This window comes from Myxococcus sp. CA056, from assembly GCF_013336715.1.
GTDB lineage: Bacteria > Myxococcota > Myxococcia > Myxococcales > Myxococcaceae > Myxococcus > Myxococcus llanfairpwllgwyngyllgogerychwyrndrobwllllantysiliogogogochensis.
Window position 1 is genome coordinate 629,370 of sequence record NZ_JABUMT010000004.1, and the last position, 57,671, is coordinate 687,040.

Here is a 57,671-nt window from a genome sequence, read left to right on the forward strand (position 1 = left end):
CGCCTCATCAACAACCTGCTGGACCTGGCGCAGCTCGAATCGGGCAAGGCGCGCCTGCGCTACCAGCCGCTGGAGCTCAACGGCTTCCTGAGCACCGTGCTGCCGCCGTTCCACGCCATGGCGGAGCGGCAGGACGTCTACCTGCGCCTGGAGGGGCAGGAGGTGACGCCCGTGGAGGTGGACCACGAGCGCATGGACATCGTCTTCCAGAACCTGCTGTCCAACGCGCTGAAGTTCACCCAGACGGGCGGGGTGACGGTGCGCGTGCACGAGGACGACAAGGACGTGCTGGTGGACGTGGAGGACACCGGCCAGGGCATCTCCCAGCAGGACACGAAGGTCATCTTCGACCGCTTCGCCCAGGCGGACAACAGCGGCACGCGCCGCTTTGGCGGCACGGGCATTGGACTTGCGCTGGTGAAGGAGACGCTGGAGCTGCACTCCGGCGGCATCAGCGTGACGAGCGAGCTGGGCAAGGGCTCCACCTTCCGCGTGCGGCTGCCCAAGGGCCGCGCGCACATCCGCGAGGACCTGCGCGAGCGCCGCCGCGCGGAGATGCCCGTGCGCCGGGAGCGCCGCATCTCCGGCTCGTTCCCGTCGCTGGAAACGGGCGTACCCGACAACGGCCGCGCGTCCGTGGTGGCTCCAGCCAGGGACCACGCGGGGCCGGGGCCGGATGCGCCCCGCATCCTCGTGGTGGAGGACGACGTGGAGATTCGCGGCTTCATCGCGGGTCTGCTGAAGCAGCACTACCGGGTGATGGAGGCCGTCAACGGTGAGGAGGGCCGGCAGCGCGCCATGGCGGAGCGGCCGGACCTCATCGTGTCGGATGTGATGATGCCCGTGCTGTCCGGCCTCCAGATGCTGGTGGCCCTGCGCGAGCAGACCGCGACGGTGGACATCCCCGTCATCCTGCTCACCGCGCGGCAGGAGGTCTCCGCCAAGGTGGAGGCGCTGGGCACGGGCGCCAATGACTACCTGGGCAAGCCCTTCAGCCCGCGCGAGCTGCTGGCGCGAATCGAAACGCAGTTGCGCCTGCGCGAAGCGGCGGTGCGCTCCGCGGAGAATGAGCGGCTGGCGGCCATCGGCCTGCTGACGTCGGGCTTCGCGCACGAGGTGCGCAATCCGCTCAACGGGCTGATGAACGCGCTGACGCCGCTGAAGGAGGTGCTGTCGGACAGCTCTCCGGACGCGGAGATGAGCCGCGCGATGGTGGAGGTGATGGAGGAGTGCGGCCAGCGCATCCGCCACCTCGCCGAGTCGCTGCTCGCCTTCACCCGCTCCTCCGACGCGCCCATCATGCTGTCGCTGGACACGCTGCTGGACTCGACGCTCGGCGTGCTGACGTGGAAGGTGCCCTCGGGTGTCACCGTGGAGCGGGCCTACGAATGCACCATGCCCATCCAGGGAGACCCCGGCTCGCTCAACCAGGTGTGGCTCAACCTCCTGGACAACGCTTTGCGCGCCGTGGGCGAGCAGGGCCGCGTCCGAGTCGCCACGGCCTGCCAGGGCGACGAGGCCGTCGTCACCATCAGCGACAATGGCGTGGGCATCCGCGCCGAGGACATGGAGCGGCTGTTCCAGCCCTTCTTCTCCACCCGCGCCGCGGGCGAGGGGACGGGCCTGGGCCTGGCTCTCAGCCGGCGCATCATCTTGAGCCATGGCGGGCGCATTCAGGTCCGTAGCACGCCGGGGAAGGGCACTCAGGTAGAGGTGCACCTGCCCCTTCGTCCCCCGGGGGGACGCTCCTCGTCAGGCAACGGCTCCGAGGGGCAGGGTGAGTCGCGCGTGGGTCGGCTGGGTTGAGGTGCGGGCTTCACGACGCGCCCTGACGTGAACTGAGCGGGCCAGGGGGCTGGGGAATTCTCGGCCGCCCCTGTTGTCCACTTGCGCATAGCTGTTGCGCTGTCTGCTACAGTCAAGTGCTCTTTCAGTCACACCCGACCACCGAAGCGAAGGAAACCACGGCATGCAAGGAACCGTAGCCGCGGGCGCTGCCCGCCAGGGGCACCCGCGAGGGCTGTATCTCCTGTTCTTCACCGAGATGTGGGAGCGCATGTCGTATTACGGCATGCGAGGCCTGCTCGTCCTCTTCCTCACGAGCAAGGTCAACGGTGGGTTCGGGTGGACCACTGGCGAGGCGCTCAGCCTTTACGGGACGTACACCGGCCTGGTGTATCTGACGCCCATCGTCGGAGGCTTCATCGCGGACCGGTTCATCGGTCAGCGCAAGGCGGTGGTGCTCGGCGGCACGCTGATGATGATCGGCCACCTCGTCCTGGCGCTCCCCAACGTGACGATGTTCTACGCGGGCCTGGGCTTCCTGATTGTGGGCAACGGCTTCTTCAAGCCGAACATCTCCACCATGGTGGGCGGGCTGTACGCGCCGGGGGATGGTCGTCGCGACAGCGCCTTCACCATCTTCTACATGGGCATCAACCTGGGCGCGATGTTGGGCAACTTCATCTGCGGCACCCTGGGTGAGAAGTACGGCTGGCACTACGGCTTTGGCTCCGCGGGCGTGGGCATGTTCCTGGGCCTCGTGGTCTTCATGCTGATGCAGAAGAAGCTCTTGGGCCCGGTGGGACTGGCGCCGGTGAAGCCGTCGCTGGAGGCGCGGGCCAACGGGACCGCGGAGAAGAAGGGGTTCTCCAAGGACGAGATTGACCGCATCGTCGTCATCTTCATCATCGCGGTGTTCGTGGTGGCGTTCTGGACGGGCTTCGAGCAGGCCGGTGGCCTGATGAATCTCTACACGAACGAGAAGGTCGACCGGACGATGTTCGGCTGGGAGGTTCCCACCACGTGGTTCCAGAACTTCAACTCGTTCTTCATCGTCGCGCTGGCGCCGGTGTTCGCGGGGCTGTGGAGCTGGCTGTCGATTCGGGGCAAGGCTCCGAGCATCCCGGTGAAGATGGGCCTGGGGCTCGTCTTCCTGTCCACGGGCTTCGTCTTCATGCTGGGCGCGTCGAGCCAGAGCGCGACGATGGGCAAGGCGGCGGCGCACTGGGTCATCCTGGCCTACCTGTTCCACACCATGGGTGAGCTGTGTCTGTCGCCGGTGGGTCTGTCGATGGTGTCCAAGGTGGCGCCGGCGCGCATCGTCTCCGCGATGATGGGCGTGTGGTTCCTGGCGAACGCGGCGGCGAACAAGCTCTCCGGCGTCATCGGCGCGTACTCGGAGAAGCTGGGTGAGTTCGACGTGTTCCTCTACATCAGCCTGGGCACGGGCGTTTCGGGACTCATCCTGCTGGGCGTGGCGCCCATCCTGAAGCGGATGATGCACGGCACGGACGAAGAGAAGCCGCCCGCGCCCCAGGGCGCGTCGACGCAGGATGGTTCCTCGGTGGCCGCGGCCTGAGTCCAGACGACGAGAGGCGCGCTCCCTGAGGGAAGCGCGCCTCTTCGGGTGAAGCACCTGACGCCGGAGCTCCTCTCGGATTCGAGGGCTCCGGCGTTGCTCTTTTCTCAGGCCGACCGGGCGGTGATTCCCGCGGCGTTGCGCTCCTCGGTGGGGAGGGGCGCGGACGTCTGGAAGTAGTCGCGCACCACGTAGCGGCGGGCGACCAGCGTCATCCCCACGGCGGCGATGAGCGCCATGCCCGCGTAGAAGAAGAACTGCCCGGAGCCGGAGAAGATGTTGAGCGCCGCGGAGATGGCCACCGCCACGTTGGCCAGCGTGTTCGTCACCAGCCACACGCTCTGGATGGTGCCCTTCATCTCCCGGGGCGCCTGCGTGTACGCGAACTCCAGGCCCGTGGTGGACATGAGGATTTCGCCCAGCGTCAGCACGATGTACGGGAGGATCTGCCAGGAGATGTTCAGCACCGTGCCGCTCTCCATCGCCACCTGGAAGAAGCCGGCGATGATGAACGACACCGCGCCGAACACGAGCCCCAGCGGCATGCGCCTGAGCGGCGTCAGCTCCCAGCCGGAGCGCTGGAACAGCGGGTACACCACCGCCGTCAGCAGGGGGATGAGCAGCATCACCAGCAGCGGGTTGATGAACTGCATCTGACTGGGCTGGAAGGCGAACCCCAGGATGTTCAGGTCCATGGAGCGCGCCTGCACCACCCAGGTGGACGCCTTCTGGTCGAACAGCATCCAGAAGAACGGCACGAACGGCAGCATCAGCCCGCTCACCCGGAACACCGCCTTGACGCCCTCCACCGACTCCGAGGGGTGCGCCGCCTTGGCGCCGTCCAGCCAGTGGCCGCCCTGGCCCCGGTTCTTCAGCGCGCTGCCCACCACCTTGAAGAACGAGTGCGGGTTGGCCCCCGTCGGCGGGACGATGACGTAGTGGCGCCGGCCCAACCAGAAGATGATGGTCGCGATGAACATCAACACGCCGGGGATGCCGAACGCGACGGCCGGCCCGAAGTTCTTGAGCAACAGCGGGATGAACAGCGACGCGAAGAACGAGCCGAAGTTGATGGTCCAGTAGAAGATGGCGAAGAGCTTCTTCACCAGGTGGCTGTTGGACTCGTTGAACTGGTCGCCCGCCATGGCCGCGACACACGGTTTGATTCCGCCGCTGCCCACCGCAATCAGCGTCAGGCCCGCGAAGAAGCCCGTGGCGTTGTTCTCGAAGATGGCGAGAAACGCGTGTCCCACGCAGTACACGATGCTCAGCCAGAGGATGGTGCGGTACTTCCCGAAGAAGCGGTCCGCGAGATAGCCACCGATGAGCGGGAAGAAGTACACCCCCGCCATGAAGGTGTGCATCAGGCTCTTGCCCTGTGCCTCGCGCAGCCCTGAGTCGGGCACCGCGTTCTTCAGCAGGTAGTCGATGAGGAACACCGTGAGGATGTTCCGCATCCCGTAGAAGCTGAAGCGCTCACACGCCTCGTTGCCGATGATGAACGGTATCTGCGGCGGGAACTTGTTGTTCTGCGCGGCGGGACTCTCAGCCATGAGGCGGGGTGCTCCCTGGTGGAGAAAGGTGGGGGCTCCAAGAAGACAAGAGGCCCAACCCTACCCAACGCGGGGCCCGGACTCCACCGAAGCCCCTCGCGGCACGTCCTCTCGTCCAGGCGGGCGGCCCTCTCCTCCACGGAGGGGCGACCTCCAACCCGGCCTCGCGGTCCGCCTGCCTTCAACCCGTGCGGGCCACGTGCTTCACGCTCCGCTTCGCAGTCCCACCGGAAATCTCCCGTCTGCCCAAGGCCCGGTTCCGGTGACAGTGCGTCTTTGTTGATACACCTTAAGCGGGCTGGGCTGGTTTGACAGGAATTGATAAGGCCCTAGAATGCAACAGGCGTTGTCAATGATTTCGAGGCTCACACCCCACCTGTGAAGTCTTCCTCCAAGGTGGACGGGGGGTTGGGGGTGAATGAAGGCACCCTCAGCCCCCCGCTCCATGTTTTGGATGCGGTGGGAGTGTTCAGCCCGGTGCGGCGTGCTGCACGGGCGTCGAGCCATCCACGCGCTTGCCGACGCGAGCGCGCCGGCTCTTTCCCAGCACGTGCGCCAGGTAGCGGCCGGTGTGGCTGCCCTGAACCTTGGCGACGCTCTCCGGGGTGCCCACGGCGAGCACCTGGCCGCCGCCCGCGCCACCCTCGGGGCCCATGTCGATGAGCCAGTCCGCGCTCTTGATGACATCCAGGTTGTGCTCGATGACGAGCACGCTGTTGCCTGCGGCCACCAGCCGGTTGAGCACGGACAGCAGCTTGCGGATGTCCTCGAAGTGCAGGCCGGTGGTGGGCTCGTCGAGGATGTAGAGCGTGCGGCCGGTGGCCACGCGCGCCAGCTCTCGCGCCAGCTTGATGCGCTGGGCCTCGCCACCGGACAGGGTGGGGGAGGGCTGGCCCAGGCGGATGTAGCCCAGGCCCACGTCGCCCAGCGTCTGGAGCACGCGCATGAGGTCCTTGTGCGCGGAGAAGTGCTCCATGGCCTCGCGCACGCTCATGTCGAGCGTCTCCGCGATGTTCTTCCCCTTGTAGCGCACGCGCAGCGTCGCCTCGTTGAAGCGCTTGCCGGCGCACACCTCGCACGGCACGTACACGTCCGCCAGGAAGTGCATCTCCACCAGCTTGACGCCGTCGCCCTCGCACGACTCGCAACGGCCGCCCTTGACGTTGAAGCTGAAGCGGCCCGGGCCGTAGCCGAACGTGCGCGCCTCCGGCGTCATCGCGAACACTTCACGGATGGCGTCGAACAGCTTGGTGTACGTGGCGGGGTTGCTGCGCGGGGTGCGGCCAATGGGCCGCTGGTCGATGTCGATGACCTTGTCCAGGTGCTCGAAGCCCAGCACGGCCTTGTGCTTCCCGGGAGACTCGCGGCTGTCGTACAGGTGCTTGGCGAGCGCGGGGTAGAGAATCTCGTTGATGAGCGTGGACTTGCCCGCGCCGGACACGCCGGTGACGGCGGTGAAGATGCCCAGCGGAATCACCGCGTCCACGTCGCGCAGGTTGTTCTCCTTCGCCCCTTGAATCACCAGCTGGTGTTTGGGATTGGGCGCGCGGCGCTGCTCGGGGATTTCAATCTCCAGCCGCCCGGACAGGTAGCCGCCGGTGGTGCTGTTCTCGTCCGCCATCACCTGCTTCGGCGTGCCCTGGGACACCACCTGTCCCCCCAGCTCGCCGGCGCCCGGGCCGAAGTCCACCAGCCAGTCCGCCTCCTCCATCGTCTCCTCGTCGTGCTCCACGACGATGACGGAGTTGCCCAAATCCCGCAGGCGCTTGAGCGTCGTCAGGAGCTTGCCGTTGTCGCGCTGGTGCAGGCCGATGGAGGGCTCGTCCAGGATGTAGATGACGCCCGTCAGCTCGCTGCCCATCTGCGACGCCAGCCGGATGCGCTGGCTCTCGCCGCCCGACAGCGTGGACGCGGTGCGGTCCAACATCAGATATCCCAGGCCCACGTCGACCAGGAAGGACAGGCGGCTGCGAATCTCCTTCAGGAGCTCCGTGGCGATCTTCCGCTCCTGCGCCGTCAACCCCAGCTCGCCCAGGAACCCGAGCGCGTCGGAGATGGTCAGCCGGCTCAGGGCGACAATCGAGTGCCCGTGCACCTTCACCGCGCGGCTCTCCGGCCGCAGGCGCTCGCCCTTGCAGGAGGGGCAGGGCTTGTTGCTGAAGTACTTCTGCAGCTCGGTGCGCCGGGCCTCGGACGTGGTCGTCTTGAAGTTGCGCATCAAGCGCTCGACGAGCCCCTCCCACTCCATCTTGTACTGGCCGTTCTCGCCCCACTCGACGGTGAAGCTCTTGCCCTTGCCGCCGTTCATCAGCGTGTCGCGCTCGCGCTTGGACAGCTTCCCGTAGGGCACGTCCAAATCAATCTTGAACGCCTTCGCCAGGCTCTCCACGAAGTCCGCCGTCCAGCCCTCGCCGCGATTCATGCCGCTGGCCCAGGGTTCAATGGCGCCGTCGCGGATGCTGCGCGACGGGTCCGGGACGATGAGGTCCGGGTCCATCTCCGGCCGGGTGCCCAGGCCGTTGCAGTCCGTGCACATGCCCAGCGGGTTGTTGAAGGAGAACGACGCGGGCGTCAGGTCTCCAAAGGAGATGCCGCAGGCGGGGCACGCGTTCAGCTCGCTCATCACCCGGTCCGACGTGGACGCGCCCGCCTCGTCGGTGATGATGAGGGTGCCCTTGCCCTCGCGCAGCGCCGTCTCCACCGAGTCGGTGAGCCGCGTCTTGATGTCCGGCTTGAGCACCAGCCGGTCAATGACGAGCTCGATGTCGTGCTTGGACTTCTTGTCCAGCTCGACGCGCTCCTCCAGGCTCTTGAGCTTCCCGTCGATGCGGGCGCGGGCGAAGCCTCGCTTCTGCGCCTCGGTGAGCAGGTCCTTATGCTCGCCCTTGCGGTTGGTGACCAGCGGCGCCAGCACCTGCACCTTGCTGCCCGCGGGCATCTTCAGGATTTCGTCGACAATCTGCTGCGCGCTCTGCTTGCCCACCTTGCGGCCGCAGTTGGGGCAGTGCTGCACGCCGATGGAGGCGTAGAGCACGCGCAGGTAGTCGTGCACTTCCGTGACGGTGCCCACCGTCGAGCGCGGGTTGTTGCTCGCCGCCTTCTGCTCGATGGAGATGGTGGGCGACAGGCCCCGGATGGTGTCGTACTTGGGCTTCTCCATCTGCCCGAGGAACTGGCGGGCATAGGCGGAGAGGCTCTCGACGTAGCGTCGCTGACCTTCCGCGTAGAGCGTGTCGAAGGCGAGCGAGCTCTTGCCGGACCCTGAGACTCCCGTGAAGACGACGAGCTTCTTCTTCGGGATGTCCAGGGAGACGTTCTTGAGGTTGTGCTCCTTGGCGCCTCGGAGGGAAATGACGTCGGGCTCGGACATGATGGGCGGGCGATTTACCACTGAATAGGTGTTCCGGTAGTGGGAAAACTCGTGACGGTGGGTGGATGGTCGTCAACGCGCGGCGTTGCGCCGCCACTCCCACCCGAGGCCGGCCTCCAGGCGTGCGGCCCGAGAGCACTGGAGGACGGCGGGGGAATCCGATAGAGGGGGCGCCCTCCATGACACCCCGCTGGGTCCTCCCCGTGCGCTTCCGCGGCACGCCGCTGCTCGTCTTCTCGAGCGTGCTGTTCGCGGTGATGGCGCTGTGTACCCGCCTGCTCTCCGGCCGCCTGTCTCCAGGCCAGGTGGCGTCCGGCCGCTTCCTCATCGGCCTGCTCTTCCTCGCCATCTACTATCCGGTGATGGGCCGCGGGCCCCGCTTCGGTCGCCTGCCGCTGTGGTGCTTGCGAGGCATCTTCGGCGGCGCGGCCGTCTATCTGTACTTCGTCGCCATCGACCGGATGACGGTGGGCCCCGCGGTGCTGCTCAACGCGTGCTGGCCCATCTACGCGGCCATCATCGGCTGGGCCTTCTTGAAGGAGCGGGTGACGGGACCCCTGCTCGCGGGACTGGTGCTCACGACGGTGGGCGCGGGGCTCGTCATGTGGAGCACGATGGACGGCGGCGTGTCGCTGACCCTGGGCCTGGGCGCGTGGGCGGGCATGGGCTCCGCGGTGCTGGGCGGCGCGGCGGTCGTCGTGGTGCGCGCGCTGCGCCACGAGACGGACGCGGCCACCGTCTTCCTCTCCTTCTGTCTGTTCGGCCTGCTGTTCAGCCTGCCCTTCGCGCTGCACGACTGGAGGCCGCTCGGCTGGGATGTCGCCCTTCCTCTTCTGGGCGTGGGTTTGACCTCCGTGGTGGCGCAGATGACCTTCACGTATGCGTTTGGCTACGTCACCGCGGTGGCCGGCGGCGTCGCCACGCAGTTGACGCCCGTCTTCTCCTGGGTGCTGGGCGCGGTGCTGCTGGGCGAGGCCGTCTCGCCGCTGGCCGTGACGGGCGCCCTGGTGTGCATGGTGGGCGTTCTCTGGGGCACGGGAATGCTGGACCGCTGGCGCTCCGCGTCGGCCCGCACCGCGACCTGAGCCCCCGGATGGGTGGCGGTTTCTCCTGACTGTTACCCGCCGTTCCTGAAGGAATTCCAGTCCCACCCGGTCCGTGGGAAATGTTGTTCCCACGTCGGGGAAGGCCCTTTCCCAGGCAGGCCCACGGCTTGCCACGTTGGCCGGTGGACTTCGGACCCCTCTTTGGTCCGGGCACTCGGGTTGCAAAGCGCCCCCTCCGCCGGAATCGCGGGGTGCGAGGCCGCGCGGGATCCGGGCTTGGGGAGTCGTGGGGAGGCAGGCATGCGACGTGTGTTTTGGGTGGCGTGGGTGGCGGCGGCGTTGGTCTTTGGGATGGGCTGTGAGCGCCCGTCCTCGCAGAGAGCGAAGAGCGCCTTCGTGGTGCGCCCCGAGACCATCGACTTTGGCCCCGCGGCGCTGGGTCGCACCAAGAGCTTCAAGCTGAAGGTGACCAACGCTGGCCGCGCGTCGTACCGCGTGGAAGGCGCCGTCTCCAGCATCCCCAATGTGTCCGTGCCTCCGTTCGAGCCGTTCACCCTGGGCGCGGGGGCGGAGCGCGAAATCGAGGTTCACTTCAAGCCGGACGTCGAAGGCTCCGTGCAGGGCTCGCTGGAGCTCCTCACGGATGCGGACTCACAGGGCGAGGTGCCGGTGTCCGGGCGGGGCGTGAAGGCCTTCCTGGAGGTGCCCGACACGGAGCTGGACTTCGGCAACGTGTCCATGGGCTTCGTGGAGATGCGGCAGGTGACGGTGCGCAACACGTCGGACGTGGACACGGCGCTGGGCCTGTCCGTCCAGGGCGCGGACGCGGACCAGTTCACCGCGGAGCGCGGTGAGCCGGAGATGCTGGCGCCCGGTGAGCAGCGCGTGCTGTCGGTGGCCTTCGCGCCTCGGCGACTGGGCTTCGCGACGGCGGAGCTGCGTGTCGTGGTGTGCGAGGGCTGTGAGCCGGCCGTGGTGCCGCTCAAGGGCATGGGCGTGGCCTCCAAGCTGGAGGTGACGCCGCTGCGCCTGGACTTCGGGCGCGTGGCGCTGGGGGCCAGCGCGGAGCAGTCCATCACCGTGCGCAACCAGGGCACGGAGCCCCTGCGCTGGTCGGGCGTCGACCTTCAGGCCAATCCCGGCGGGGTCTACCGCGTGGTCAGCGAGCCGGTGCTCAGCGGTGGCATCCTGCCCCCGAGCGCCAGCGTGGAGGTGCGCGTGGCCTTCACGCCCGTGGTGCTGGGGCGCGCGGGTGAGGGCCGGGTGGAGGTGGGGGTGCGGGAGCAGGGATCCTCCGCGCCGGGCCCCAAGGTGTCGCTGACAGGCGAGGGTGGCACGTCCTGCGTGGCGGTGCTGCCGCGCAAGGTGGACTTCGGCGTGGTGGCGGAGGGGATGACGGCGACGCGCGCGGTGGAGGTCGTCAACCGCTGCCGCGACAGCGTGCTCGTCAACAACCTGCGGCTGGACACGGCGCAGGGGGGCTACTTCACCCTGGCGCAGGCGCCGGCCAGCGTGACGGTGCCCTCGGGGCAGTCGGCCTTCGTGGGCGTGACGTTCAGCCCTCGCGTGGGCGCGGCGGGTGCCAGCGAGGGACAGCTCGCCGTCACGGTGCGGGCGGGGAGCACGACGTCGACGGAGGCGGTGGAGCTGAAGGGTGAGGGCCGCGCGTTCAAGCCGTGCCAGTACGCGCTGCCGCAGCAGCTGCGCTTCGGCAAGGTGCCGGTGGGCGCGGAGGTGGCGTTGGGCGTGTCGCTGCGCAACACCGGCGCGGAGGCGTGCTACCTGGCCTCCATGCAGCTGGTGGCGGGCTCGGACCCGTCCTTCGTCGCCGCGGCGGTGCCCAACGGCGTGCTCCAGCCCGGCCAGAAGGCCACGCTCGTCGTGCGCTTCAAGCCGGAGGCCGAGGGCGCCTTCGAGGGGCTCGCGGAGGCGTGGGTGAACCACCCGTCGCTGGGACATCCGCTGGTGACGCTGGTGGGCGAGGGCGTGAAGGGCTGCTTCGCGGTGCAGCCCACCACGGTGGACTTCGGCATCACCAAGCTGTCCTGCGGCCCGCGCACGCGGGAGCTGCTGGCCATCAACGAGTGCATTGGCCCGGTGAAGGTCGCGGGCATGGAGCTGGAGCAGACGGGCAGCGAGTTCGAGGTGGCGTCGGCCAACCCCTTCCCGGCGACGATTGCCCCGGGCGCGCGGGTGAAGCTGACGGCGCGCTACACGCCGACGGACGACGGGGATGACGCGGCGGCCCTGCGCTTCCGGCTGGAGGATGGGGGCGAGTACACGGCGGGCCTGGTGGGCCGGGGCGTGACGAAGGCGGAGCAGACGGACCGCTTCTTCCAGGAGTCGAAGGCGAAGGTGGACGTCCTCTTCGTGGTGGATAACTCGGGCTCGATGATGGAGGAGCAGCAGAGCCTGGGGCAGAACTTCGCGGCCTTCCTGAGCGCGGCGAGCGCGGCGGCGGTGGACTACCGCATCGGTGTCACCACGACGGGGTTGGACCCGTCTCCGGGGGGCTGGTCCGAGTGCCCCGGTGGCGCGCAGGGCGGAGAGAACGGGCGTCTGTTCCCGGTGGATGGCTCGCGGCCCCGCATCATCACCCCGGACACGCCGAACGCGGCGGGGGTCTTCGCCGCCAACACGCAGGTGGGTGTGTGTCATTGGAACGAGCAGGGCCTGGACGCGGCGCACCGCGCCCTGTCGGACCCGCTGCTCTACAACCTGGATGACGTCCGCACCCCTCTGGCCAACGACGGCAACGGCGGGTTCCTGCGCGAGGAGGCGAAGCTGGCCATCATCTTCCTCTCGGACGAGGAGGACTTCAGCTCGCAGCCGGTGTCCTTCTACGAGACGTACTTCCTGGCGCTGAAGGGCAACGACAAGTCGAAGCTCAGCATCAACGCGATTGTCGGCCCCATGGACCTGGCCACCTGCCCCACGTCGAGCAGCTCTGGCAGTCGCTACCTCCAGCTCGCGAGCGCGACGGGCGGCGTGGTGGAGAGCATCTGCACGCCGAACTGGGCCGCGTCGCTGGAGAAGCTCTCCAACAGCGCCTTCGGTCCCAACCGCAACTTCCCGCTGACCGAGGTGCCCGCCGACTCGACGCGCATCGTCGTCGAGGTGGACGGGGTGCAGGTCACCACGGGTTGGCACTACGACGCGCGCACCAACACCATCATCTTCGACCGTGACGCGGCCCCCGCGCCCGGCTCGTTGGTGGAGGTGACGTACCCGCTGGGCTGCAACTAGGGATTGCTCGCGAGGCAGTGACGGCGCCGCGCTTCACCTTCGGGTGGAGCGCGGCGTTTCGCATTCCCTCGCGGCGAGGGACGTCACGGTGGGAACTCGAGGGAAGCACGGACCGCGTCGTGGTCCGAGCCCCCGTTGCGCAGCACCTTGGCCTCCGACAGCGTGATTCGCCGGCCGAGGATGTGGTCGATCTCCACGATGGCCGGAAGGACGGAGGCCGCGCCCGGCCAGGTGGAGCCACAGCTCTCGCCCGGCCCTTCACACGCGTGCTGGAAGTCCGCGGAAGCGAAGGCCTTCATCGCATCACCCGCGCGGCCTTCGTTCATGTCCCCGAGCAGCAGCAGGGGCCCCTGCTCCTTCGAATAGCGCAGCACCAGTGCGTCGGCCTGCTTCTTTCGGAGCACCGCGTTCTTCGCCATGGACTCAACCAGGTCGTCGTCCTTGCGATGCGTGGCCCCCGGCGCCATCAGGTGCACACAGGAGACCTTCAAGGTCCGCCCCGCGAGGCGCACGTCCGCCTCCAGGGCCGGCATGCGGTGTGGCTCCTGGGAGAAGTGCTCCGTGCGAGTCATCGGATGGCGACTCGCGATGCCCACGCCCCAGGTCCCCTTCCGGGGGACGAGCCGGACATGGGGATACTCCTTCCCGAGCCGTTTCCGGAAGGCGCTGGCGAACCCTGGCGTCAGCTCACGCAGACAGAGGATATCCGGCGCCTCCTTCTCGATGAGGTCCAGCGACTTCGCCACATCCTCTGGCGGCGCGGAGTAGAGGACGTTGTAGGTCATGACCGTCACCTTCCCCTGCGCGGGTGGAGGTGACGAAGGTGCGGAAGCTTCCAGGACGGACAGCACCAGGGACGCGGCGAGGCTGGGGGGCCACATATCCAGACCCCATAGCAAGACCTGGGCTCGGACAATCGCAGGCGGCGTGTGGCCCCAGGGAGACGCATTCGGGGGTGACTGTCTCCCCTGGGCCGCGTGCTGATGGCCTACACGGTGGTGTCATCGTTCCCATGTGCAGTGCCCCGGCTGCTGCTGGGGCTGTCGGGGTCCGCGCTGGGATCGGAGCGAACCTGTCCCGAGGGCGGGAAGAGGTTCGGGAACACCCGCTCGAAGACCGCCCGGATGATGGGCGGAAGCAGGGGACCCCCCATGGGGCGCGTACTGGTGGGGCTGTCGCCATCCGTGCTGGGGTCTCCACCCCGAGCGACGCGCGCCGAAGCGGCGAATGTCGAGCGACCCTTCAGGGCCTGGTGGAGCGGGGCGGACCCGTGCTGCCGGTCTCCGGTGGGCTGGGAAGATTTCGGGCGTGGCTGCGCGGCGAGACGCCGCAGCGCGACCGCCGCGTGACGCAAGGGAGGCAACATGAGGGAGCTCCTGACTTCTGAATTCAGGCTTGCTTCATTCTCCAGGGAACCAAGGGCGGAGTTGCCGATGAGCGCTCAAGGCCTCGAATGAGCCTGCTTCCAGAGGGCCACCTCGCGGGCCTGGGCCTGTTTGGCTTTGCCCGCGGAGGTGAAGGCCGCGAGGGCCTCGTCGACGAGCGCGAGCGCCTGGCCTCGTGATGACTTCGCGTCCCAGAGGGCCTGGGCCAGGGTGAACTGGAGCTCCGCCCTGCGCGTGGGGCTCCACCCCAGCGGCTGGATGATATCGAGCGCGCGCTGTGCGGCGACGCGGGCGCGCTCGGGCTGCTTCAACTCCAGCCAGGTGCGAGCCAGCTCGACGAGCGACGTGACGAGGCGGGGCTGACGCGGGCCACCGTCCGCCTCCTTTCTCGCGAGCACCTCCTCCAACTCCGCCAGGGCTTCACGCGGCCGGCCCGTCTTGCGCAGCACGGCCGCGCGCTCCTCCCGCGTGCGCAACGTGGAGGAGTCCTTCGCCCCGAGCAGCCGCGCCTGGAGGGCCAGCGTCCGGTCATACCCCTTCAGCGCCGCGGCGAAGTGGCCCTGACGGTTCTCGAGCGAGGCCAGGGCCAGCAGGGACTGGGCGTACTCCGCATGCTCCTCGCCGAAGGCGTGGGCCGTCAGCGCCAGGGCCTTCTCGTGGTGCACCCGGGCTGAATCGAAGCGCTCGAGTTGCTCGTGCAGGCGGCCCAGGTCGTTGTGGAGGCGGATGGTGTCCAGGTGCGTTTCGCCGAGCGTGGCTTCGCGAAGCGCGAGGGCTTGCTCGTAGAAGGCGATCGCGGCCTCGGGGCCCTCCACCCAGCGGCGTGCGTCTCCCAGGAGGATGAGGGTGTTGGCGACCAGGGGGTGTCCTGCTCCCAGCTCGCGTCGCTGGATGGCGAGCGCCCGCTCGTAGAGCGAGACGGCATCGAGCGGGCTCCCCTGCCGCGTGCGCACGAGGGCGAGGTTGGTGAGGACCTTGGCCGTGTCGAGGTGCTCGGGCCCGAGGGTTCGCTCGCGCAAGGCGAGGGCGCGCTGGTAGTGCTCCAGGGACTGGGGGAGCTGGCCTTCGCCGAAGTACACCAGGCCCAGGTTGTTCTCCAGCCGGGCCGCGCTCTCGTCCGCCGAGCCCACGCGCTCCATCAGCGCCCGCGCCTGGGCGGCGTGCTCCAGCCCGCGCTTCATGTCCTCCAACTCGTAGCCGATGACGAAGACCAGGTCCGTGCTCGCACGCAGGGCCAGCACGTCATGACGTCCGGCGAGCGCGGCCCGCATGGCCTCGGTCCAGGAGCGCTCGGCCTCTTCGTTCCGGGCGAGCCGATGCTCCAGCCAGCCCGCGACATGGAGCACCTCCGCCTCCAGCGGGCGGTAGCCGAGCGCGCGGGCCTCCTCCAGCGCCGCGGTGGCCTCCGTTTTCCCCTGCGCGTAGCGCCCCGTCTCCAGCAGCACCTGGGCGCGCGACAGCCGCAGCCGCGCCTGCTCCATCCGGGCGCGCACGGCGGGGTCCTGGGGTTCGGGCGCGAGGGAGAGGATGGACTCCACGCGTGAGCAGTCGGAGACCGAGGGGAGGCGCAGGGAGGCCTCGGCGGCTTTCTGCACCAGGGCCGAATCGGCGCGCTCCAACGTGTCAGCGAGCACGTCAAGGGATTGGCGCCGGGATTCCAGGCAGGCCATGCGCAGCGCGAGCACGTTCTCCGGTTGCTCGTGGCGCACGTGGGTGGCCTCGCACGTCTCGGTGTAGCCCGCCTCCCAGGCCCGCGCGTAGTCGGAGAGGTGTCGGGATACCGCGTCCATGGTGGACCCCGCCAGGGAAGCACCGGTGGCGAGCATGGCGGCGCGCACCCTGGCCTCGCGGGGGGCGCTCCACACCGGAGCGAGGCGCGCGGCGGCACCGGTGCAGGGCGCGGGCTCGGCGCGCAGCCATGGCAGGAGGGCGAGGGCGGACACCCCGGCGACAGCGCACCCGGTGGCGAGCAGCCGCGCGCGCCGGCGGGCCGGGTCCTTCCCGAGGTCCTCCAGGAGCGCGGTCATGGAGGCGTAGCGGTCCGCGGGCTTGATGCCGAGGCCGCGCAGCACCACGCGACGCACCCAGGCGGGGACGTCCGTGTCGTGCGCGGGGGCCTGGAGGTGCTCGAAGTCAGGAGGCTGGCCCCTGGCGAAGGGGCGGATGCGGAAGAGGGCTTCGTACAAGGCGACGCAGAAGCTGAACTGGTCCCCCCGGGCATCCATGGGCTCGCCGCTCCATTGCTCGGGCGGCATGTAGGCCGGGGTTCCCACCAGGGAGCCCGTGCGCGTCAGGGGCGCGGCGTCGTCATCGGGCACGTTCGCGCGCGGAGGCGTGGCCAGGGCGGGGGTGGTGTCCTGGAGGCGCGCGAGTCCGAAGTCCGTCACACGCGCGCGGCCCTCGCCATCGACGAGCACGTTGTCGGGCTTGAAGTCGCGGTGGATGAGCTGCGCGGCATGCGCGGCCGCGAGCCCCTGGCCCGCCTGCTTGAACAGGTGCAGCACCTCCCGCCACGAGCGAGGGCTGGCCTTGAGCCACTGGCGCAGGGTGGGGCCCTCGACGAACTCCATGGCCATGAAGAGTCGGCCGTCCACGGTGCCCACGTCGAAGACGGTGATGACGTGGGGATGGGAGAGGCGGGCCACGGCCTGGGCCTCGCGGAGCAGGCGCTGCTCCAGCTCCCTGGCGCCGTCACCGTCGAGCGCGCGCACCAGCTTGAGGGCGACCCTGCGGTCCAGCCGAGGGTCATACGCGCTCAGCACCACCCCCATGCCTCCGGCGCCCACGCGGTCCAGGACCACGTAGCGGCCCAACTGGGTGCCTCGCCCGGGTGAGGACGAAGGGGCGTCCGCCGGCTTGTCGGTGCCGGGTTTTTCTCCGGGCGCGTCCATCAGCGTGGTGCGCGCGGCGCCCCGAGCCGCCTCACCCACCAGCGCGAGGCACGCCGAGCAACGGTCCACGTGGGCCTCCACGGCCTGGGCCTGGGACGGTTCCAGGGCCCGCTCGCAGTACGCCAGGAGGGTGTTTTCGTCGGGGCAGTCCATGGCCTCACTCAGCGCAGCAGGTGCCTCACGCTCAAGTCCAGTCCGCTCAGGAGCGTGCGGGCCAGACTTTCCAGCTCGGATGCGTCGACCTTCAGTCGTCGTCGCAGCTCCGCGTGGGTGCGCTCGGTGAGCGTGTCCCTGGCGGCCTTGAGCCACCGCGTCATGGTGGCGCGACTCACGCCATGCACCCGGCCAATGTCCTCCACGCCCACGTTCTCCACGAGGTGCAGCCGGAGGAAGGCGCGCTCGCGAAGCTCCATCGAAGCGAGCGCGGAGGCGATGGACGCTTCGATGTCCGCGTGGTGGCGATGCTTCAGCGCGGCGAAGGAGGCGTCCTGGACAGGCAGCAGCGCTTCCTCCAGGGCGATGGGGCGGGCGGCGCGCTCACGCAGCTCCGTGAGCGCGAGCCGAAGGGCCACGGTGCGGACCCAGGTCTCCAGGGGGCCGCGACCGTCATATTCGGCAAGACGGGGTGGGGCATTCTCGCGGGGCAGCAGCAGGCGTTCGCGCAGCCGTTGCATGGCTTCGTCCACCACGTCGGGGGCCATGTTCCTTCGAGCCAGGGGCTGGCGCGCGGCGGGGAGGAGGCGACGCTCGAAGAGCGCGAGCGCCGCCGGAAGGCCCCGTGCGCAAGCACAGGCGAGGTACAGGTCCTCCACGTGGCGGACCGGGTCCGTCCCGCCGCGTGCGCTCAGGTGCGCGAGGAAGACGCCGCGTTCGAGCACCACGCCGGGCCAGGCGGCGCGGGCCCTGAGGTACGCGTCCTCATCGGGGCGGGGTGGGTCCATGCGGTTGGGAGTGTACAACGCTGGCTCCTGTTCCAGCCCGAGGGCGCGCCGGGGCCGAGTGCTCGTACCGCGCCGAGTCATTCCCGCGGCGGGTGGATGGCGGTGGCGAAGCCTCCGGCGTGGTGCTCGGCGAGGAAGCGGGAGAGCTGGTCCGGAGTGAGTTCGCGGCAGGTGCTGGACGGGTCGTGGACGATGAAGTTGCCCTCGGGCGTCATGCCCGTCACGGCAATCCAGTGGCCTCCGGAGAAGGTGCCGGAGGCGTTGGGCGGCTGCTCGTTGGCGAGCATCACGCTGCTCTCACCGTTGACGGCGACGAGGTTGCCCGCTTCGAGCTGTTGCTGAATCCAGGCCGTATCGGAGCCGGCGTGGGTCTCCGATGTGAGTCCCTGGTTCGCGGCCATCTGCTCGATGCCGACGTAACCGGTGCCTTCGGCGCCCATGCCGATGGAGTTGGCGAGCTGGTTGATGAAGGCGCCATCGGACAGGCCCTCGCCGAGCCCATAGCCCTTGAGAATCATCGCCAGCGTCGTGGGGCCGCAGTTGGAGAAGCGGTTCCAGTCGTCCTCGGTGCCCTCGGAGGAGATCTGATTGATGTACGGCACGGGGTAGCGCTCACCCGGCGCGGAGGGGGTGGAGGGCGTTGAGCCCGGCGTCGGCGTGGCGCCCGGCGTCGGAGCGGAATCCTGGGTGGGGACGGACGGCGGGGGGCCGTCGGTGGGGGTGGGAGGGGCGGGAACCTGGAGCGTGCTGCCTGTGTGGATGAGGTCCGGGTTCTCCAGGCCGTTGAGCTCCACGATTTGTCGCGCGATGTCCTCGACGGGGCCCGGCACGCCTTGCTGCATCAGGCTCCACGAGATATCCCCCACGGTGTCGCCGGGTTGCACCTGCCAGTCGGTGGTCGGGGCCTCCGGCAAGCCGGGTGGAACACTGTTTCTCAGCGCCTCCGCCATCTGGGCGCCCTGCTCACGAAGCGCATGCTGGAGGAGGAGGGCTTCAAGCTTCGCCATCTGCTCGTCCCGCCCGGGGTCGCCGAGCGCTTCGCGCAAGGCGTGCTGCCTGAGCGCGGCGCCGAGGTCCTCGAGCTTCTCGCCACGCCCCGCGTCGCGGAGCGACTCACGGAGCATCCGCGCTCGAAGTGCCTCGCCCAGCTCATCGAGCTTCTCGTTCCGCCGTGCCTGGTCGGCGGCCTCGCGGAGTTCGGTGCCGACGGCACGCCCGAGGTGCTTCAGCCCCTTCGTATCCTCGGCCCTGCGCGGGGAAGGCCCCGGGGCGTCGAAGGCATCCGTGCGTTGGCGCGGCGCCGTCCGTCCGGAGGCGGCTGTCCCGGAGGGACGAGACGTGTCGTGGGAAGGACTCCGCACGGGGCGCGCGGCAAGAGAGTGAAGGAGGGACCGGATGGTCATTTCGTTCTCCGCTGAGAGGGTTTGGAATGTTTGTCGATAAAGCGCGAATATTTGTTTCGTGCGCCGGTGAGGTTTCCTTCATCACCCCGTCGCGCTGGGAGCCTCATTGAACCCCAGTGAATTCATTGGTTTGGCGTGGATTTGAGAGATATTGAGGCACTAATTCCCCGGGTCCCGTCTTCCAGTTGGAGCGGTGTTTGAAACATTGGTTTTGTTTGTGATTGGGGTCCGGGGAAGGGATGGCCTCGTGGGGGGCACCCGCACTGAAGTGTGGGTTTTCTGTCAGCGGTCGGTCCCCTGGGGCACGGATGACTCGACAGGGTGGAGGAGCGGGTGCAGCCTTGCGGACGCGATGCCGGAGCCCCTCCTGGTTGCTGCCCTGGGTGACGTCCACGGTCGCTTCCACCGCGTGGAGACGTGGTTGGACGCGCTGGAGGAGTCTCGTGGGCGGCGTGTGGGAATGGTGCTCGCGGTGGGGGACGTGGAGGCGTTCCGCCGCGCGGATGACCACCGTCGCAAGGCCGCCAAGCGGATGATGCCCGCCGAGTTCGCCGAGTACGCGGACGGGGTGCGGCGCGTGAAGCGGCCGCTCTATTTCATCGGGGGCAACAACGAGGACTTCGATGCGCTGCACGACTTCCTGGACGGAGGCGAGCTGGCGCCGGGCGTGTCCTATCTGGGGCGTGCGGGCGTGCGGGAGCTATGCGGGCTTCGCGTGGCCTACCTCTCCGGCATCCATGCGCCGCGTTTCATCGACCAGCCGCTGAAGCGGCCCGTGACGCAGGACCTGATGAAGCAGGCGGGATACTTCCGCGCGGCGGAGGTCGAGCGCGTGATGTCCCTGCGAGACGTGGACCTGATGCTGGTGCACGAGTGGCCGCGCGGCATCGTCCAGCGCGCCCGCGAGGAGAATCCCTCGCCGCCCCGGCCCCTGCCTTCGTACTGGATTGGGAACGCGGTGACGCGGCGGGTGGTGGACACGGTGCAGCCGAAGTGGCTGTTGTGCGGTCACTCGCACAAGTCCTTCGCGGTGACGTTGGAGGGAGTGGGGCGGCCCGCCACGCGCATCGCCTGTCTGGACCAGGCCACCCGGCCGGAGGAGTCGGTCTTCTGGCTGGAGTACGACGGCTCGACGGTCCAGCGCGTCGGGTGGGGCACCACCGGGCAGGTGGCGTGGGAGGCAGGCCAACGCTGGGACATGTCCGCGCTGCCGCCTGCCCCCGTGGAGAGCGAGGCCACCGCCGACGACGCACCGGTCGGCGCGATGTAGCGCCGCTCAGGGTTGTCCTTCGCCCCAATGCGTGAGCGTCACCCGCGGGTCGGGTGTCACGAGCGGGCTGGGCGGAGGGGGCGGGGCTCCCGGGATGACCAGCCTGCGCCGCACGTTCGCATCGAGGAACCGGCGCGTGGCGCTCGCCGTCGTGGCCCAGCCCTGGGCGATGTCCGCCGCGGACCGCGCGGGCGCGAGGCCCGGGGCCAGCACGCTCGCCGCACCCACGCTGGTGAAGTCCAGGTGCCGCATCCCCGCGATGCGCAGCGTCCATCGCTCCGCGCCGCGCAGGGACTCCAGCAACTCGAAGTCGGGCACCACCTCCGCATCCCCCTCCTGGTAGATGTGGAGCAGCGGGGCGCGATAGCGCTCGGGGTAGAAGTACGGAAGGCCCGTCAGCCAGTCCTTGCCCGCCTGGTTCGCGAGGCCGCCATCCAGGCTCACCAGGGCGGCGGCCTCGGGATGCGCGAGCACGAAGAGGAACGCGGCCCGAGCGCCCAGGCTGTGTCCCACCAGCGCCACGCGGGTGGAGTCGATGCGGCTGTCCGACTGGAGCTGGTGCAGCGTGCGTTCGAGCTCGTGCGCCTGGGCCCGGGCGGTGGCGAGCACGTCGAGGTCCGGTCCAGGCGGCGCGCGCCGAGTGGGTGAGGGCGTGGTCGCCACGACGTAGCCATGGCTCGCCAGGTACTCGGCCAGCACGGCCTGATGCTGGGCGGAGTGGTAGCGGCCCTGGGCCACCAGCACGAGCGGGAATCGGCCCGGCGCGGGCGGCGCGTCAGGCACCGCGGCCATGGGCGAGTCGAGCCAGGCGCTCGTGCTCTCCTCGGGAATGCCTCGGTCGACGAGCCCCTGCTCGTACCGCGTCACGGCCTCGTTCGCGAGGAGCGCGTCACCCGTGGCCTCGGGATGCTCCTCGGAGCTGGTGAGCCCCACGTAGTCGCGATAGTGCACGCGGCGCGTCGGGTCCCCACCCCGCGCGGGATACCAGAGGGTGAGCTGGAGCGTCGATGCGCCCGCCACGTCCGGAGGGAGGGTCCGCACGCGCAGCCCCACGTTCCAGGGCCCCGCTTCAAGCTGTCCCCACAGGGGCGGAGTCAGCACCACCGGCTGCGGAGGAACCAGCAGGTAGGTGGGCGCGAACCTGCTCGCGGACTGGCAGCCCGTCACGAGCAGCAGCGCGGCCAGGGCACCGAGCCACCGCGCGGTCCGGTGCATGCGCGGTGGCGCCGCGCGGAGCCACGCCGCGTGGCTGGAGGCGCTCAGAAGACGCCCGAGACGCCAACCATGCGCGCGCCGGCGACGGGCATCAACCGGGCGGCGGAAGAAGAGCGGCGAGAGGCGTTGGCTTCCACGGTGCCGGTGCGCCCGTGAAGCAGCAGGGGCACCGCGACGCCGAAGGCCGCGCCCAGCAGGGCCCCGGTGGCCACGTCGGTGAGGTAGTGCTTGTCGGCGCCCATGCGCAGCAAGCCCACGGAGGTCGCCAGCGGCAGCCCCACCGCCCAGATCCACGCCTGATGCTCGTAGCCTCGCAGCGCGGCCACCGTGCCGGCGGAGACCACCAGCGAGAAGGCGAGGTTGGTGTGTCCACTGTAGAACGACAGGTTGTTGTCGCTGGGCTGCTCGGTGAGGCCCTTCTGGTCCTCCGGCAGCACGTGGACGAAGGGGCGCTCGCGACCGACGAGGAACTTCACCGTCTGGTTGGCCAGCGTCGCCAGCATGGCGCTCTCCAGGATGATGGTCGCGTCCTGGGCGAAGAACCGGTCCGGGCTGTCCGACGCGCGTCCCATCGCGAACTGCAGGCCCATCACTCCGGCGGGCAGCACGCCGAAGCCCAGGATGTTGCTCCATGTTCCTGCCCGGTGGCGCGACGCCTCCGTGCTCCCCGCGAGCCCCCGGCCCCAACGGTCCACCCGGTTGAGGGTGTCCGTCCCATCCGGCGCCCGGTCACACCAGCGGCACGTCGCCGGCGCCAGGTCGCTCTTGAAGAACGCCTCGCTCGAAATCCAGAGCACCGCGGCCGAGCCGGTGATGACGCTGTCGCGAGCCCAGTCGAACCGCAGCTCATGCAGGCGGGGTGCATCCTCCGCCGCCTGGGCCAGGGCCGGAGTCGAGGGAGCGACCACGAGGAGGAGACCCAGCACGAGACTGGAAAAGGACGAGCGCACGGTTCGCAGCATAAGGGGCTTCGTCTCGTTTTCGAAGAACCGGATGCGGGGGCTGAAGGGGGCAGCCGTCGCTGGCGTGCCGCGATGGGTTTGACTACAAGCAGCCGACTTCCATTCGCATTCCGAGGCACCATCGTGAGTGATCACCCCGTCGATTTGACGGCCGAGACCTTCGAGCAGACGACTGGCAAGCCGGGTCTGGTCCTGGTGGATTTCTGGGCGGAGTGGTGCGGTCCCTGCCGCGCCTTCGCCCCCACCTATGCGTCCACCTCGGCGAAACATCCGGACGTCGTGTTCGGCAAGGTCGACACCGAGGCACAGCAGGAGCTGTCAGGCCGGTTCGAGATTCAGTCCATCCCCACGCTCATGGCGTTCAAGGACGGTGTCGTCGTCCACCGCTCCAGCGGCGCGATGTCGCCGGGGCGCCTGGACACGCTGGTCCGGTCCCTGAAGGCGCTGGACGCCGCCGTCGCCCGGCAGGCCGAGGAGAACAAGAAGCTCACCGAGCAGGGCATCGCTCCTCCCGGCGTTCATCCCGAAGCGGAATGGGATGACAACGACAGCGAGTGGGTCCACGGCGGCAAGGACGCCAAGGGTCGCAACCACGGGCCCTATCGGTATTGGCGCGCGGACGGCACGCTCTGCAACGAGTGCACCTTCGAGCAGGGCAAGCCGCACGGCCCCTTCAAGCGCTTCCATGAGAGCGGCGAGGTGTCCCAGGACGGCGAGTTCGTGAAGGGCGACCTTCACGGCCCCCGGACGTGGTTCGCCTCCGACAAGTTCACCACCGAGCGCATGCACGAGAACGGCGTCTCGGAGAAGGTGCGCAAGACGGTCATGACCTATGACCACGGCCGCGTCGTCGGCGTGAAGCACTACGACGGCGAGGACCGCCGTGTGGTGCCGTCGACGGGAGAGCCGTACCCGGACCGGCCCGCGGGCATTCCCGTGGAGGCGGAGCTGCGCGAGGACCTGAACCAGTGGTCCCATGTGAATCTGAACGCGGAGGGTGAGCGTCACGGCCTGGCGCGCTTCTGGACCCAGGACGGCGAGCTGCTCTGGGAGGGAGAGTTCGTCGACGGCAATCGCCATGGCGTGTACCGCTCGCTGGCGAAGGACGAGTATGCGGACCCTCGGGTGATGTTCGACGAGGGGCGGTTCGAGGGAGACGACGCCTGTGGCACCTGGACGCTGTTCGACCAGGACCGCAAGGTGGTGCTGACGCGGGACCTGGGTGTCGCGCAGGGCGAAGACGAGATGAAGGCCTCGCCGGTCTTCTCCAATCTGCCCCGGTCGGCGGCGGCGTGGCGTGAATACGCGGACACGTGCATCGCGGCGCGCAAGTACCGCGAGGCCCTCCTGGCGCTGGCCCGTGCGACCTCGAGCGACCAGCAGGTGGGGCCGCTGAAGGAGTGGGTGGAGCGCGTGACGCTGCCGCGCACGCCAGAGAACGCGCAGGCGACGGCGGGTCAGGTGCTGGAGAAGGCGTCGGACGCCTGGTCGCCCATGGCGGAGACGCTGGTCCATGGCGGTGACGTGGCCATGCTGCTGCGGGGCTACGCGGTGCTGCTGGACCAGACGGACCGGCCTCGGGCGGCGCTGGACTTCGTCAACGCGGCGCTGCTGTTCGAGCCGACGCGGACGGCGTTCCTGTTCACGCGCGGCCTCATCCTGCTGAACCTCGGGATGGACGAGCACGCGCTGGTGGATGCCGATGGGCTGGCGAAGTCGGAGCCCGGCACGGCGGACTTCCTGCGGGCCTATGCGCACTGCCTGTTCCCCCGGTTCGATTTCTGGCCGGCGAAGGAGACACCGCACTCGACGTACAACGACCTGCCGGAGAAGCCCGCGCAGCAGCTGAAGGCCATCCAGCGGGTCGCCCAGAAGTACGCGACGCGGCTGCAGATGCTTCGTGCGGAGTTGCTCAAGCGCTTCAAGCCGGGCGCGGCCATGCCCTGGATGCCGCCGGATGTGTCGGCGCTGCTTCCTGACGGGCCGGTGGAGCTGGCGGAGGACGAAGTGGAGATTGGCGAGGACTCGGTCGCCGTGGACGAGACGCTCGCCGTGGGGACGCTGGGGCTGCCGGACCTGGTGCGCACGGCTCGCGCGGAGTGGGCCGCGCTGACGTGGCTGCTGTGGGCCTGTGGTGAGACGCAGGTCTCGATGCCGCGAAAGCTGTCGCCGCCGAAGGACTTCGGCCACGCGGCGGGCATGGCCAGTCAGCGGTTGTGGCGCGCGAGGGATCGCCGCGTGACGGGAGGCCGGGGCGCGCAGGCGTCAGGGGCCGCCAGCTTCAAGTTCGAGGGTATCGACATCGACAATGTCCACCCCAACCTGGTGGGCATCGTCGAGCAGCAATACGGCGAGGTGCAGGCGATGTTCTACTGGATGGCCGACAGCGACAATGTGTCTCCCTGGCAGGACAACCTGAGGGGGAGCTGAGTCATGAACAGGACTCCTCGAAAGGTCGAAATCGCGGATCCGCTCTGGACCGCGCTGGAGACGATGAGCCGGGAGATGGGCGTGGACCGCGACGTCCTCGTCAATCAGGCCGTCTTCTCGCTCGCGCGACAGTTCGGGTTCATCCAGCCCACGCAGGTCAGCCTCGCGGAAGCGGTGGCTGCTCCGGCGGTGGTCGCAGTGGCGTCGCCCGCGCCGGTGGCGGCACCCGCGGTCGTTGTCGCCGTCGCCCCGCCCGAGCTGACGGTGGCGAAGGCCCCCGTCGAGACGAAGACGGAACCCAGTGACGCCACGCCGAGCGTCGAGGTCGCCGAGCGCGTTCGGGAGATTGTCCGCGAGGTCGAGCAGAAGGTGGAGCCGCGGCCGGCACCACCGGCTGTCGAGCTGGCGGATACGGAGGAGGACGAGTCCAAGACCGGGGAGCACGAAGGCTCACCGGATTCGGATGAGGCCTTGGCCAGTGACGCGGCGCCGGAGGAGAAGGCCGCCGTCGCGGAGGCTCCCGTCGATGTGGAGGCGCTGCGAGAGGCCGTCGGCGCGCGAGTCCGGGACCTCGTGCGGGATGTCGATCAATGGGTCGAGCCCGTGGAAGCGAAGCCGGAGGAGGACTCGGACGACGAGGACTCGGACGACGACGCTGACGGCGAGGAAACGGACGAGGAGGATTCGGACGAGGGCGCTGAAGACTCGGACGACGACGCTGATGACGAGGACTCGGATGACGAGGGCTCGGATGACGACGCCGATGAGGAGGACTCCGACGACACGGATTCGGGCAAGGACGCTGACGACTCGAATGAGGATGCCGAGGGAGACGAAGACGCGGACGAAGAGGACGAGGCCGCGAGTGGTCCCGCCCTGGCGGACGATGACTCCGCCGACCTGGTGACCCAGGCCAAGGACGAGCGGAAGACAGGCGCCGCCGTCAAGCCGGACAAGACCATCATCGTCCAGGCGCCGCCGGAGCTGAAGGTGCACGTCAAGCTCGACGAGGGCGAGCCCGTGCTCGTCGCGCGCGAGCGGTTCATCATCGGGCGTGGGCCGAGCGCCGACCTGATGGTGAAATCCGCGAGGGTGTCTCGCGAGCACGCGGTCATTCAGCGCGACGGCGATGAGGTCTTCATCGAGGACCTCAAGTCCTCGAATGGCACGTGGTTCGACAACACCCGCATCACCCGTCGGCAGGTGGCGGATGGTGAGGAGTACCTGCTGGGCGGTATCCGCATCACCTTCTCGCTGACCACCTGAGCCGCGAGGGAAGACTCTCTGCCTCCACCGTCTTTCCAGAGGGTGGAGGCAGCCGGGGCTTCAGCGGGACAGTGGTACCGAAGCCACCCAGAAGGTCTCCGGCAGAGGCACCGACGTGCCCTTGAGGAGTCGGTCGCGAAGACGCGCCTCCGTCACCCACACCGTGCCCTCGTCCGACACGGTGAGGTTGACGGGCGACTCCAACTCCGAGGCGAGCACTTCCAGCGTCCTCGGGCCCTGTGTCTTCCCGAGGACCTCGACGCGGATGAGGCGTCCGTCGCCGCTCTGAATCGAGCCTTCGACGAGCAGCAGGCGGCCATCCGGTGCGAAGCGCATCCCATCTGGGTTCTCCAGACGGCGAGGCAGCTCCACCTCGGTGACTCGGGGCGGGGCGTCGGACGACGCTCCGGGGTGAATCAAGAACAGCCGCCCTGGCCCGTAGGTATTGACGGCGAGCGTGCGCCCATCCGCGGCGAGCGCGATCCCGGCGGGGCCGACCGCGCTCATGCCCGTGCCCTGCGCCTTGAAGCGCGGGTCTGTCACCCACGTCTCCAGGTGTTCACCACCGGGGCGCAGGTACAGCACGGAGGCACGGGCGCTGTCCGTGACATAGAGGCCGCCATCCGGCGCCACGGTGAGGTCATTTCCGAGCGCGCCTTCCGGCAGGTGGACGAGCTTGCGCAGCGCCCCCGTGCGAGCGTCGAGCGCGAAGATTCGAGCGTGACGTCGTCCACCCATGGTGCCCTTGGGGCGCAGCAAGCCCATGGCATCGGGAGACGTCCCCCACAGCAGGTTCCGAGGTGCATCCAGACGGAGGCTCGTCGCGGAGAACACCTGCTCCGAGCCGGGAAACAGCTCTGTCCATGCACCTCCGGGCGCGCGTCGGAGCACGCGGCCATCCGCCACGGAGCCGACATAAAGCGTCCCGTCCACGGCGTGGGCGATGCCGTTCGGAATGGTGAAATCGGGAGGGAGTGGCAACTGCTCGGTAACGCGGGGACGCGACTTCGCGCTCACGTCGGAGGCCGAGGAGGCAGGGGCGGGAGGTGACGCCGCCGGGGTGGAGGCGAGCAGCAGGGCGGTCAAGGCACCAGCGAGGGATGGCGAGCACATCCAGTGGACTCCCGAGGCAAGGAGAGGGGACTTCATCGAGCCGCGCAGTGCGGGTTCGTGAAGGGCGCACGAGGCCCGTGGGCCTCGCCGCGCTTCGTCACGGCATACCTGCGAGAGAGGACGGACTCGCGGGGACACGAGGGAAGTAACCCGGGAGTGGTGCCCCATCATCGGAAGTGGGCGCATTAGACTCGTGCGGAAGTCGCAACAATCGGAGGTCGGGCGTGGAGCGCTTGGAGTTGAGGGACCGACTGGAGGACATGCTGGGCTTCTCCGCCGTGGCGAAGGCACTGAGCTTCGCGGATGCGGCGAGGGAGCTGCGGGTGAGCGCCTCCACATTGAGCCGCCGTGTGGCGCGACTGGAGGCGGCCCTGGGGACCGCGCTGCTGCGTCGCACCACCCGTCATGTCTCGCTCACCGAGGCGGGCGCCCTGTACCTGGAGCGTTGCACGGATGTGCTCCATCGCGTCGAGGAGGCGGAAGCGCTCGTGTCCGGGCTCGGAGGCGACCCGAAGGGCAGGCTTCGAGTGGCGCTGCCCAACCTCTTCGGCCAGCTCCACGTCGCGCCGCTCATCGCGGACTTCATGCGTCGCTATCCGCGCATCGAGCTGGAGCTCACCTTCGAGGATCGTTACGTCGACCTCGTCGAGGAAGGGGTCGACGTCGCCATCCGGATTGGCGCGTTGCCGGACTCCAGCCTGGTGGCGCGTCGTCTGGCCACGGTGCGGCGTCTGCTGGTGGCGTCACCTCGCTATCTGCGGGGACGAAAGCCGCCCGCGCGGCCGCAGGACCTGTCGGCCCATCCCTGTCTCCAGTTCAGCCACTTCGCGGACGGAGAGACCTGGACGTTCTCGCGGGGGGCGGAGCGCGCCACGGTCCGCGTGCGGCCCGCGCTGAGGGCGGACAACGCCGAGGCGCTGAGGCTCGCCGCGTTGGGGGGCTGTGGTGTCTCGGCGCTGGCGACCTTCCTGGTGGGAGAGGACCTGCGCGCGGGTCGGCTCGTGCGGGTGTTGGAGGACTGGTCGATACCGGAGGTGGGGGTGTTCGCCGTCCACCCACCTGGGCGACTGGTGGCGTCGAAGGCGCGAGCGTTCGTCGCCTTCGTGGCGGAGCGGCTCGCTGGCGAGCCTTGGGACAGCCCGTAGCCGAGCGGCGCATCACGAGGCTCCGAGGGCGGGAGCGAGAGTGGTAGGGAGGGTGCTGAGTTCCGGAGACGTCATCGCCGTGGCGCGGAATGGACCGCGACCTCCGGGGTTCGAGCGACATTCCATGGACCTCATTTCCGCAGCGGAGTTGCCGTTCCTGGCCTTGTCCACGTTGTTCGCCCGTTCGTTCGAGGGCTACTTCGTCCCGATTCCCGACGCACCCCAGGCCTTCGATGCGCGGGTGCGGAGCGAGCACATCTCGCTCATGGAGAGTCGGGTCGCGCGGGTGGACGGAGAGTGGGCGGGGCTGGTGTTGATGGCAAGGCGCGGGCGGGTCAGTCGCGTCGCGGGCATGGGCATCATTCCCAGTCGACGGGGACAGGGACTGGGTGGGGAGATGCTGCGGCCGTTGATGGCGGAGGCGCGAGCACGCGGGGATGCGCGGATGGTGCTGGAGGTCATCGAGCAGAATGCGCCAGCGGTGAAGCTTTACGAGCGGCTGGGTTTCCGGCGTGTGCGGCGACTCGTGGGGTTCGTGGGGACGCCGACGCCGGAGTCGGGGGCGTTGGAGGAGGTGGGGCTGCAGGAGTGCGCGAGGCTGCTTCCGGACGGGTTGCCATGGCAGCTCGATGCGGCGACGGTGCGGGGGTTGTCATCTCCGGCGAAGGCGTTCCGGTTGGGGCCGGCGTGCGCGGTGGTGGCGGATGTCTCCGCGCCGACGCTGGGGGTGCGGTCATTCGTGGTGGAGCCCGCGTCGCGAGGGCAGGGCGCGGGGCGCAGGTTGCTGCGGGCACTGGCCGCCGCGCATCCCGGGAAGGCGCTGGCGGTGAGCGCCATCGTTCCAGAGGGCCTGTGCGAGCGCTTCTTCCTGGGGGCGGGCTTCACGCATCCCGCCCTGTCTCAGTTGGAACTCGTGCTCGACTTTTCGCCAGACGCGAAGTGAGTGTGGCTCACCGCTCGCGCAGGTGGGCCGTGAGTCCTGTCAGGTGCTCCCTCGCGGGGGTGATGACTTCCGGCCGCTGCGTCTGGAGCGCGAGCCGGAACGAGGCGATGGCCGCCGCCAATTCCTCGCGGGCCCGTCCCGTGAGCTGGACATGCAAGGCATCTGCTCGCGCGAGCGCCGTCGTGTTCGGCAGGGCATCCTGGGGATGCAGCTTCAGCGCAGCCATGGAGCGCCGCGCCTCTTCGATTTGCCCCGGTGACAGCTTGCCCGGGCGCTGCTCGATGACGAAGGCTTCCTTGCGACCCGTGGTGACGACGGTGACCTCCACCTCGAGGATGCCATTGAGGTCATACGAGAAGCGCACGTCGATGGACTGCTCTCCCGCCGGGGCCGGTGGCAGCCCCGAGAAGGCATACTCGCCCAGCTTCACGTTGTCGCTGCACTGCGCATGCTCGCCCTGGTACACCTCCAGCCGAATCTCTCGCTGGAAGTCGCCGGCCGTCCAGTAACGCTCCACGCGGCTCGCGGGGATGACCGTGCCGCGCTCCAGGATGGGACTGAAGATTCCGGTGATTCGCCGGTGGCCCGCCTGCGCGGCGGTGCTCACCCCCAGCGTGAACGGCGCGACGTCCGTGACGACCAGGTCATCCACGGCCTGGTCTCCCGCCTTCATCGCCGCCTGCACCGCGGCGCCCATGGACACGGCCTCGTCCGGCGGCAGCTTGCGCAACGGCAACCGTCCAAACACCTGCGTCGCGAAGGTCGTCACGCACGGCATGCGCGTCGAACCTCCGACGAGCAGCACCTCCTCGATGTCCGTGGCCTTCAGTGACGCATCCTGCAACGCCCGATGAATCGGCCCGCGCATGCGCTCGAGCGCGGAGGCCCAGGCGTACTCGGCATCCTCACGGGTGAGCGCGAACTCGAAGTCCAGCTTCTTGCCTTCCGCCACCGGCAGCTCGGGAAGGACGATGCGCGTGCTCTCCGTTTGCGAAAGCCGCCGCTTCGCGGCTTCACACGCCTCCCGCAAGCGCGCCCAGCCCGGTGCGTGGGCCTCCAGGTCGAAGCCCTTGTCCTGTCGCAACCGCTGGGCGACATGGCGCGCCAGCAACGTGTCGAAGTCCTCGCCGCCCAGCCGCGCATCACCCGCCGAGGACTGGATCTCCACCACGCCCTCGATGATCTCCAACACCGTGACGTCGAACGTCCCGCCACCCAAATCGAGCACGACGGCCTTCAGCTCCCGGTTGCGCTCGTGCAGCCCATAGGCCAGCGCCGCCGCCGTGGGCTCGTTGATGATGCGCTCGACCTTGAGTCCCGCGATGGCTCCGGCGTCCCGAGTGGCCTGTCGCTGCGGGTCCCCGAAATAAGCGGGGACGGTGATGACGGCCTCTTCAACCGCCATTCCCAGGAAGGCCTCGGCGTCGCGCTTGAGCGCGGCGAGCACCAGCGCCGACAGCTCCTGGGGCGAGTACGTCCGGTCTCCCAGTCGATAGACCCGCGAGGTCCCCATGTCTCGCTTGAAGGCGAGCGCCGCCTGCTCGGGGTGGAGGACTCCGCGAGAGCGAGCCGCCGCGCCCACCAGCACCTGACCCTGTTCGTCGAGCGCGACAGCGCTGGGTGTCAGGAACTCGCCGAGGGAATTGGGAATGAGGACCGGCCGGCCCTCGCTGAACACGGACACCAGCGAGTAGGTGGTGCCCAGGTCGATGCCGAGGATGGGAGACTTGGAAGAAGGACTCATGGGGATTGGGGGCAGAGTCCCCGGAGTTCGTCCGTGAGACGGAACCGGGCGGCGGTCATTCGCGCCTGGCGCGCGGCGGGGTCCTGCTCGTTCGCGGGGACTCGGGCGGTCTGTTCCTGCACTACCGCGAGGACCTTCATGTACTTCCTCGACACGTCGGGACAGTCCTCCGCCTCCACCGAGTCGACCAGCTTGGTGAGCCCCGTACAGGCTTCCTTTGAGTCAGTGCCGGGGATTGCCGCGCACAGCACTCGGGCTGCCTCGCGCGCCGCCGACACGCGCTCCTCACGAGTGACCTCCTCGGTGCCTCCAGGACCCGACTTCGGCCCGAAGGTCATGACTCCCACGGCGACCATGGTCGCCATCAACACGCCGACGGACGCGAGCGCGTACGTGGTGTACCGCGAGGCGCTCCGTCCCGTGTCGGGCGCCGGCGGCTTCGCGTCAGCGGGGGCTTTCTTCGGCGGGGAAGGGCGGGTCACTCCGGGCGGCGGCCCCTTGGGCACCAGGCTCTCCCCGAGCGCGGCCTGGAAGGAAGGACAGCGGGCGCGAATCTGCTCCAGGGCATGGGCGGCGCGCTCGGGCTCGCGGCGGCGATAGGCGCGCATCTGCTCCCGGGTGTTCTCCAGGTTTCCGTTCAGCACCGCATCGGCGAGCAGCTTGCGCACGCCGGGAGAGACGTCGTCATCCAGCTCCGCCAGCTCCTGAACCAGCCTCCACACCCACGCCTCATCCTGTTCCTGGAACGCGTCGAGGAGTCCCTCGGCCTCCAGCCACGCTGAGTAGCTCGCCTGCAGCGCACGCGCTTCGCGGGGCCGGCCATTCAGGTGCAACTGCAGCAGGAAGGCGAGCACCCAGGTGGGTTTCGGCGGTGGATGTTCGGGATGGCGCTTGATGGCGGCCAGCGCCACGAGCGCGGCCTGACCCGCCTTGTCCCAGTCATCGGAGGTGCCCAGCTCCTCGGCGAGTCCCCACAAGAAGGGATGCGCGGCGGTCGTTCCGAGCAGGTTGATTTCCGCTTCGGTCAACCGCTGCGGAAAGGTCTGCGCGAACGCCAGGAGGAACTCGGGGTGCCCCTGGTTGAACGCGTCCCGGAAGGCTTGAGTCGCCTCCTCCTTCCGGTTCGACGCCATCAGGGCCTTGATGAGCCAGTGGCGGGCCTCGCCTGCCTCGGGAAGGGCTTCCACCGCCTCGCGAGCAATCAGGACGGGCGCATCCGTGGGAGCATCCGAAGGCAGTGTGCTGAAGCGGGCCCGAAAGGTGTCGAGCCGCGCGTCGGCGCTCAGGGGCCCGGACGCGTGTGGCGCATCGACCGTGGCGGGAGCCACCTGTTCCAGAGCGGCGCTCGTGCGCGGTGCCTCGGTGCCGTCGTGCGCGGCCTTGAGCAGCTCATAGGCTTCGCGCAGCCGGGCGAACCCTTGGGGGTCCACTTCCGGCTTGCGGGTCTTCAACATGCGCAGATACGTCCTGCGGACGAGTTCGGGCTCCGCCTCGGCGGTCACCCCCAGCTCCCCGCGAGCCTCTTCGAGCGTCATTCGAGTCGAAACGCTACACCGCGCCTCGAAGCGGAGCGACTGCCAATCAAGTCCACCCTGCCGAGATGGGGAGGCTTACCCCTCCGTGGGAGCGTGACGAAGACACGGAGTCCTGTTACCTCCGCGCGTGCCCGTGGCGAGGGCAGGGGAGCGCGACGTCATGCAGGAGTGGCTCGACCATCGACCCGATTTCAAACCCCAGGATTGGGAGCATGCCTGGGCTCGGGCCCTGGCCCGGCTCAACGAGTCTCAGCGGGAGGTGCTCGCCGCGACCTCGCTGCTGCCTGACCCCGCCGGGTTCGCGAAAGTCGCCAGCGAGGGCCCCGCGCAATGGAAGGCGGAAGGCGGCAATCCGACCCTGCAAGCGGTGTGGGCGCTCGCCTTGAGAGAGCTCCATCCGGCGGAGCTGCCCACGCTGACGCTCGATGAACAGGCCTGGAACGAACCCCGGGTCATCGCCGCGAACGTCGTCCTCACGGGCCCGGTGCGGTGGCGTGCGCCGCTCGTGTTCCTCGGGAGCGTCCTGTCCACGCTGCCCCTGTACGATTGTGGTCCCGACTCGTCTGTCACCATCGTCGGACGCGTCACGGCTCCGGGACTCGTCACCTCGGGCGACATGCAGCTCCTGGGCGACGTGGACATTCCCCTCATCGAGGGGCAGGGCAACGACAACATGCTCATCGTGCTGGGGGACGTGAGCGCACGGGTCATCCAGGAAGCGGACCATGCCTGCTGCTGGGCGGGGAACGTCGTGGCGCGGACCCATGCGTCCCTGGGCGACCTCCCCAAGGAGCAGCGCCAGAAGCTGGAGGACGCCATCCTCCCCGAGTTCCTGGCGGAGAGTCGGCCGCGCCTGGCCCCCGCGATGGAGGCCCTGGCCGCCGGTCAGGACGTCTTCCGGGGGCGTCCCGAGTGACGGCCGAGGCGCCCGGATGCGCCGGGGCTTCGGGATAAACCCGGCACGGAGGTCCGGTTCACTCGTGAATCGTGTGAAACAGGTGGGCAAGCAGGCGGGCTTGCAAACACACTGGGCGCCGAGCGTGGAATGGAGCATGAAAGCGACCCGCTCGGTCGTTCTACACTCCGCGCATCCATGGCCCGCCCCATCCGTACCCTCCACGTGTTCCCCGATGCCAGTCGGCGTCAGGCCGCCTTGCGTGCGGAGCGGAGCGCCCGGGGCCTGGCGATGGGGACGGACCTGCTCACCTGGGATGAGCTGCTGGGCGTGCTCGGGGGCGCTCGCGAGCTGAACCGGCGTCCGTGCCCGGCGGTGGGTGCGCGCGCGGTGATGTCCTCGCTGGGGGCGTTGCTGGGTCCCACGCACTTCGGCGAGTACGTCCGGGAGCCGGCCTTCGCGCGCGCGGGGCTGGACGTGGTGCTGGACCTCAAGGCGGGGCGCCTGTCGCCGCGCGAGCTGCAGGACGCGGTGGAGGTCCTCCCGCCCGAGCGGCAGAAGCACGTGCGGGTGCTCGCCCGGCTGTACCACCTGTACGAGCAGAAGCTGGCGGAGCTGGGCCTCGCTGACCGTGAGGACGTGTTGAGGGGCTCGCGCGAGGCGCTCGGTCGGGGCGAGTGGCCCACGAGCTGGGATGGCGTGGGCACGCTCGTCCTGCATGGCGTTTACGACGTGCGCCCCTCGGGCCTGGAGCTGTTGCTGGCGCTGGCGGCCGCGTGTGAATCGCGGCGCGTGACGCTGCGGGTGGAGACGCCGGTGGGTGGCTCTCCGGTGGCGGACGCGGCGCTGGCCTCGCTGTTCCGCGCGTTCGAGAACCGTGGCGAGACGATGCCGCACGTGGACCTCTTCAAGGCGGACGTCACCTTCGAGGCCCGGCCCTTCATCGACCTGGGGCGCTTCGTCTTCTCGCCCCGGGCGCCGCGCGAGGCGCTGAAGGACGTGGAGCTCCAGCCTCGTGTGTGGAGCGCGGCCACGGCGCGGGAAGAAGCGCGACTGGTCGCCCGGGACGTGCGCCGACTCATCGCCGACGGGGCGTCTCCTTCGGACATCGCCATCGCCTACCGCGAGCTGGGCCCGGAGGCCGGGTGGCTCGCCGAATCGCTGGGTGAGCTGGGGGTGCCCGTGCGTCTTCCCTGGGGCGAGCCGCTCGCGCTGGCGGGGCCGGTGCGCCTGGCGCTGGACCTGCCGTTCCTGGTGGAGGATGGCTTTCCGGCCGAGCGCGTGGCGGAGCTGGTGGGCAGTCGCTACGCGCCCACGTTGTCGCGGGGAGGACCGGAGGCGCCCGCGAGCTTCTTCGCACTGGCGGCCGTGCGTGATGACCGGCTGGGCGCGCTGCGCGGGCGTGGCGCCTATGACATCCGGCTGGACGGGCTCGCGCGTCGACTCCAGGCGTTGCAGGGTGCGCAGAAGAAGGACGGGAGCGCGCGCATCCATGCGGTGCGGCTGCTGCGCGAGCGCTGCCAGTTGCTGGTGGATTACTGCCGACGGATTCCCGAGAAGGGCACCGTCGCGGAGCTGCTGGCCACGTGGTGGCATGTGGTGGAGCGGCTGGGGTTGATGGACTCGGAAGGGCCGCTGGAGGGTCGTGACGAAGGCGGGCTCGCGGCGCGGGCCCTGGATGCGCGAGCCCGTGACGAGGCCGCGCGCGAGGCGCTCCGGTTGCGAGTCCAGGGACTGCTGCGGACGATGAAGGCGGTGGGCGGCGGCCCGGTGTTGCGTCGGCGCACCTTCGGACGCTGGCTGCGCGATGCGATGGCGGACGCGCACCTGCCCGCGCGAGGGCCTCGTGGCTCCGCGGTGGAGGTGCTGGATGCCGCCGAGGTTCCAGGGCGCTCGTTCCGACATCTGTTCCTCGCGGGGCTCACCGAGGGACGTTTCCCTGGAAGGGATGCGCCCTCTCCGTTGCTCGGGGACGCGGAGCGCTCCGCGCTCAACCAGCACCTGGGACGGGATGTGTTCCGGCTGACGGGAGGCGAGTTCGAGGAGCGAGCGCCGTGGCGGCTCACCGAGGACCGGCTGCTGTTCGCCAGCGCGCTCGCGGCGGCGGAGGAGACGCTGAGCCTGTCCTTCGCGATGGAGGGCTCGGGAGGCCAGGAGCAGGTGCCGTCCTCGTTCCTGGAGGAAGTGCGCCGGCTCACCGCGCTGAAGTGGCAGCCGCGCTCGCTGCCGCCCATCCCTCCGCTCGACGAGGTGCTGACGGAGTCCGAGCTGCGTCGCTGCGTGGCGCTGGAAGCCCTGGCGCAGCCGAAGCTGCGCGTCACCGAGCCGGACGCGGCGGCGAGCCTGCTCAAGCGTCACTTCGACAAGGAAGCCTGGTACTCGGGCGCCCGCGAGCTGTCCCTGGTGGAAGTGGAGCGGCTGTTCTTCTTCGGCGACCCGAACAAGAAGCCGGGGCCCTTCACGGGCTCGGTGGACGGGAACACGCAGCGCGCGTCCTTGCGTGAGGCGTTCCGCTTCGACCTCACTCGGCCGCTGTCCGCTTCCGCGCTCGCGCGCTTCGGCAACTGTGGCTTCCAGGGCTTCCTCACGTATGGCCTGAAGGTGGCCGAGCCGGACCGTCCGGGCGAGGAGTTCGACGCGAGGGGCCGCGGCACCTTCTGGCACCGCGTCGTCGAGGAGGTGTTCCAGGCGCTCAAGGAGCACCAGCTCCTGGGCAAGGCGCCGGAGGACGTGCCGGACGAGGTGCTGGACACGGCGCTCCAGTCGGCGGTGGCGCACTTCGAGAAGTTCCATCACGTGGGGCATCCCGCGCTGTGGAAGCTGGCGCATGAGCGCGCGCGGGCGATGGCCCGTCGCATCCTCGTGGATGAGCGGCGCGGGCTTCCGTTCGAGCGGTTGGTGCCAGAGGGCTTCGAACTCCAGTTCGGCCCCGCGGCCACGGACGACCGTTGGCGCCACGTCGTCCTTCCCATCGAAGGGGACGCCATCGTCTTCGAGGGGAAGATCGACCGGCTCGACGTGGCGGGCTCGGAGGTGGGCGTCATCGACTACAAGTCCGGGAAGCTGGACAAGAACGAGCTGAAGAAGCGGCTGCTCACGTCGGACTTCCAGCTGCCGCTGTATCTCTTCGCGGCGCGGGAGAGCGGGCACGCGACGGCGAGTCAGGCCGCGTGGTTCTCGCTGCGCACCGGCGCCACCATCCATCTGTCCGACGTCGTCCCCGCGCAGGAGCTGGATGAGCTGCTGTCCACGGACCCGGAGGTGCGGGCGAGAGTCGCCGCGAAGGAGGGTGGACGCAACCTGCCCAACGCGGTGGAGTCACTCGTGAAGACGCTGCGAGAGGGACAGTTCGCCGCGCGGCCCCAGGACTGCGGCATGTGTGGCTTCCGCGCCGTGTGCCGCATCACCGAGCGCCGGATGACGGAGGAGGGCGGATGAGCGTGGCTCCCTCCCTGCTCGCGCTGGAGCGCAACCTCGCGTTGATGGCGGGCGCTGGCGCGGGCAAGACGTACAGCCTGGTGACGATGACGCTGCACCTGTTGGCCGGTGCGCGCGAGGCGGGCGCGGCGATTCGTCCCGCGCGGCTGTGCATGTTGACCTTCACGGACAAAGCCGCGGCGGAGATGCGCTCCCGCGTGCGCCAGCGTCTGGACGGGCTGGCCCAGGGGGATGCTCGACTGGACCAGGAAGTGGAGCTGCGCGAGTCGCTCGAACGGCTGGGCCGGCCCTTCCCGTTGCCCGATGCGTGGCGGCAGATGCGCGAGGAGCTGGGCTCGGCCACGGTGGGAACCTTCCACTCGCTCTGTGGCCAGTTGTTGCGACGGGCTCCTCCTGCGGTGGGCATCGACCCGAGCTTCGAGGTGCTCGACGAACTGGAGGCCTCCAGCCTCGTGCAGGACGTGGCCGAGCGCGTGGTGTTGGAGTCGCTGGAGGGCGGGGACGCGCAGGTGCGCGAGCTGTGCCAGGAGCTGGGCTTCTCCGGCTCGGGCTTCTCCGACGGACTGGTGGCCGCGCTGGTGTCGGTCTACGGCAAGCTGCGCGAAGAGGGGTTGAAGGCCGCGTCGGCCGCCGTGGGAGACGTGGCGGAGGCTCGCGAGGACCTGGATGAAGTCCTGACGCAGAGCCTGCGGCTGTGCGGTGAAGCGCGCGCGCTGGATGCGAAGGGCGAGTGGAGCCGGCTGGTGGGCGCCCTGGAGAAGGCGCTGAACGGGATGACGGCGGAGAACTTCCATCAGGGAGACCGTTACCCGTGGTTGCGCGCCAGCTTCGCGGCGGATGGGCGCAACTTCGCGAGGCTCAGCAAGGGCGCCGCGGCGCCGGTGCGTGAGCTGTACTGGCGGACGTTCGGCAAGAGCGACGGCTCGGTGCGCAGGCTGGAGGATTCCTGGGCCGCGTGGCGCACGGCGCCCTTCGAGGCCACGTTCCGTGAGCTGCTGGGCCGCGTGGAGACCCGGCACGACGCGGAGTTCTCCCGTCGCAACGTCTTCGACTTCACGTCGTTGCTGGTGAAGGCGAGGGACCTGCTCAGGGACTACCCCGAGTTCCGCCGACAGGTGCAGGAGCGCGTGGGCTCGCTGCTGGTGGACGAGTTCCAGGACACCAACCGTCTCCAGTTGGAGTTGGTGTTGTTGCTCTCGGAGCGGCGCGAGGAAGGCCCGCGCGAACTTGCGCCGGACGTGGACCTGGCCACCGCGCTGCCCCTGGAGCCCGCGTTCCTCTGCGCGGTGGGAGACCGCAAGCAGTCCATCTACGAGTTCCGTGGCGCGGATGTCTCCGTGTTCACGGTGCTCGCCAAGAAGATTGAAGACGAGGGGGGCACGCGCGGCTTCCTGCAGCACAACCGCCGCTCGGTGCCGGGGCTGTTGTCCTTCTTCAATCACGCCTTCGCCGGCGTGCTGGTGGCGGCGGATTCGCAGGCGCCGCGTCCGTTCGAGGTCATCTACGTCCCGGAGGAGGACGACCTGTCCCCGGTGCGTGCCTCGCTCTCCGAGACGGCCGCCGTGGAGCGGCTCCACCTGGAGGAGCAGGAGACCGCGGGCGACTTGCGCTGGCTGGATGCGGACTGCGTGGCGCGACGGCTGCGCATCATGCTCGCGCCGGGCGCGGCGCCCACCGTGGCGCGCGAGGATGGAGAAGGTGCCCGGCCCGCGCGCGGGGGGGACGTGGCCATGCTGTTCCGGACCTTCACGCACCTGGAGGTCTATCGACAGGCGCTCATCCGTCACGGTGTGCCGCACCGGGTGTTGCGCGGACGCGGCTTCTACGGCGCGCAGGAGGTGTTGGACCTGGCCTCGTTGCTGGCGCTGTTGGCGGACTCGGAGGACGCGCTCGCGTTCGCGGCCGTGCTGCGCTCACCGCTCGTGGGGCTGTCGGATGCGTCCCTGTTCCAACTCGCGGGGGAGCAGCCGTTGTCGCTGGCGTCGCCGCGTTTGTCGGACCCCACGGTGCTGGAGTCGCTGCCCGAGCGCGAGCGGGTGCGCCTGGTGGACTTCCTCGCCGCGCTGCCCGCGTTGCGCCAGGAGAGGGACCGCCTGGGTGTGAGGGAGCTGCTGCTCGCGGCGCTGGACATGACGGGGTATCGCGAGGCGTTGGCGGGCTCGCCCTACGCGGAGCAGGCGAGCGCCAACGTGGAGAAGCTGCTGTCGCTGGCGTCGCGGCGTGACGAGCGTGGCACGGGGGGCTGTGTGGCCTTCGCGCGAGAGCTGCGCATGCTGGCCGAGTCCGACCCCACCGAGGCGCAGGCGGACCTGCTGGACGCGGGTGACCCACGCGCGGTGCAGTTGCTCACCATCCACCGCGCCAAGGGCCTGGAGTGGCCCGTCGTCGTGGTGCCGGGCATGGGCGGCCGGCGTCGGAGCACCTCCGGGCGCGCGCACTTCGAGCGCTCTCATGGCATCGCCCTGCGGCCGTGGGTGCCGGACTCGTTGGAGGGCTACACCTCCAATCGCTTCGAGGCCGTGCGACAGGAACTCAAGGCGCGCGAGGACGCCGAGTACCGCCGCCTGCTCTACGTGGCCCTCACGCGCGCGAGGGACTTGTTGGTCCTCTCTGGAGGAGAGGAGCCTCGCGCGGGCAAGGACTCGTGGTGGCATCTCATCGATGCGCGGTTGGAAGACGTCACCACGCGCGAGTTCGTCGACGACGTGGACGTGGACGAACTGCCACCGCCCGCGGACCCGGAGCCACCGGGACCGGAGTCGCTCGCTCGCGCGGGGGCTCGCGTGGAGGCCGCGCTGCTGCGCGTGCGGGGCGGGCTGGTGGAGATGGGCGAGTCACCCGGCGGAGTCTCCGCTCCCGTGAGCGCGGTGCAGGACTTCCTCGCCTGTCCTCGGCGCTTCCACTACGTGCACCGGCTGGGGTTGCGCGCGGCGCCCTGGCCCTGGGAAGCCCCTGTCCGGGACGCGCCACTCCTGGTCGACCCGGAGGGGTGGCTGCCCGCGAAGAGTCCAGCGGAGCTGGTGCGTGAGTTGTTGCGGAGAGCGGACCTGCGACTCGCCTCGGCGCGTGACGTGGACGTGACGGAGCGCCGAGCGCATCTGGAGTCATTGTTGCGCGAGGCAGGCTCGCTTCCGGACGACGAGGGCATGGAGGACGTCCTGTCGACGGTGGAGCGCTTCCTCGTCACGGACTTCGCTCGCTCGGTGGCGGAGTCTCCCTCGCGCATGGTGCACCGGAGCCTGGCCTTCTCGCTGTCCCTGGAGGACGGCGTCTCCCTGGAGGGCGAGGTGGATGTCCTGTGGGAATCACCTCGCGGTGAGGCGGTGGTGGTCGCCTACAAGTCGGGTGGACGACATCCCCTGGGGGCCGCCGCGTATACACACGAGCTGGCGGCGCTGGCGTTGGCGGCTCGACGGATGGTGCGGCCTGGAGTCCCCGTCCGTGTGGGCGTGGTCTTCCTGGGCGAGGCCCGGCCCGAGCCCGAGTGGAGCATGGACGGGGTGGGTCAAGAGGAAGCGGCCAGGCGGCTCGCCGACGGCGCGCGGGCGCTGGCCCGAGGAGAGGTCCGAGGTGCCTGGGCGGGACGAGAGGTGGCGACCTGCCAGGCCCTGCATTGTGGCTTCTCGGAACACTGTCACCCGGCCCCTTCCGCGTGCTAAGCGGCGGGCACCATGCCGAACGTCGTCGTCATCGGAGCGCAGTGGGGAGATGAGGGTAAGGGCAAGGTCGTCGACCTGCTTACCGAGCATGCCCAGTTGGTCGTCCGCTTCCAGGGCGGCAATAACGCGGGCCATACGCTCGTGGTGGGTGGCCAGAAGACCGTCCTTCACCTGATTCCCTCGGGCATCCTCCACCCGGGCAAGACGTGTGTCATTGGCAACGGAGTGGTGGTGGACCCCGCGGTGCTCGTGGGTGAAATCGATGCGCTCAAGGCGCGCGGTTTCCTCAAGGAGGACTCGCAGCTCCTCATCTCCGACAATGCCCACGTCATCTTCCCGTGGCACAAGCTGCTGGACAGCTTCCGCGAGAAGGCCCGCGGCGGCAGCGCCATCGGGACCACCGGTCGCGGTATCGGCCCGTCCTACGAGGACAAGGTCGCGCGCCGGGGCATCCGCATGCGTGACCTGCTCAATTCGGACCGGCTGCGCAAGCGCATCGAGGAGCGGCTGCCGCAGGCGCTCGAGGAGCTGAAGGAGCTGTGCGCGAAGGCGGGCGTTCCGGTGCCGCAGCTCGAGGTGCCGCAGGTCCTGGCCGAGTTCTCCGCGCTGGGCGAGCGACTCAAGCCCTACGTGCACGACGCCTCGCTGTTCCTCGCGGAGCAGGTGCGCAAGGGCGCGCGCATCCTCTTCGAGGGCGCGCAGGGCACGCTGCTCGACGTGGACCACGGCACCTATCCCTTCGTCACGTCGTCGAACTGCGTGGCCGGCAACGCGGCGGTGGGCTCGGGCCTGGGGCCCACGGCCATCGACAAGGTGATGGGCATCAGCAAGGCCTACACCACGCGCGTGGGCGGCGGTCCGTTCCCCACGGAGCTGAACGACGCGATTGGCGATCAGCTGCGCAAGGTCGGTGATGAGTTCGGCGCGACGACGGGTCGTCCCCGCCGCTGCGGCTGGTTGGATGGCGTGGTGCTGCGCTACGCGGTGCGCGTCAACGGCCTGTGGGGCATCGCGCTCACCAAGCTCGACGTGCTCAGCGGGCTCAAGTCGCTCCAGCTCTGCAACGCGTACGACCTGGATGGCCAGAAGGTCACCGAGCTGCCCGGGGACTACGAGGACCTGGCGCGCGTCAAGCCCATCTACGAGACGCTGCCCGGTTGGGACGAGAAGCTCGCCGGCGTGCGCAGCTTCGACGAGCTGCCGGAGAACGCGAAGCGCTACGTCCGTCGCGTGGAGGAGATCAGCGGCGTCCCCGTGGTGTGCGTCTCCGTGGGCGCTGACCGTGGCGAGACGGTTTTGCTGCAGAACCCCTTCCGTAGCTGAGGCGGGGAAGCGCACCCTCGGAGGAAACTTCCCGCCGAGGGTGCGGGAGCGCCGTGACGCCGTCCCCGGTTTCTGCTACGGCAGTCGGGAGCCACCCCCTGGGGGACGTCATGGTTTTCGTGAGCAGGTCCGTCATCGCCCTGACCGCGGTGTTGCTGCTCGGCGCCGCGGAGCCTTCCGAGCCCGCCCGGGCTGCCTTCGCTCGCGGTGAGTCAGCGCTCTCCGGTGGTCGTCTGGATGAGGCCGCCATCGCCTATCGCGAGGCGCTGGCCGCCACGCCTGGATACGCCCCGGCGCTCAATGGCCTGGGCAGTGTCCTGTTCCGCCAGGGCCAGCTGAAGGACGCCATGGCGCGCTTCATCGAGGCCACGGACGCGGACCCCCAGCACAAGATGGCGTTCTTCAACCTGGGCTATGCCGCGCGCAAGGCCGGGGATGCCTCCACCGCCGCGCGAGCGTATGCGCGCTACGTCCAGCTCGAGCCCGACGACGCGGACGGCTACTACGGACTGGCGGAGAGCCACCGTCAGCTTGGTGACAAGGCCCAGGCGATTGCCGCGTATCAGGGCTACATCGCCCTTGAGCGGCGGCCCTCGGAGCAGATCTGGGTGCAGAAGGCGCGAGGGCACCTGAAGGCCCTGGGCGGAGTGCCCCTGCCCGCGACAGCCGAGCGCACGGGCCCGCGTGTCGCCGCCGCGCCGCCACCTTCATCCGTTGTTCCCGCGAGCGAGGCCGTCCCTCCCGTGGGGAGCGCGGAGCCCGCGAGTGGCGTGCGTGAGAAGGGGAGCACCCCGAGCGCCACGCCCGTGGCGGGAAGTGCCTCCCCGGAGGGGAGCAGCGCGCAGAAGGGGACTGCTGCTCAGGCTGGGACTGTCGCTCCGGCGGGGAGCGCGGGCCCGGCGGTGGGGCTTGCCCAAGCTGAGTCGGCCTCATCCACGGGGAACGCCGCGCAGGATCCGCTGCCCTTCCCGTCGACACGCGCGGCCACGGAGGGCTCCCAGGAGCGGCCGTCGAACCCGGCGCTCGCGGCCTCGCGCATCCGTGATGGCGATGCGCTGATGAAGGAGCGCCGCTACCGTGAGGCGGCCTTCGCGTTCCTGGACGCGTCGCACGCGGACGCCAGCCATGTGGAGGCCCTCTTCAAGCTGGGCAATGCGTTGGCGGTGCTCGGCTACTACGGGCAGGCGGTGGAGAAGTGGGAGACGGCGACGCGGCTCACGCAGGACGCCGCCATCCGTCAGAGCGCGCAGGACAACATCACCCGGGCTCGCGCGAAGCTGGCCCAGGCGGGCGCTTCACCCCAGGCCGCGGGGCAGGCACCTGGCTCCGGACCTGTCGCTGACACGACGCGTGCCCAGGCCCGGCGAGCCTATGAGCAGGGCGTGCAGCGCATCGGTGCACGGGACTTCGCCACCGCGCTGACGCATCTGACCCAGGCCATCCAGCTCGAGCCCATGCTGGCGGTCGCCTACACCGCGCGCGGCAGCGCGAACATCGGCCTGCGTCGCTACGCGGAGGCCGCGGCGGACTACCAGTTCGCGTTGGAGTTGGAGCCCCAGGTGGCCTCCCCCCTTTACGGGTTGGCAGAGTCCTACCGCGCCCTCGGTCGCAACGCCGAGGCCCGTGGCCTCTACGAGCGCTACGCCGCTTCGTCCGCCGCGGATGTCCGACCTCAGCTCCAGGAGGAATCTCGACAGAAGGCCACGAAGCTGCGTTGACCGGCTGGCAGGCGGGCGCCGGGGCAGGTGGATCCTGTCAGTCCCAGGCACTAATTTGGATGCATGGCCGTGCGCGACGCGGAGATGGACGAACGGCAGGTTTTCCGCCCCCGTCGGGGGCTGGCGGCCTCGATGGCGGTGGCTGGCCTGCTCTGGGTGGCGGTGCTTCTCTACCTCTTCAAGTTCGAAGGGGTCCCGCTGAAGACCTTCCTCTCGGCGGGCTTCTTCATCCTCTTCTTCGGCGTCTCGCTCACGTACTACGCGCGAACGCTCATCGTCGTGGATGCCCGGGGCATCACCTACCGGGGCATGGTGCGAACCCGGCGGTTCTCCTTCGCGGATATCCGCAACGTGGACGTCCTGCCGGGGCCCGTCACCGTCTACGCGATTCGTGGACAGTGGGGATTCGTACACTTCACGAGCTTCTTCCGGCACCACCAGACGCTCGCCCGGATTCTCGTCGAACGTGCCGGGTTGGGGCCTCTGCCGGGCTGACTATCCCGTCGCCAGCACATAGGTGACGAGCAACCCCGCCAGCGCCGCCGCTCCGCCCAATCCAATGAGCCACCATTCCGCGTGAGCGCGGCGCACGGTGGGCCGAGCCTCCGAGGGCCCCTTTGCCTCGGCCCCCTCGCCGTCGGGTGTCGGAACCTCGACGATTCCTTCCGGGGGCCGTGAAGGGGGCTCACTGGCGACGGAATCAGGTGCGAGTTCCTCCAGCGGGGCCTGGAATCGCAGCAGCGTCCGGCCCAGCTCCAGGACGTCGCCATCGGACAGGGGCACCTGTTCTCTCACCCGCTGACCATTGACGAAGACACCGTTGGGACTGCCCAGGTCCTCCAGGGTGAAGGTGCCCTCGTCCTCGTCGTGGAGGATGCAGGCGTGGCTGCGCGAGACGGCGCGGTCTCGAAGGCGCAGCGTCGCCTCCTGGCCGCGACCCAGCCTGGTGCGTGCCTCCGCGAGCGCGTGGGTGCGGCCCACGTCCAGCCCCGTCAGACAGGTGAGGGTGGCGGCTCGGGACGGGGCGGGTGCGTCCAGGCCCGTGAGCAATCCCTTGAGCACGGCGACCGTGCCCAGGCCGCGCTCCATGGGGGCTTCCGGCAGCACGCTCAGGAGCATCGTGTCGGGCAGTCCCAGCACTTCACCCGGGAGGACCAGTCGGGACACACCGGGTGGCACGAGCACGCCGTTGACGTTGAAGGTCCGCGTCGCCTCCACCATGAGCTGGGACCCTTCGATGCGCAGGGTCAACAGCTTGGGCGGGAGGGACTCCAGGCGGATGTGGTCGTCGGGACCGCCGCCCAGCAGGTGGTGTCCTTCGGGCAGTTCGAAGGGCGTGGTGGTGCCCAGGTGTTGGAACTCGAAGCGCATGGCCCGACGTGGAGCAACGCGCGGACCGGCACGCCGCTCGGGGAATCGCGCGCTTACCGGGCGTGAGCGTCCGGGACGGCGTCAGTCCATCCCCACGGCGAGACGCTCGCCCGGATACACCGCCACGCCCGAGCCATCCGCGACGAACGCCGACGTGGGAGTCCCGCTCAGGACGGACGTGAAGCGGTCGCCATACAGCCGCGAGACGTCACAGTCGAAGGCCACGTCGTCCGCCTGCCACACGGACCACCGCGGGTGCTCCACGCGGTACTCGGCGCAGCCGCCATCGCGCTGGGGCGTGTAACCCCAGTAGTGCTCGGTGATGAACTCTTCCTGCGAGTCGGGGGCGCTGGCGACAGGGCGGCCGCGAGTGCTCGCCGCCAGGCGCTGCCAGCGGCCCTCGTGCTTCCACGCGTATTCCAGCCGGCCCGGAGCGCCCTGCTCGGCGCCCTCCATCTCCACGATGTGCCGCATGGGCAGCGCGAGATAGGGCTCGTTGTAGACGACGCGCGCCACGGTGGCGATGGCCCAGCGAGGGACCAGCTCCCGCACGAAGGCCACGCCGCGCCGCCAGCCTTCGGGGCCGCGATGGCGCACGTAGTAGCGCAGGTTCACCTCGTCGAATTCCCGGTGGAAGGGCACCGCGAGTCCGCGCACGCGGGTGTCCAGGAAGCGGAAGCCCACCATGCTGACGAAGGTCTTCCCCTGCCACGTGTCCAGCTCCGTGCCCCGCGGCACGAGCGGCGCGAGCACCTTCGGGTCCACCTCGTAGTTGAGCATCACGAGGTACCGCCACGTGGCCGTGAGAAAGGGGCGCATGCCCCTTCGTAATGCGCGCGAAGCCGCGACGTCCTGGCCGGCGCATCCTTCCCGGCACTCCGGCTTACTGGATTCGGAAGCCGATGTTTTGTGGCAGCGAGAACATGTAGAGGGTCGCCACCACCATCATCACCCCTGCCAGCGCGAGGAGGGCGATCTTCAGCGAGGGGTGGAGCAGCTTCGTCGACACGCCCGCGAAGAAGAGGACGGAGGCGAAGAGGACGACGCAGAAGGTGAAGTTGTCGCCGTTCTGGTTGGACTGTCGCGCCTGTTCGAAGGCCTTCTCGGCTTCTGCGGCCAGCTCCCGACTCTTGTCGAGCGTGGCGGGGTGGTACTCGGGTCGGGTGAAGGGCGTTCCCTCTGGAGCCTCGCCCGGGCGGGTTGCCTCCGCGCGCCAGGCTTCGAAGGCGGGTCTGAATTCCTCCCGGAAGCGGCGCTCGTAGAAGTCGAGCCTTTGCGAGTCGCCGTCGGTCCACGCGTCCGCCCAGCTCTCGAAGAGGCTGGTGTCGATTTCAACCAGCAGCGCCATCGTCGTGGAGGCGCGCACCGACTCCGCACGCAGCGCGTTCGCCTTGCTGTACTGGAAGGATTGGTCTCCGCTCCACCGGGTCGACTGGTAGGCGGTCCATGCGGACCCAACGGTGGCGAGGGCCAGCAGCACGGTGGCCAGGAGCTCCAGCACGTACTCACGGCGCCGCTCATGCGCGGGACGGAGGTGGAGGAGCGCGTCGGCGATCTCCTTCTTGAGTTCGGGCGGAACCGTCGCGGGCGTGTCCATGTCGTGGGCCCTTCGTCACTGCGGTGGGGTGGGACTCGTCGTGGCCTGGGTCGCCGTCACCACGGGCCCCTTGGGGCCTGGCTGGAGCTCGTACTGCACGGAGCCCTGTCGCGATGGACAGCAGAGCGGGTCGTCCGCGGCGTAGCGACGCACGGTAGCCGTCAGGTTCCTGGGGCTGTAGAGGCGGACCTCGCCCATGGCTCCGTCGAAGCGGTCCGTCATCGGCTCCGGTGCCAGGGTGCCCGCGAGGCGCCCGTCGACGAAGACGAACACCTGGAAGCCCATGGCGCGGCACATGCCGTCGCCTTCCGCGGCGGCGGTGATGACCTCCGTCGTGTCGAAGACCTGGAGCGGGCCCAGCAGCGTCCACCCCGCCTTCACCAAGGCCCGGTCCGACGCGGTGGTGGGCTTGCGCGCGAACCGTGCGCAGCGTCCGGTGCGAAGGGACTGGCCATCGCCCGGGAGCGCCTTGGGCAGGCGAGCGCCCGACGTGTTCCAGGAGGGCAGGGGCTTCGCGTCCAGCCAGGTGGAGCCCGTGGATACGGAGTCGTCGGAAGCCGCCATCGCGAAGAGGGGTGCCAACACCGCGCAGAGCAGGGCCGTGGGCGCGAGCAACCGACTACGCGACATGGGCGAAACCTCCCGGAAGATGCCGGCTTGAAGATGGAGCCTGCGCCCCGCGAATGGGACGCAGAGGGCACGGCCGGGCAGGTGCGCGGAGGGTCGCCAGGGCTTCCCTTCGTGGCGAACGGGCCCACTCTCCACCGTGAAGTCGCTAGGATGCCCGCCGCCGATGCGCACCCCTTCCACCGTCCTTCTCCTGACCCTCTCGTGCCTCGTGGCCGCGTGCCGCGATGAACAGGCGGGCCCCAAGCCGCGCACGTCCCGACTGCCCGAGCCCGCGAAGGCCCGCGTCCTGGACGCCGCGCCCTCGGACCTGACGTACCGAAGCGGCGCCACGTTCGCGGGGGGCTCGGTGGTGTACCTGGGCTCGAAGGTGACGCCCGCTCATGCCACCCCGGGCGAGCAGGTCCGGCTGGCGCACTACTTCCAGGCGGTGCGTCCGCCTCCGCAGGGGTATGGCTTCTTCGTCCACGTGGTGGACGCGGCGACCGGCGGAATGCTCGTCAACGCGGACCACGAGATTCAGGACGGCGCGGCGCCGCTGGCCTCATGGCCGGTGGGCAAGGTCGTCGAGGACATCCACTCCGTGCCGATGCCGCCCGTGCCCTCTCGGGCGATGCTGGGCTTCTGGCGCGGCGACGAGCGGCTGCCTGTGGATGACGCCGCCTCTCACGACGGGGCACACCGAATGCTTGGTCCCCAGCTCGGCGGCGCGGCTCCGGAGCTGCCCGAGTATGTCGTCCGCAGGGCGGGCACCGCGCCCACCATCGACGGTGTGCTCGACGACGCGGTCTGGAAGGAGGCCGCGCCCGTGGTGTTGAGGGGCAGCTTCGACGGGCGCGCGGTGCGACTGCGCACCGAGGCGCGTCTCGCCTACGACAACGCGTACCTCTATGTGGCCTTCGACAGCGAGGACCCCGACGTCTGGGGCACGCTGCGCAAGCGCGACGACCCCATCTACGAGCAGGAGGTGGTGGAAATCTTCCTCGACGCCAACGCGGACGGGCGCACGTACAACGAGCTGCAGGTGTCACCGCACAACGTCAACTTCGATGCGTACTTCCCCGCGCGTCGGCAGGGAATGGACCTGTCCTGGGACTCGGGGATGACGACGGCGGTGAAGGTCCGGGGCACGCTGGACGACGCCTCCGACAAGGACGAGGGCTGGTCCGTGGAGATGCGGATTCCCTTCGCGAAGCTCGCCGAGGTCCCCCAGGTGCCTCCCCAGCCGGGAGCGCGCTGGCGCTTCAATCTCTACCGCCTGGAGCACCATGGCCGCCGCACCGTGGAGGGGCAGGCCTTCTCGCCCCTCTTCGTCGGTGACTTCCATGCACTGCCGCGCTTCGCGTGGCTGACCTTCCAGTGAAGACGACCGTGCCCCGCGCGCTCACGCGTGCGGAGTGATGTCCCACTGGGCATCCGCCACGGAGCGCTCGGAAGGGTCCCCGAGGAAGCGGAGGTAGCCCTGGAGCTCCAGCGTATCGATGAGCTCCTCGGCTTCCTGCTGGGAGAAGCCCTTCATGTCCACGAGCAAGTCCCGCATGAGCGACTTGCCGCGCAGGTAGCCCACGGGTTCTCCAGGGCCCAGCGCGTCCTTCAGGTCCGCCGTCAGTTGCCGCAGGTCGATGTCCTCGGGATTCATCGCCTCAACGATGGGAATGCCGCGCATCAACGGCAAGTCGAGCGTCCTCACCGGCGGGCTCGCGCGTCAGGTGAGGGACCAGCCGGACATCCCGCCCGTCACTCTCCACGGTGACGGCGCCGTCGATGTCCGTCCTCCAACACTCGCTGCCCGCTGCGCGATAGCGCGCCTCCACCTCCGGATGGGGAAAACCGAAGCGGTTGCGCCGGCCGACACAGAACACCACGTGCTTGGGGCGTATGCGGTCCACCAGGGCCTGCGTGGAGGACGTGCGTGAGCCGTGGTGCGGGGCCTTCAGCACCGTCACCGGGCCCAGGCTGTCAGCCAGAAGCTCCTCTGCGTCATGCTCCATGTCTCCGGGCAGCAGCACCGTGACGTCACCGTGGCGGACCCGCAGCACCACGCTGCGGTCATTCACGCCTTCCAACAGCTCGCGCTCCGCGTCCCCCGGCGGGCCCAGGACCTCCACCGTCGCCTCGCCCAGGAGCAGCGAGGGATGTCCGGCCTGCACTTCCTCCACGCTCGCATCGCGCGCGGCCGACACCACCTGCCGAGACAGCGGTCCGCCCTCGTCGCCCGCCGGCAACCACAGGCGCGCGGTGGGCACGTGCTCCAGCGTGGACACCAACCCGAGCGCATGGTCCGGATGCGGATGGGACAGCACCGTCAGGTCCAGTGTGGAGATGCCCTGGTGTCGGAGGTAGGGGACGACGAAGCGCAGCCCCGTGTCGGCGCCTCCTGGCGAGCCACCGCCATCCACGAGCGCATGGTGTCCGCGCGAACTGAGCACCACCGCGTCTCCCTGGCCGACCGAGAGGAAGGTGACGCGCAGGCCCGGCTCGGGCGCGAGCCGTGGAACGAGCGCCGCGGCGACCAGGGCCACCGGCGCCAGCCATCCGCCCCCGCGCCACCGGCCCGTTCCCAGGGCCCACGTCAACAATCCGAAGGCATAGAGCGCCGACCAGGCCCCGAGTGGCGGTACCTCCACCGAGGCCAGGGGCATGGCCGCGAACACCCGGGTGAGCCACAGCAGGGCCTCCGACGCCCAGGCGCCCGCCCACAGCACGGGAGTCGCCAGGGGAGGCGCCACCACGAACAGCGCAGCCCCGCCCGCCGCGAGTCCCGTGAGCAGCCCGCACAGGGGCAGGGCGACGACATTGGAGAGGAGCCCCGCGAGGCTCACCCGCCCGAAGGCCGACGCCGCCACGGGCAGTCCCGCGAGTGTTGCCGCCGCGCTCGCGCACAGCGTCTGTGCCACGGCCTCGCGTCCCTGCCCCCACAGTCGCGCCCATCGACGTGGCTCGCGCGGGTCCGGCCGAGGGAAGGGCAGGGCCAGTCGCAGGGCCGGCACGAGCAGCACGAGTCCGAGCACCGCGAGGAACGACAGTCGCAGCGACAGGTCCTCCACGCTGGAGGGCGCACACAGCACCAGCACCAGCGCGGCGGCACAGAGGCCATTCAACCCGTCCGCGCGCTTCCACCACGCCAGGCCCAACAACACCACCGTGGCCATCACGGCTGAGCGCACCGCCGGCGGCTGGCTGCCGGTGAACAGCACGTAGGCCCAGACGAAGGGCACCGCCGCGGGTGCCGCCACCCGTCGAGCATCCAGCTTCCGCCACCGGGCCCCCGCCCGCACCAGCAGACGCCGCAACAGCGCGAGGGTCATCAGCGCCAGGGCCGCGACATGGAGCCCGCTCACGCTCAGCACGTGCGCGAGACCCGCCCGGGAGAAGGCCTCCTCCCAATCCGCGTCCAGCTCCGCGCGCCGCCCCGCCGCGAGCGTGAGGAAGAGGGCCGCGGAGTCACGAGAGGGCGCTACCCGGTGCGTCGCCTCGGCGAGCCGCTCCCGCGTGTCCTCCATCACCCAGCGCCACGCGGGCGCGAGCGACAGCACCAGCACACGCTCCGCGCTCGTCGCCCCCGTGAAGGCCACGCCCTGCCTGCGCCGGACCGACGTGAAGTCCTTCTCACCTGGATTGGCGGCGGGCGCGTCCGGAGCAAGGCGAACCCTTGCCCGCAGTCGTTGACCCGGCAGCAGTGGCGGCGCGGCTCCGCGAAGCGTCAGGTTCAGCTTGAAGCGGGCACTCTCGAGCGCCCCTTCCTCGGGCCCCGCGCGAACCACCGCGAGCCGGACCCGGGTGGCTCCGTCCAGGAGGTCCACCCGCCCGGCTTCGCCCTCCACCACGGCCTCGCCGCCCTTCGCCAGGGCCGTCGGAACCAGGGTCTGGGATTCCCAGCGCGCCAGGCCCGCACCGGCCATCCAGAGTGCGCCCAGCACCGCCAGATGAGCACCAGGCAGCCGGGCGAGCACCAGCCCGGCCACTCCCAGCAAAACCCCGCAGACCAGAAATAGCTCCGCCGGGCCGTCCGTTCCAGGAGACCAGAGAGCGCCTAGCAGCAAGCTCAACGAAGGAAAGAAAAGGGGACGCGTCCCCAGGTCGCGCCACGCGTAACGATCCACCCGCCACCCCGCCCAACACCGTCCGTCACGCCGGCTCGTACACCGAGCGATACCGCGTACGAAAACCGACAACGTAGTCGGGCGCGTCCTGGGTGGTCAAGGCGATATCGTTGCCCGTGGATGTGGTTTGTGGTAGTAGTGCCCGGCTTGGTGATGGAAGGCCGGGAGCGAGTCTTTCAAGGAGGCAGTTAGTGCAGACCAGCTTCAAGACTGGTGACAAGGCGGTTTATCCGGGCCAGGGCGTCGGTGAGGTGATGGGTATCGAGCACACCGAAGTGGCCGGGCAGCGCCAGTCGTTCTACGTGCTGCGCATCTTGGAGAACGGGATGCGGATCATGATCCCGATCAACAAGGTCGGGTCGGTCGGCCTCCGGGAGATCATCAGCGAGGAGGACGTCAAGCAGGTCTATTCCATCCTCAGGGAGAAGGACATCTCGGTCGACTCCACGACCTGGAACCGGCGCTACCGGGAGTACATGGAGAAGATCAAGACGGGCTCCGTCTTCGAGATCGCCGAAGTGCTGCGCGACCTCTACCTCCTGAAGGGCGACAAGGACCTGTCCTTCGGCGAGCGGAAGATGCTCGACACGGCGCGTTCGCTGCTCATCAAGGAGCTGTCGCTGGCCAAGGACTGCACCGAGGAAGAGATCGAGTCGGACCTGAAGAAGATCTTCAACCTCGCCTGAGCTACACGGGCTTCCGCCCGAGAGACTCCTTGCCCCGGGTTCCCGCGAAGGGAACTCGGGGCTTCGTCTTTTCACGTCATGAACGAGTCGCCTTCCTCCTCCTCGGTACAGGCCGAGCGAGACGCGCGCATCGCCGAGCTCGAGTCGAGCCTCGCGCGGCGTCGCGTGGGTGTCAGGCCGCTGGCGGCCGTGCTGGGCATCGTGGTGAGCCTGGCGCTCCTGATGATGCAGCGTCGGGAGCTGGCGTACTTCTTCTCGTCCCGGGTTCCCCTGACCTTGGGCGTGGAGGGGGACTACCGCTTCGACGCGCTCGCCTCCAATCGCTACGCCCAGGTGCATGGACTTCCCACGGCGCGAGGCGCCTACGAGCGGGATGGGAGCGCGCTGTTCGTGCTGGTGGGCCTGCGCGAGTCGCCCTTCGTCGTGCGCCGGCCCGCGTTGCCCGGCGAGGACTGGGTGACGGGGCGGCCTCCGCCTCCTCCAGACCCGAGGCCCTTCGGCATCCGGGGGCGCCTGCTCTCGGAGGACGATGCGCCGCGCTACCGCGATGCGCTCGCGCTGTTGCGAGGCATGGGGGAGCTCCAGGCCCACGACGGCAAGCTGTGGTTGCTCATCGAGGGCGAGCGGCCGGGCGAGGACCGTGGGCTCGTCCTGGCCTGTCTGGCACTGCTCGCCTTCGGCGTGCTCAACGCGGTGCTGCTCTACAAGGCGCTCAAGGGGCCTGCTCGAGCCGCCTGAGTCCCTCGGTGGCCCTGCGGTTGCCCGCGTCGTACTTCAGGGCCTGCTGGAAGGCCGAGCGGGCCGCGTCGGAGTCTTGGGCCTTCATGTGGTCCGCGCCAGAGCGGACATACAGCGTCGAGAGCTGCGCGCGCAGCTGGGGCCCCAGGCGGCTCCACCCCCTGGACAGCTCCTGGTCGACGTTGACGGCGACGGTGAGCTGGGTGATGGCGCGAGTCGTATCGCCCTTCGCCAGGGCCTTGCGCGCCTCGCTGCCCGCGGCGTCGAAGCGGACGAGCTTCGCGTGCAGCGCCGTGAACCGGCCGGACTTCGCCATCTCCATGGCGGACGTCACCTCTCCGGCTTCATAGAGCCGCAGGACCTCCGCTTCCGTCGGAGGGCCCAGGGGCTTGGTGTCACGGGCCTTCGTGTTCGTGACGACCTTCTCAGCGGAAACGGCCTCGTCATCGGAGGACATGGCCTGGAACGCGGGGACTTCTTCCGTCGTGTCACGCGTCCCACGCGGGGGGGCGCGGACCGCTCCGGTGGCCAGGTCGCTCGCGCTGAGGCTCGAGGGCGAAGCAGCGGTGTCTGTCCTCGACGGACGCGCCGCGGCCGTGGCAAGGGCCGTCGCGCGCGGTTCTGCGGGCGCGGCGGACGTGTCGGTCCGCGAAGCCCGTGTAGCGCCCGACGCGATGTCCCGAGCGCTCAGGCCCGCCGTCGACGTGGACGAGCCGCCCTGGGACGGTCGGACCTTGTCAGGGGCGCGTGAATCGTCATCCCCGGACGCGGCAGCCTGAGCCTTTCGCTCCTCGTTCCGAGTGGCGGCGCGAGGCTCGTCACGTTCGGTGCCGCTTCTCCGCGTCCTCGCCGGTGTTTCGCCGACCGTGTCGTCGCCCGTGGGCGCACGGTCCGTGGCTCTGGCGGTGGGACGCACGTTCCCCGTGTCCACGAGGAGGGGACGATCATCCTCCGGTTGGGCGGGTTCGGACGGCGGAGTCTGCCCTCGCGTAGAAGCGGAGCCACCCGAGCGCGTCGCCTCGTTGGTGGGTGCCGTCCGATTCGAGCTCAGTCCCACCGCGAGCACGGTGATGAGGGCCGCCACGGTGGAGCCCAGGCCCGCGGCGACGAGTCCCACGCCCCAGGGGCCGAGACCTCGCTTGCGCGGAAGGGGTTCGGGGGTGGCGCCGGTGAGGGCGGGGATGCCCGCGGCGGGCGTGCCACCCGGACCGCGCAGCCGCAGCATCGCGTTGCCCAGGGTGATTTCGTCACCCTGCATCACCTCGACTTCATCGGTGACGCGGTTGCGGTTGATGAAGGTGCCGTTCTGGCTGCCCAGGTCCTTGATGAAGACCTGGTCGCCCTGGCGGGTGATTTGCGCGTGACGCCGGCTGATGGATGGATGCTGGAGCCGCAGGTCCGACGAGGACGACCGCCCCAACACCAAAGGCCCCTGCTGCACGGGCACGAGCTGACCCGCCCCGGGGCCTCGCTCGACGTAGAGGAAGGCCGGTGGATGTCCGGGGTTCGAGTACTCGCGTCCCCAGTCAAACCGGCCGGACAGCTCCCGGTCGTTCTTTTCCCGGCCCTTGCCGCCGCTCTTCGAGCGTCCCTTGCGAGAGCCCGCCGGAAACTGGGGCACCCGCTGGGGGCGAGGGTCGTCGGCCTGGAGGGGGGCCACCTCATCATCGTCGAAGGGCAGCTCCACCTCGGGCTCCTTCGGCGCCTGCGTACCCGGCGGACGGGGAGGGCGGGGCGGGCGCTTGGGATTCGGTGGAGCCATGAACACCATTCTCGCTGATTGAGGACCGGCTGGAAGGTTCTCAGGCCCGGGTCGTCCGAAGTTGTCCAGGTCCGGTGGATTCCGGGGTCATCCCGGCACCGAGGACCTCGTGAATGCTGGCCTGTTCAGGGACCGCGAATCTAGAGTGGCGGCCACACGCACAAAGACGGACCCCTCAGGAGGAATGGCGCAAGTGACTCCCCCACCCATCCGGCTCTTCAATACGATGACCATGCAGAAGGAGCTGCTGGAGCCCGCTGTCCCGGGCTGCGTCGGGGTCTACGTCTGTGGTCCTACCGTCTACAGTTACATTCATATCGGGAATGCTCGCACCTTCACGTCCTTCGACGTGGTGGTCCGCTATCTCCGGTACCGGGGCCTGAAGGTTCGCTACGTCCGGAACTTCACGGACGTGGACGACAAGATCATCAAGGCCGCGCACGAGACGGGCGAAGCCCCCGTGGCGTTGGCCTCGCGCTTCGTGGACATCTTCCACGAGGACGTCCGCGCGCTCCACATGCAGGACCCGGACGTGGAGCCGAAGGTGAGCGACCACCTTCCCGAAATCATCGCCATCATCCAGAAGCTGGTGGACAAGGGCTTCGCCTACGCGTCCCAGGGTGACGTGTACTTCTCGGTGAGCGCCGACAAGGACTACGCGAAGCTGTCCAAGCGACACCTGGACGAGCTGTGCGTTGGCGAGCGCGTGCAGCCGGGAGATCAGAAGCGCGAGCCGCTCGACTTCGCGCTGTGGAAGGGCGCCAAGCCAGGAGAGCCCGCGTGGGAGAGCCCGTGGGGGCTCGGCCGTCCTGGTTGGCACATCGAGTGCTCCGCGATGAGCGCGAAGTACCTCGGCGAGACGTTCGACATCCACGGCGGGGCGTTGGACCTCATCTTCCCCCACCACGAGAACGAAATCGCGCAGAGCGAGTCCGCCAACGGGCAGCAGTTCGCGAAGTACTGGATGCACTGCGGATTCCTGGACCTCGAAGGCGCGAAGATGTCCAAGTCGCTGGGCAACGTGGTGCGCCTGCGCGACGCACTGGAGAAGGTGGACGCGGAGGCCCTGCGCTTCTTCTTCCTCTCCACGCACTACCGCCATCCGCTCAGCTTCTCCGACAAGGCCCTGGCCGACTCGGAGGCGCGCATGGAGTACTTCTACGAGACGCTGCGCAAGGTGGATGAGCGCCTCGCGGGCAAGGACTTCGGCACGGGAGCGCTCCACGGCGAGCCGCACCGCTTCCTCGCGGAGTTCGAGTCCTCCATGGACGACGACTTCAACAGCGCGGGAGGCCTGGGCGCGCTGTCCGGCCTCTTCGGCCTGATGAACGAGCTGACCGACAAGCCGCCGGTGAAGGACAAGCCGATGGTGGGGCGGACGCTCCTGGCGTTGCGTGAGGACGTGCGCAAGGTGTCCGGCGTGCTCGGCCTGTTTGAAGACGACCCGAGCGCGTGGCTCCTGCGCCGTCGTGAGCGCGCGGTGCGCGAGCGCGGCATCGACGTGGCGGAGGTCGAGCGGCTGCTCGGTGAGCGGACGACCGCTCGGGCCGCGAAGGACTTCGCCGCGGCGGACCGGGTGCGGGCCACGCTGAAGGAGAAGGGCGTGGAAATCATGGATACGGCTGGCGGCACCTCGTGGAAGGTGGCGACCGCGCAGGGCTGAAGGGCTGCGGTGCCCCGGGCCTTCGTGTTAGGGCTCGGGGCACCATGAAGCATGTGCTGTCACTGTTCCTGGCCCTGACGTCCGTTCCCGCGCTCGCCCAGCGAGTGCCCTTGAGCACTCCCGCGGAGAAGGCCGCCGCGAGCAGCATCGACCCGGATGTGTTGCGCGCGCACGTGCGCTTCCTCGCGAGTGACCTGCTCGAGGGTCGAGGCCCTGGCACCCGGGGCGACGCGCTGGGGCAGGCGTACATCGCGGCGCAGCTGGAGGCCCTGGGGCTGAAGCCCGCGGGCACCGACGGCACGTTCTTCCAACCGTTCGACCTGGTGGGTGTCACCGGCCATCCGGAGACGATGTCCATCCGCGCACCGCTGGGCGCCGCGGAGCTGAAGTTCCACGAGGACTTCATCGCGGTGTCGGGCGTGCAGGTTCCCGAGGCGAAGCTGGACGCGTCCGAGCTCGTCTTCGTGGGCTACGGCATCCAGGCGCCCGAGTACGCGTGGGACGACTTCAAGGGGATGGATCTGCGCGGCAAGACGCTGCTCATCCTCAACAGCGACCCGGAGGATGATCCACGGCTCTTCGGGGGGCGCACGCGCCTCTGGTACGGCCGCTGGGATTACAAGTACGAGCAGGCGGCGAAGGTGGGCGCGGCGGGCGCCATCATCCTCCACACCACGGCCAGCGCGGGTTACCCGTGGCAGGTGGTGCAGTCGTCGTGGACGGGCGAGCAGTTCGAGCTGCCCGCGACGTCGGGCCCCCGTCTTCAAGTGAAGGCCTGGGCCACCGAGGACGCCACGCGCCGGGTGTTGCAGCTCGCGGGGCGGGAGCTGGAGACGCTCCGTGCCGCCGCGCAGTCGCGCGACTTCCAGCCGGTGCCGCTGGGGGTGACGGTGTCCACGCGCTTCGCGAACGACGTCCGTCGTCGCCCCACGGCCAACGTGCTGGCGATGCTGCCCGGCAGCGACGCGAAATTGTCCGGCGAGGTGGTGCTCTACAGCGCGCACCATGACCACCTGGGCAAGAAGGAGGGTGGCAAGCCGGGTGAGGACACCATCTACAACGGCGCGCTCGACAACGCGGCGGGCGTGTCCGCGATGCTGGCGGTGGCGCGGGCGTACCGTGCGATGCCGCAGGCGCCGCGCCGCTCCATCCTCTTCGCCGCCGTGGCCGCCGAGGAGCAGGGGCTGTTGGGCTCGCAGTACCTGTCCGAGCATCCGCCCGTGCCGGCCGGCCGCATCGCCGCCAACGTCAACATCGACGGCGCCAACATCC

39 protein-coding genes (2 of these 39 cut by a window edge) are annotated in these 57,671 nt (G+C 69.5%); 20 read left to right on the forward strand and 19 right to left on the reverse strand.

Annotated elements, in window-relative coordinates:
- Nucleotides 1-1,806 carry the 3' portion of an ATP-binding protein gene (locus HUA76_RS20955; protein WP_141647077.1) on the forward strand. Its footprint begins 1,101 nt before the window's first position, so only the last 1,806 of its 2,907 coding nucleotides appear in the window; the start codon falls outside the window, past its left edge; the stop codon is at nt 1,804-1,806.
- Nucleotides 1,807-1,969: 163 nt separating this feature from the next.
- Entirely contained in the window at nt 1,970-3,361 is a 1,392-nt protein-coding gene (locus tag HUA76_RS20960) for a peptide MFS transporter (protein WP_174454915.1), read from the forward strand.
- Nucleotides 3,362-3,468: 107 nt separating this feature from the next.
- Here HUA76_RS20960 and HUA76_RS20965 read toward each other — a convergent pair whose 3' ends face one another.
- Together HUA76_RS20965 and uvrA are read right to left on the reverse strand one after the other, a co-directional pair.
- On the reverse strand, nt 3,469-4,914 hold the full coding sequence (locus HUA76_RS20965) for a POT family MFS transporter (protein ID WP_141647079.1): 1,446 nt from the start codon (nt 4,912-4,914) through the stop codon (nt 3,469-3,471).
- Nucleotides 4,915-5,383: 469 nt separating this feature from the next.
- Nucleotides 5,384-8,284 carry an excinuclease ABC subunit UvrA gene (gene uvrA / locus HUA76_RS20970; protein WP_141647080.1) on the reverse strand — a complete coding sequence of 967 codons (2,901 nt, stop codon included), beginning with the start codon at nt 8,282-8,284 and terminating at the stop codon, nt 5,384-5,386.
- A 179-nt stretch (nt 8,285-8,463) separates the two neighbouring features.
- Between uvrA and HUA76_RS20975 the strand changes: the two genes are divergently transcribed.
- Both HUA76_RS20975 and HUA76_RS20980 read left to right on the forward strand, forming a co-directional pair.
- Nucleotides 8,464-9,369: a DMT family transporter gene (locus HUA76_RS20975; protein ID WP_174461877.1), complete on the forward strand. Its 906-nt coding sequence runs from the start codon at nt 8,464-8,466 to the stop codon at nt 9,367-9,369.
- A 261-nt stretch (nt 9,370-9,630) separates the two neighbouring features.
- A complete protein-coding gene (locus HUA76_RS20980; RefSeq protein ID WP_174461878.1) occupies nt 9,631-12,576 on the forward strand; it encodes a choice-of-anchor D domain-containing protein in 2,946 nt (981 codons plus the stop codon).
- An 83-nt stretch (nt 12,577-12,659) separates the two neighbouring features.
- On the opposite strand, the gene HUA76_RS20985 is transcribed toward HUA76_RS20980, so the two are convergent.
- From HUA76_RS20985 to HUA76_RS45440, 5 genes are all read right to left on the reverse strand, one after another.
- Nucleotides 12,660-13,457 carry an endonuclease/exonuclease/phosphatase family protein gene (locus tag HUA76_RS20985; protein WP_174461879.1) on the reverse strand — a complete coding sequence of 266 codons (798 nt, stop codon included), beginning with the start codon at nt 13,455-13,457 and terminating at the stop codon, nt 12,660-12,662.
- Between the two features lie 107 nt (nt 13,458-13,564).
- The gene (locus HUA76_RS20990) at nt 13,565-13,942 is read right to left on the reverse strand and encodes a hypothetical protein (RefSeq protein ID WP_174454920.1); all 378 of its coding nucleotides are present in this window, start codon (nt 13,940-13,942) and stop codon (nt 13,565-13,567) included.
- Nucleotides 13,943-14,017: 75 nt separating this feature from the next.
- Complete coding sequence (locus HUA76_RS20995) at nt 14,018-17,005, reverse strand: serine/threonine-protein kinase (protein WP_174461880.1); 2,988 nt, start codon at nt 17,003-17,005, stop codon at nt 14,018-14,020.
- Nucleotides 17,006-17,013: 8 nt separating this feature from the next.
- A complete protein-coding gene (locus tag HUA76_RS21000) occupies nt 17,014-17,793 on the reverse strand; it encodes a transcriptional regulator (protein ID WP_174461881.1) in 780 nt (259 codons plus the stop codon).
- A gap of 77 nt (nt 17,794-17,870) precedes the next feature.
- A complete protein-coding gene (locus HUA76_RS45440; protein ID WP_174461882.1) occupies nt 17,871-19,154 on the reverse strand; it encodes a C39 family peptidase in 1,284 nt (427 codons plus the stop codon).
- A 394-nt stretch (nt 19,155-19,548) separates the two neighbouring features.
- Here HUA76_RS45440 and HUA76_RS21010 point away from each other — a divergent pair, with 394 nt between their 5' ends.
- Nucleotides 19,549-20,466, forward strand: coding sequence for a metallophosphoesterase (locus HUA76_RS21010; RefSeq protein ID WP_174454924.1), 918 nt, complete (start codon nt 19,549-19,551; stop codon nt 20,464-20,466).
- 6 nt (nt 20,467-20,472) lie between these two features.
- Here the strand turns inward: HUA76_RS21010 and HUA76_RS21015 are convergent, their stop codons facing one another.
- Nucleotides 20,473-21,681, reverse strand: a complete 1,209-nt coding sequence (locus tag HUA76_RS21015) for a dienelactone hydrolase family protein (protein WP_174461883.1) — start codon at nt 21,679-21,681, stop codon at nt 20,473-20,475.
- 44 nt (nt 21,682-21,725) lie between these two features.
- The gene (locus HUA76_RS21020) at nt 21,726-22,643 is read right to left on the reverse strand and encodes a phosphatase PAP2 family protein (RefSeq protein ID WP_174461884.1); all 918 of its coding nucleotides are present in this window, start codon (nt 22,641-22,643) and stop codon (nt 21,726-21,728) included.
- A gap of 123 nt (nt 22,644-22,766) precedes the next feature.
- On the opposite strand from HUA76_RS21020, the gene HUA76_RS21025 reads away from it, so the two are divergent.
- Together HUA76_RS21025 and HUA76_RS21030 are read left to right on the forward strand one after the other, a co-directional pair.
- Complete coding sequence (locus HUA76_RS21025) at nt 22,767-25,073, forward strand: thioredoxin domain-containing protein (protein ID WP_174461885.1); 2,307 nt, start codon at nt 22,767-22,769, stop codon at nt 25,071-25,073.
- A 3-nt stretch (nt 25,074-25,076) separates the two neighbouring features.
- The gene (locus HUA76_RS21030) at nt 25,077-26,339 is read left to right on the forward strand and encodes an FHA domain-containing protein (RefSeq protein ID WP_174454928.1); all 1,263 of its coding nucleotides are present in this window, start codon (nt 25,077-25,079) and stop codon (nt 26,337-26,339) included.
- 60 nt (nt 26,340-26,399) lie between these two features.
- On the opposite strand, the gene HUA76_RS21035 is transcribed toward HUA76_RS21030, so the two are convergent.
- On the reverse strand, nt 26,400-27,452 hold the full coding sequence (locus tag HUA76_RS21035; RefSeq protein ID WP_174461886.1) for an SMP-30/gluconolactonase/LRE family protein: 1,053 nt from the start codon (nt 27,450-27,452) through the stop codon (nt 26,400-26,402).
- A gap of 224 nt (nt 27,453-27,676) precedes the next feature.
- On the opposite strand from HUA76_RS21035, the gene HUA76_RS21040 reads away from it, so the two are divergent.
- Both HUA76_RS21040 and HUA76_RS21045 read left to right on the forward strand, forming a co-directional pair.
- Nucleotides 27,677-28,597 carry a LysR family transcriptional regulator gene (locus tag HUA76_RS21040; protein WP_217439897.1) on the forward strand — a complete coding sequence of 307 codons (921 nt, stop codon included), beginning with the start codon at nt 27,677-27,679 and terminating at the stop codon, nt 28,595-28,597.
- A gap of 124 nt (nt 28,598-28,721) precedes the next feature.
- The gene (locus HUA76_RS21045; protein ID WP_174454930.1) at nt 28,722-29,540 is read left to right on the forward strand and encodes a GNAT family N-acetyltransferase; all 819 of its coding nucleotides are present in this window, start codon (nt 28,722-28,724) and stop codon (nt 29,538-29,540) included.
- 7 nt (nt 29,541-29,547) lie between these two features.
- Here the strand turns inward: HUA76_RS21045 and HUA76_RS21050 are convergent, their stop codons facing one another.
- Together HUA76_RS21050 and HUA76_RS21055 are read right to left on the reverse strand one after the other, a co-directional pair.
- Nucleotides 29,548-31,284 carry an Hsp70 family protein gene (locus HUA76_RS21050; protein ID WP_174454931.1) on the reverse strand — a complete coding sequence of 579 codons (1,737 nt, stop codon included), beginning with the start codon at nt 31,282-31,284 and terminating at the stop codon, nt 29,548-29,550.
- Nucleotides 31,281-32,819 (reverse strand): hypothetical protein, encoded by a 1,539-nt coding sequence (locus tag HUA76_RS21055; protein ID WP_174461887.1) that lies wholly within the window; start codon nt 32,817-32,819, stop codon nt 31,281-31,283. Before HUA76_RS21055 ends, HUA76_RS21050 begins: the two co-directional genes overlap by 4 nt.
- A gap of 160 nt (nt 32,820-32,979) precedes the next feature.
- Between HUA76_RS21055 and HUA76_RS21060 the strand changes: the two genes are divergently transcribed.
- The 6 genes from HUA76_RS21060 to HUA76_RS21085 all read left to right on the forward strand — a co-directional run bounded on the left by HUA76_RS21060 (nt 32,980) and on the right by HUA76_RS21085 (nt 44,347).
- Nucleotides 32,980-33,735 carry a hypothetical protein gene (locus HUA76_RS21060; protein WP_174454933.1) on the forward strand — a complete coding sequence of 252 codons (756 nt, stop codon included), beginning with the start codon at nt 32,980-32,982 and terminating at the stop codon, nt 33,733-33,735.
- A gap of 177 nt (nt 33,736-33,912) precedes the next feature.
- A complete protein-coding gene (locus HUA76_RS21065) occupies nt 33,913-37,152 on the forward strand; it encodes a PD-(D/E)XK nuclease family protein (RefSeq protein ID WP_174454934.1) in 3,240 nt (1,079 codons plus the stop codon).
- Entirely contained in the window at nt 37,149-40,811 is a 3,663-nt protein-coding gene (locus tag HUA76_RS21070; protein ID WP_174461888.1) for a UvrD-helicase domain-containing protein, read from the forward strand. Before HUA76_RS21065 ends, HUA76_RS21070 begins: the two co-directional genes overlap by 4 nt.
- A 12-nt stretch (nt 40,812-40,823) precedes the next feature.
- Nucleotides 40,824-42,134: an adenylosuccinate synthase gene (locus tag HUA76_RS21075; RefSeq protein ID WP_141646300.1), complete on the forward strand. Its 1,311-nt coding sequence runs from the start codon at nt 40,824-40,826 to the stop codon at nt 42,132-42,134.
- Between the two features lie 110 nt (nt 42,135-42,244).
- Complete coding sequence (locus HUA76_RS21080; protein WP_174461889.1) at nt 42,245-43,852, forward strand: tetratricopeptide repeat protein; 1,608 nt, start codon at nt 42,245-42,247, stop codon at nt 43,850-43,852.
- Nucleotides 43,853-43,915: 63 nt separating this feature from the next.
- Nucleotides 43,916-44,347 carry a PH domain-containing protein gene (locus HUA76_RS21085; protein ID WP_141646302.1) on the forward strand — a complete coding sequence of 144 codons (432 nt, stop codon included), beginning with the start codon at nt 43,916-43,918 and terminating at the stop codon, nt 44,345-44,347.
- Here the strand turns inward: HUA76_RS21085 and HUA76_RS21090 are convergent, their stop codons facing one another.
- The 4 genes from HUA76_RS21090 to HUA76_RS21105 form a co-directional block, all read right to left on the reverse strand.
- Nucleotides 44,348-45,223 (reverse strand): FHA domain-containing protein, encoded by an 876-nt coding sequence (locus HUA76_RS21090; RefSeq protein ID WP_174454937.1) that lies wholly within the window; start codon nt 45,221-45,223, stop codon nt 44,348-44,350. It lies immediately after the preceding gene.
- Nucleotides 45,224-45,304: 81 nt separating this feature from the next.
- Complete coding sequence (locus HUA76_RS21095) at nt 45,305-46,042, reverse strand: YqjF family protein (protein WP_174454938.1); 738 nt, start codon at nt 46,040-46,042, stop codon at nt 45,305-45,307.
- 64 nt (nt 46,043-46,106) lie between these two features.
- Entirely contained in the window at nt 46,107-46,820 is a 714-nt protein-coding gene (locus tag HUA76_RS21100; RefSeq protein WP_141646305.1) for a hypothetical protein, read from the reverse strand.
- Nucleotides 46,821-46,835: 15 nt separating this feature from the next.
- The gene (locus tag HUA76_RS21105) at nt 46,836-47,450 is read right to left on the reverse strand and encodes an LppP/LprE family lipoprotein (protein WP_174461890.1); all 615 of its coding nucleotides are present in this window, start codon (nt 47,448-47,450) and stop codon (nt 46,836-46,838) included.
- 163 nt (nt 47,451-47,613) lie between these two features.
- Here HUA76_RS21105 and HUA76_RS21110 point away from each other — a divergent pair, with 163 nt between their 5' ends.
- Nucleotides 47,614-48,810 (forward strand): carbohydrate-binding family 9-like protein, encoded by a 1,197-nt coding sequence (locus HUA76_RS21110; protein WP_174461891.1) that lies wholly within the window; start codon nt 47,614-47,616, stop codon nt 48,808-48,810.
- A 21-nt stretch (nt 48,811-48,831) separates the two neighbouring features.
- Here the strand turns inward: HUA76_RS21110 and HUA76_RS21115 are convergent, their stop codons facing one another.
- Both HUA76_RS21115 and HUA76_RS21120 read right to left on the reverse strand, forming a co-directional pair.
- A complete protein-coding gene (locus HUA76_RS21115) occupies nt 48,832-49,086 on the reverse strand; it encodes a hypothetical protein (protein ID WP_174462013.1) in 255 nt (84 codons plus the stop codon).
- Between the two features lie 4 nt (nt 49,087-49,090).
- Nucleotides 49,091-51,550 (reverse strand): DNA internalization-related competence protein ComEC/Rec2, encoded by a 2,460-nt coding sequence (locus tag HUA76_RS21120; protein ID WP_174461892.1) that lies wholly within the window; start codon nt 51,548-51,550, stop codon nt 49,091-49,093.
- A 191-nt stretch (nt 51,551-51,741) separates the two neighbouring features.
- Between HUA76_RS21120 and HUA76_RS21125 the strand changes: the two genes are divergently transcribed.
- Both HUA76_RS21125 and HUA76_RS21130 read left to right on the forward strand, forming a co-directional pair.
- The gene (locus tag HUA76_RS21125; protein WP_002639129.1) at nt 51,742-52,236 is read left to right on the forward strand and encodes a CarD family transcriptional regulator; all 495 of its coding nucleotides are present in this window, start codon (nt 51,742-51,744) and stop codon (nt 52,234-52,236) included.
- Between the two features lie 78 nt (nt 52,237-52,314).
- Nucleotides 52,315-52,974, forward strand: coding sequence for a hypothetical protein (locus tag HUA76_RS21130; protein ID WP_174461893.1), 660 nt, complete (start codon nt 52,315-52,317; stop codon nt 52,972-52,974).
- Here HUA76_RS21130 and HUA76_RS21135 read toward each other — a convergent pair.
- Nucleotides 52,949-54,736, reverse strand: a complete 1,788-nt coding sequence (locus HUA76_RS21135) for an FHA domain-containing protein (protein ID WP_174461894.1) — start codon at nt 54,734-54,736, stop codon at nt 52,949-52,951. The genes HUA76_RS21130 and HUA76_RS21135 overlap by 26 nt on opposite strands.
- A gap of 184 nt (nt 54,737-54,920) precedes the next feature.
- On the opposite strand from HUA76_RS21135, the gene cysS reads away from it, so the two are divergent.
- Entirely contained in the window at nt 54,921-56,399 is a 1,479-nt protein-coding gene (gene cysS, locus HUA76_RS21140; RefSeq protein WP_174461895.1) for a cysteine--tRNA ligase, read from the forward strand.
- Between the two features lie 44 nt (nt 56,400-56,443).
- Nucleotides 56,444-57,671, forward strand: the 5' portion of a protein-coding gene (locus tag HUA76_RS21145; protein WP_174461896.1) for a M28 family peptidase. 470 nt of this gene lie beyond the right edge of the window; 1,228 of the gene's 1,698 nt are visible here — the first part of the coding sequence; its start codon is at nt 56,444-56,446; its stop codon lies off the right edge, out of view.

Coding starts and splice junctions, on each gene's coding strand:
- HUA76_RS20965 (WP_141647079.1), bottom strand. CDS start 4,914: ATGGCTGAGAGTCCCGCCGCGCAGAACAACAAGTTCCCGCCGCAGATA.
- HUA76_RS20975 (WP_174461877.1), top strand. CDS start 8,464: ATGACACCCCGCTGGGTCCTCCCCGTGCGCTTCCGCGGCACGCCGCTG.
- HUA76_RS21015 (WP_174461883.1), bottom strand. CDS start 21,681: ATGCACCGGACCGCGCGGTGGCTCGGTGCCCTGGCCGCGCTGCTGCTC.
- HUA76_RS21070 (WP_174461888.1), top strand. CDS start 37,149: ATGAGCGTGGCTCCCTCCCTGCTCGCGCTGGAGCGCAACCTCGCGTTG.
- HUA76_RS21010 (WP_174454924.1), top strand. CDS start 19,549: ATGCCGGAGCCCCTCCTGGTTGCTGCCCTGGGTGACGTCCACGGTCGC.
- HUA76_RS21050 (WP_174454931.1), bottom strand. CDS start 31,284: ATGAGTCCTTCTTCCAAGTCTCCCATCCTCGGCATCGACCTGGGCACC.
- uvrA (WP_141647080.1), bottom strand. CDS start 8,284: ATGTCCGAGCCCGACGTCATTTCCCTCCGAGGCGCCAAGGAGCACAAC.
- HUA76_RS20980 (WP_174461878.1), top strand. CDS start 9,631: ATGCGACGTGTGTTTTGGGTGGCGTGGGTGGCGGCGGCGTTGGTCTTT.
- HUA76_RS21115 (WP_174462013.1), bottom strand. CDS start 49,086: ATGAATCCCGAGGACATCGACCTGCGGCAACTGACGGCGGACCTGAAG.
- HUA76_RS21130 (WP_174461893.1), top strand. CDS start 52,315: ATGAACGAGTCGCCTTCCTCCTCCTCGGTACAGGCCGAGCGAGACGCG.
- HUA76_RS21085 (WP_141646302.1), top strand. CDS start 43,916: ATGGCCGTGCGCGACGCGGAGATGGACGAACGGCAGGTTTTCCGCCCC.
- HUA76_RS21135 (WP_174461894.1), bottom strand. CDS start 54,736: ATGGCTCCACCGAATCCCAAGCGCCCGCCCCGCCCTCCCCGTCCGCCG.
- HUA76_RS20960 (WP_174454915.1), top strand. CDS start 1,970: ATGCAAGGAACCGTAGCCGCGGGCGCTGCCCGCCAGGGGCACCCGCGA.
- HUA76_RS21095 (WP_174454938.1), bottom strand. CDS start 46,042: ATGCGCCCCTTTCTCACGGCCACGTGGCGGTACCTCGTGATGCTCAAC.
- HUA76_RS21080 (WP_174461889.1), top strand. CDS start 42,245: ATGGTTTTCGTGAGCAGGTCCGTCATCGCCCTGACCGCGGTGTTGCTG.
- HUA76_RS21055 (WP_174461887.1), bottom strand. CDS start 32,819: ATGACGCTCGAAGAGGCTCGCGGGGAGCTGGGGGTGACCGCCGAGGCG.
- HUA76_RS21075 (WP_141646300.1), top strand. CDS start 40,824: ATGCCGAACGTCGTCGTCATCGGAGCGCAGTGGGGAGATGAGGGTAAG.
- HUA76_RS21105 (WP_174461890.1), bottom strand. CDS start 47,450: ATGTCGCGTAGTCGGTTGCTCGCGCCCACGGCCCTGCTCTGCGCGGTG.
- HUA76_RS21000 (WP_174461881.1), bottom strand. CDS start 17,793: ATGGACCCACCCCGCCCCGATGAGGACGCGTACCTCAGGGCCCGCGCC.
- HUA76_RS21030 (WP_174454928.1), top strand. CDS start 25,077: ATGAACAGGACTCCTCGAAAGGTCGAAATCGCGGATCCGCTCTGGACC.
- HUA76_RS20990 (WP_174454920.1), bottom strand. CDS start 13,942: ATGTTGCCTCCCTTGCGTCACGCGGCGGTCGCGCTGCGGCGTCTCGCC.
- HUA76_RS20985 (WP_174461879.1), bottom strand. CDS start 13,457: ATGTGGCCCCCCAGCCTCGCCGCGTCCCTGGTGCTGTCCGTCCTGGAA.
- HUA76_RS21090 (WP_174454937.1), bottom strand. CDS start 45,223: ATGCGCTTCGAGTTCCAACACCTGGGCACCACCACGCCCTTCGAACTG.
- HUA76_RS21100 (WP_141646305.1), bottom strand. CDS start 46,820: ATGGACACGCCCGCGACGGTTCCGCCCGAACTCAAGAAGGAGATCGCC.
- HUA76_RS21035 (WP_174461886.1), bottom strand. CDS start 27,452: ATGTGCTCGCCATCCCTCGCTGGTGCCTTGACCGCCCTGCTGCTCGCC.
- HUA76_RS21060 (WP_174454933.1), top strand. CDS start 32,980: ATGCAGGAGTGGCTCGACCATCGACCCGATTTCAAACCCCAGGATTGG.
- cysS (WP_174461895.1), top strand. CDS start 54,921: ATGGCGCAAGTGACTCCCCCACCCATCCGGCTCTTCAATACGATGACC.
- HUA76_RS21020 (WP_174461884.1), bottom strand. CDS start 22,643: ATGCTGCGAACCGTGCGCTCGTCCTTTTCCAGTCTCGTGCTGGGTCTC.
- HUA76_RS21045 (WP_174454930.1), top strand. CDS start 28,722: ATGGACCTCATTTCCGCAGCGGAGTTGCCGTTCCTGGCCTTGTCCACG.
- HUA76_RS21110 (WP_174461891.1), top strand. CDS start 47,614: ATGCGCACCCCTTCCACCGTCCTTCTCCTGACCCTCTCGTGCCTCGTG.
- HUA76_RS20995 (WP_174461880.1), bottom strand. CDS start 17,005: ATGGACTGCCCCGACGAAAACACCCTCCTGGCGTACTGCGAGCGGGCC.
- HUA76_RS21065 (WP_174454934.1), top strand. CDS start 33,913: ATGGCCCGCCCCATCCGTACCCTCCACGTGTTCCCCGATGCCAGTCGG.